The sequence below is a fragment of the Kribbella sp. NPDC004138 genome, assembly GCF_053603655.1.
The window spans coordinates 1-45,522 of record NZ_JBSGFZ010000044.1; the positions used below are offsets into that span (position 1 = coordinate 1).

At 69.6% G+C, this 45,522-nt stretch carries 43 protein-coding genes; 34 read left to right on the forward strand and 9 right to left on the reverse strand.

The genetic code is table 11. The features are described from left to right. From ACWEOO_RS40165 to ACWEOO_RS40175, 3 genes are all read left to right on the forward strand, one after another. Nucleotides 1-479: MFS transporter (locus ACWEOO_RS40165; protein WP_452147528.1), on the forward strand; the 479-nt coding region annotated here is incomplete at its 5' end. An 83-nt stretch (nt 480-562) separates the two neighbouring features. Next, complete coding sequence (locus ACWEOO_RS40170) at nt 563-2,125, forward strand: alpha-amylase family glycosyl hydrolase (RefSeq protein ID WP_452147529.1); 1,563 nt, start codon at nt 563-565, stop codon at nt 2,123-2,125. 183 nt (nt 2,126-2,308) lie between these two features. Continuing rightward, the gene (locus tag ACWEOO_RS40175; protein ID WP_452147530.1) at nt 2,309-3,634 is read left to right on the forward strand and encodes an aromatic amino acid lyase; all 1,326 of its coding nucleotides are present in this window, start codon (nt 2,309-2,311) and stop codon (nt 3,632-3,634) included. A 145-nt stretch (nt 3,635-3,779) separates the two neighbouring features. Here ACWEOO_RS40175 and ACWEOO_RS40180 read toward each other — a convergent pair whose 3' ends face one another. Continuing rightward, nucleotides 3,780-4,751: an NmrA/HSCARG family protein gene (locus ACWEOO_RS40180; protein ID WP_452147531.1), complete on the reverse strand. Its 972-nt coding sequence runs from the start codon at nt 4,749-4,751 to the stop codon at nt 3,780-3,782. A gap of 83 nt (nt 4,752-4,834) precedes the next feature. Here ACWEOO_RS40180 and ACWEOO_RS40185 point away from each other — a divergent pair, with 83 nt between their 5' ends. Next, a complete protein-coding gene (locus tag ACWEOO_RS40185; RefSeq protein ID WP_363711152.1) occupies nt 4,835-5,332 on the forward strand; it encodes a MarR family winged helix-turn-helix transcriptional regulator in 498 nt (165 codons plus the stop codon). Nucleotides 5,333-5,443: 111 nt separating this feature from the next. Here the strand turns inward: ACWEOO_RS40185 and ACWEOO_RS40190 are convergent, their stop codons facing one another. Further along, complete coding sequence (locus tag ACWEOO_RS40190; protein WP_452147532.1) at nt 5,444-5,707, reverse strand: hypothetical protein; 264 nt, start codon at nt 5,705-5,707, stop codon at nt 5,444-5,446. A 6-nt stretch (nt 5,708-5,713) separates the two neighbouring features. Between ACWEOO_RS40190 and ACWEOO_RS40195 the strand changes: the two genes are divergently transcribed. The 5 genes from ACWEOO_RS40195 to ACWEOO_RS40215 all read left to right on the forward strand — a co-directional run bounded on the left by ACWEOO_RS40195 (nt 5,714) and on the right by ACWEOO_RS40215 (nt 13,547). Then, the gene (locus ACWEOO_RS40195; protein WP_452147533.1) at nt 5,714-6,622 is read left to right on the forward strand and encodes an FAD:protein FMN transferase; all 909 of its coding nucleotides are present in this window, start codon (nt 5,714-5,716) and stop codon (nt 6,620-6,622) included. Further along, nucleotides 6,595-7,167: a hypothetical protein gene (locus ACWEOO_RS40200; protein WP_452147534.1), complete on the forward strand. Its 573-nt coding sequence runs from the start codon at nt 6,595-6,597 to the stop codon at nt 7,165-7,167. The genes ACWEOO_RS40195 and ACWEOO_RS40200 overlap by 28 nt, the downstream gene beginning before the upstream one ends. A gap of 86 nt (nt 7,168-7,253) precedes the next feature. Then, on the forward strand, nt 7,254-8,363 hold the full coding sequence (locus ACWEOO_RS40205) for an NADH-ubiquinone oxidoreductase-F iron-sulfur binding region domain-containing protein (RefSeq protein ID WP_452147535.1): 1,110 nt from the start codon (nt 7,254-7,256) through the stop codon (nt 8,361-8,363). Continuing rightward, the gene (locus ACWEOO_RS40210) at nt 8,360-8,569 is read left to right on the forward strand and encodes a ferredoxin (protein WP_452147536.1); all 210 of its coding nucleotides are present in this window, start codon (nt 8,360-8,362) and stop codon (nt 8,567-8,569) included. The genes ACWEOO_RS40205 and ACWEOO_RS40210 overlap by 4 nt, the downstream gene beginning before the upstream one ends. A 115-nt stretch (nt 8,570-8,684) precedes the next feature. Then, nucleotides 8,685-13,547 carry an NAD-glutamate dehydrogenase gene (locus tag ACWEOO_RS40215; protein WP_452147537.1) on the forward strand — a complete coding sequence of 1,621 codons (4,863 nt, stop codon included), beginning with the start codon at nt 8,685-8,687 and terminating at the stop codon, nt 13,545-13,547. On the opposite strand, the gene ACWEOO_RS40220 is transcribed toward ACWEOO_RS40215, so the two are convergent. Further along, nucleotides 13,544-14,284 carry a GntR family transcriptional regulator gene (locus ACWEOO_RS40220; protein WP_355696905.1) on the reverse strand — a complete coding sequence of 247 codons (741 nt, stop codon included), beginning with the start codon at nt 14,282-14,284 and terminating at the stop codon, nt 13,544-13,546. The two genes, ACWEOO_RS40215 and ACWEOO_RS40220, sit on opposite strands and share 4 nt — an antisense overlap. Before the next feature lie 142 nt (nt 14,285-14,426). Here ACWEOO_RS40220 and ACWEOO_RS40225 point away from each other — a divergent pair, with 142 nt between their 5' ends. From ACWEOO_RS40225 to iolC, 3 genes are read left to right on the forward strand one after another with little or no spacing between them, the layout of a single operon-like run. After that, entirely contained in the window at nt 14,427-15,413 is a 987-nt protein-coding gene (locus ACWEOO_RS40225; RefSeq protein WP_452147538.1) for a Gfo/Idh/MocA family protein, read from the forward strand. 14 nt (nt 15,414-15,427) lie between these two features. Further along, on the forward strand, nt 15,428-16,312 hold the full coding sequence (locus ACWEOO_RS40230) for a sugar phosphate isomerase/epimerase family protein (protein ID WP_452147539.1): 885 nt from the start codon (nt 15,428-15,430) through the stop codon (nt 16,310-16,312). 46 nt (nt 16,313-16,358) lie between these two features. After that, nucleotides 16,359-17,300 carry a 5-dehydro-2-deoxygluconokinase gene (iolC, locus tag ACWEOO_RS40235; protein ID WP_359935567.1) on the forward strand — a complete coding sequence of 314 codons (942 nt, stop codon included), beginning with the start codon at nt 16,359-16,361 and terminating at the stop codon, nt 17,298-17,300. Between the two features lie 1,082 nt (nt 17,301-18,382). On the opposite strand, the gene ACWEOO_RS40240 is transcribed toward iolC, so the two are convergent. Continuing rightward, on the reverse strand, nt 18,383-19,111 hold the full coding sequence (locus ACWEOO_RS40240; protein ID WP_452147540.1) for a hypothetical protein: 729 nt from the start codon (nt 19,109-19,111) through the stop codon (nt 18,383-18,385). Nucleotides 19,112-20,134: 1,023 nt separating this feature from the next. Here ACWEOO_RS40240 and ACWEOO_RS40245 point away from each other — a divergent pair. The 9 genes from ACWEOO_RS40245 to ACWEOO_RS40285 all read left to right on the forward strand — a co-directional run bounded on the left by ACWEOO_RS40245 (nt 20,135) and on the right by ACWEOO_RS40285 (nt 30,418). Next, nucleotides 20,135-21,013, forward strand: coding sequence for a Cgl0159 family (beta/alpha)8-fold protein (locus ACWEOO_RS40245; RefSeq protein ID WP_452147561.1), 879 nt, complete (start codon nt 20,135-20,137; stop codon nt 21,011-21,013). Between the two features lie 36 nt (nt 21,014-21,049). Beyond that, a complete protein-coding gene (gene iolB / locus ACWEOO_RS40250; protein WP_452147541.1) occupies nt 21,050-21,949 on the forward strand; it encodes a 5-deoxy-glucuronate isomerase in 900 nt (299 codons plus the stop codon). Then, nucleotides 21,946-23,859: a 3D-(3,5/4)-trihydroxycyclohexane-1,2-dione acylhydrolase (decyclizing) gene (iolD, locus tag ACWEOO_RS40255; protein ID WP_452147542.1), complete on the forward strand. Its 1,914-nt coding sequence runs from the start codon at nt 21,946-21,948 to the stop codon at nt 23,857-23,859. Before iolB ends, iolD begins: the two co-directional genes overlap by 4 nt. Continuing rightward, nucleotides 23,859-24,746, forward strand: coding sequence for a sugar phosphate isomerase/epimerase family protein (locus ACWEOO_RS40260; protein ID WP_452147543.1), 888 nt, complete (start codon nt 23,859-23,861; stop codon nt 24,744-24,746). Before iolD ends, ACWEOO_RS40260 begins: the two co-directional genes overlap by 1 nt. Before the next feature lie 82 nt (nt 24,747-24,828). Then, a complete protein-coding gene (locus ACWEOO_RS40265) occupies nt 24,829-25,824 on the forward strand; it encodes a sugar ABC transporter substrate-binding protein (RefSeq protein ID WP_452147544.1) in 996 nt (331 codons plus the stop codon). A gap of 9 nt (nt 25,825-25,833) precedes the next feature. Further along, nucleotides 25,834-26,880 (forward strand): ABC transporter permease, encoded by a 1,047-nt coding sequence (locus ACWEOO_RS40270; RefSeq protein ID WP_359935572.1) that lies wholly within the window; start codon nt 25,834-25,836, stop codon nt 26,878-26,880. Next, nucleotides 26,877-27,785 carry an ATP-binding cassette domain-containing protein gene (locus ACWEOO_RS40275; RefSeq protein WP_452147545.1) on the forward strand — a complete coding sequence of 303 codons (909 nt, stop codon included), beginning with the start codon at nt 26,877-26,879 and terminating at the stop codon, nt 27,783-27,785. The genes ACWEOO_RS40270 and ACWEOO_RS40275 overlap by 4 nt, the downstream gene beginning before the upstream one ends. Beyond that, nucleotides 27,782-28,861 carry a Gfo/Idh/MocA family protein gene (locus tag ACWEOO_RS40280; protein WP_452147546.1) on the forward strand — a complete coding sequence of 360 codons (1,080 nt, stop codon included), beginning with the start codon at nt 27,782-27,784 and terminating at the stop codon, nt 28,859-28,861. Before ACWEOO_RS40275 ends, ACWEOO_RS40280 begins: the two co-directional genes overlap by 4 nt. Before the next feature lie 54 nt (nt 28,862-28,915). Continuing rightward, on the forward strand, nt 28,916-30,418 hold the full coding sequence (locus tag ACWEOO_RS40285) for a CoA-acylating methylmalonate-semialdehyde dehydrogenase (RefSeq protein ID WP_452147547.1): 1,503 nt from the start codon (nt 28,916-28,918) through the stop codon (nt 30,416-30,418). Here the strand turns inward: ACWEOO_RS40285 and ACWEOO_RS40290 are convergent. Then, nucleotides 30,390-31,442, reverse strand: a complete 1,053-nt coding sequence (locus tag ACWEOO_RS40290; RefSeq protein ID WP_452147548.1) for a LysR family transcriptional regulator — start codon at nt 31,440-31,442, stop codon at nt 30,390-30,392. The genes ACWEOO_RS40285 and ACWEOO_RS40290 overlap by 29 nt on opposite strands. 76 nt (nt 31,443-31,518) lie before the next feature. Here ACWEOO_RS40290 and ACWEOO_RS40295 point away from each other — a divergent pair, with 76 nt between their 5' ends. Next, on the forward strand, nt 31,519-32,262 hold the full coding sequence (locus tag ACWEOO_RS40295; protein ID WP_452147549.1) for a CTP synthase C-terminal region-related (seleno)protein: 744 nt from the start codon (nt 31,519-31,521) through the stop codon (nt 32,260-32,262). On the opposite strand, the gene ACWEOO_RS40300 is transcribed toward ACWEOO_RS40295, so the two are convergent. Then, nucleotides 32,217-33,218 carry a Gfo/Idh/MocA family protein gene (locus tag ACWEOO_RS40300; protein ID WP_452147550.1) on the reverse strand — a complete coding sequence of 334 codons (1,002 nt, stop codon included), beginning with the start codon at nt 33,216-33,218 and terminating at the stop codon, nt 32,217-32,219. The two genes, ACWEOO_RS40295 and ACWEOO_RS40300, sit on opposite strands and share 46 nt — an antisense overlap. Before the next feature lie 247 nt (nt 33,219-33,465). Between ACWEOO_RS40300 and ACWEOO_RS40305 the strand changes: the two genes are divergently transcribed. After that, a complete protein-coding gene (locus tag ACWEOO_RS40305; protein WP_355696932.1) occupies nt 33,466-34,209 on the forward strand; it encodes a GntR family transcriptional regulator in 744 nt (247 codons plus the stop codon). Nucleotides 34,210-34,345: 136 nt separating this feature from the next. Here ACWEOO_RS40305 and ACWEOO_RS40310 read toward each other — a convergent pair whose 3' ends face one another. After that, nucleotides 34,346-34,744: a hypothetical protein gene (locus ACWEOO_RS40310; RefSeq protein ID WP_452147551.1), complete on the reverse strand. Its 399-nt coding sequence runs from the start codon at nt 34,742-34,744 to the stop codon at nt 34,346-34,348. A 357-nt stretch (nt 34,745-35,101) separates the two neighbouring features. Here ACWEOO_RS40310 and ACWEOO_RS40315 point away from each other — a divergent pair, with 357 nt between their 5' ends. Genes ACWEOO_RS40315 through ACWEOO_RS40345 form a run of 7 tightly spaced genes read left to right on the forward strand, consistent with a single transcriptional unit; the run spans nt 35,102 to nt 39,650 of the window. Beyond that, nucleotides 35,102-36,382: a CpaF family protein gene (locus ACWEOO_RS40315; protein ID WP_452147552.1), complete on the forward strand. Its 1,281-nt coding sequence runs from the start codon at nt 35,102-35,104 to the stop codon at nt 36,380-36,382. After that, complete coding sequence (locus ACWEOO_RS40320; protein ID WP_452147553.1) at nt 36,382-37,242, forward strand: type II secretion system F family protein; 861 nt, start codon at nt 36,382-36,384, stop codon at nt 37,240-37,242. The genes ACWEOO_RS40315 and ACWEOO_RS40320 overlap by 1 nt, the downstream gene beginning before the upstream one ends. Then, nucleotides 37,239-38,177 carry a type II secretion system F family protein gene (locus ACWEOO_RS40325; RefSeq protein WP_359935594.1) on the forward strand — a complete coding sequence of 313 codons (939 nt, stop codon included), beginning with the start codon at nt 37,239-37,241 and terminating at the stop codon, nt 38,175-38,177. The genes ACWEOO_RS40320 and ACWEOO_RS40325 overlap by 4 nt, the downstream gene beginning before the upstream one ends. A gap of 14 nt (nt 38,178-38,191) precedes the next feature. After that, the gene (locus ACWEOO_RS40330; RefSeq protein ID WP_355696944.1) at nt 38,192-38,389 is read left to right on the forward strand and encodes a hypothetical protein; all 198 of its coding nucleotides are present in this window, start codon (nt 38,192-38,194) and stop codon (nt 38,387-38,389) included. Further along, nucleotides 38,390-38,776, forward strand: coding sequence for a TadE/TadG family type IV pilus assembly protein (locus tag ACWEOO_RS40335; RefSeq protein ID WP_452147554.1), 387 nt, complete (start codon nt 38,390-38,392; stop codon nt 38,774-38,776). Beyond that, nucleotides 38,773-39,222: a TadE/TadG family type IV pilus assembly protein gene (locus ACWEOO_RS40340; RefSeq protein ID WP_452147555.1), complete on the forward strand. Its 450-nt coding sequence runs from the start codon at nt 38,773-38,775 to the stop codon at nt 39,220-39,222. Before ACWEOO_RS40335 ends, ACWEOO_RS40340 begins: the two co-directional genes overlap by 4 nt. Further along, nucleotides 39,219-39,650 (forward strand): pilus assembly protein TadG-related protein, encoded by a 432-nt coding sequence (locus ACWEOO_RS40345; RefSeq protein WP_452147556.1) that lies wholly within the window; start codon nt 39,219-39,221, stop codon nt 39,648-39,650. Before ACWEOO_RS40340 ends, ACWEOO_RS40345 begins: the two co-directional genes overlap by 4 nt. A gap of 18 nt (nt 39,651-39,668) precedes the next feature. Here the strand turns inward: ACWEOO_RS40345 and ACWEOO_RS40350 are convergent, their stop codons facing one another. Then, complete coding sequence (locus tag ACWEOO_RS40350) at nt 39,669-40,469, reverse strand: hypothetical protein (RefSeq protein WP_452147557.1); 801 nt, start codon at nt 40,467-40,469, stop codon at nt 39,669-39,671. A 70-nt stretch (nt 40,470-40,539) separates the two neighbouring features. Here ACWEOO_RS40350 and ACWEOO_RS40355 point away from each other — a divergent pair, with 70 nt between their 5' ends. The 3 genes from ACWEOO_RS40355 to ACWEOO_RS40365 are packed head-to-tail and all read left to right on the forward strand — an operon-like array spanning nt 40,540 to nt 43,037. Then, a complete protein-coding gene (locus ACWEOO_RS40355; RefSeq protein WP_452147558.1) occupies nt 40,540-41,151 on the forward strand; it encodes a TetR/AcrR family transcriptional regulator in 612 nt (203 codons plus the stop codon). A gap of 16 nt (nt 41,152-41,167) precedes the next feature. Continuing rightward, nucleotides 41,168-42,289: a peptide chain release factor 2 gene (gene prfB, locus ACWEOO_RS40360; protein ID WP_359935607.1), complete on the forward strand. Its 1,122-nt coding sequence runs from the start codon at nt 41,168-41,170 to the stop codon at nt 42,287-42,289. Beyond that, nucleotides 42,273-43,037 (forward strand): pentapeptide repeat-containing protein, encoded by a 765-nt coding sequence (locus ACWEOO_RS40365; protein WP_452147559.1) that lies wholly within the window; start codon nt 42,273-42,275, stop codon nt 43,035-43,037. The genes prfB and ACWEOO_RS40365 overlap by 17 nt, the downstream gene beginning before the upstream one ends. Here the strand turns inward: ACWEOO_RS40365 and ACWEOO_RS40370 are convergent. Further along, nucleotides 43,000-44,445, reverse strand: a complete 1,446-nt coding sequence (locus tag ACWEOO_RS40370) for an MFS transporter (protein ID WP_452147560.1) — start codon at nt 44,443-44,445, stop codon at nt 43,000-43,002. The genes ACWEOO_RS40365 and ACWEOO_RS40370 overlap by 38 nt on opposite strands. A 101-nt stretch (nt 44,446-44,546) precedes the next feature. On the opposite strand from ACWEOO_RS40370, the gene ACWEOO_RS40375 reads away from it, so the two are divergent. Next, nucleotides 44,547-45,398: a helix-turn-helix transcriptional regulator gene (locus ACWEOO_RS40375; RefSeq protein WP_359935613.1), complete on the forward strand. Its 852-nt coding sequence runs from the start codon at nt 44,547-44,549 to the stop codon at nt 45,396-45,398. The last annotated feature ends 124 nt before the right edge of the window (nt 45,399-45,522 follow it).

The following is a 45,522-nucleotide window of genomic DNA, read 5'->3' on the forward strand; positions in this document are numbered from 1 at the left end:
CGCGGGCGGCGGCGCGCCGGCCCCCCCCGCCCCCGCTCCGCGCCCCCGCGCGCGGGGGCGCGGGGGCGGGGGTCGGGGGCGGCCCCCCCCCCCCACCCCCGGCGGCGGCGCTCATCGGGCTGACGCTGCTCGGCGTCGGGCTCGGCAGCCTGTTCCCGATGGGCGTCTCGGTGGCCGTGTCGCTTGTCCCCGGCCAGGCGGCGCTGGCCAGCGGTCGGGCCGTCGCGGCCACGTCGGGCGCGATCTTGCTGGCCCCGTTCACCGTTGGCACCCTGGCCGACGCCTTCTCATTGAAGGCCGCACTCGCCGTCACGCCCGTCATGCTGCTGCTCGCCGCCGTGGGGCTGGTGATCGTCTCCCGCGCCCGCACCCGAACTGCCGACCGCCCGGCGGCATGTGGCGACCACGACCACGATCCATCCTCACACGACAACCGCTCCTGCACACCAAACCAACCCGCCCCGGAGTGGATCAGCTGATGGCCAACGACTCCACTGAACGCCCCAGCAAGACGAGTCGGGCAGCCCACGCACCAGGCGGTCACCTATGGTGGCGTGACGCCGTGACCTATCAGATCTATCCGCGCAGCTTCCAAGACAGCAACGGCGACGGCATCGGCGACCTGCCCGGCATCATCTCCCGGCTGGACTACTTGGTCGATCTCGGCGTCGACGCGATTTGGCTGTCACCGGTGTTCGCCTCGCCGATGGCCGATTTCGGCTACGACATCAGCGACCACTGCGACGTCGACCCGATGTTCGGCACCCTGAACGATCTCGACCAGCTGATCGCCGAGGCGCATCACCGAGGCCTCCGGGTTCTGCTCGACATCGTGCTCGGCCACACCAGCGACCGGCACCCGTGGTTCCTCGACGCCGCGACGAGCCGCACCGCCCGGTACCGGAACTTCTACGTGTGGCGGGACGGCCCGACCCTCGGCTCGCCCGACGGCGGGCCACCCAACAACTGGACCGCCGGCTTCCCGGCCGACACCAGCGCCTGGACCTGGCACGACCACACCGGTCAGTGGTACCTGCACTCCCACTTGCCGCAGCAACCGGACCTGGACTGGACCAACCCCGTGGTACGCGACGCGCAGGCCGGCGTCCTGCGGTTCTGGCTCGACCGCGGCGTCGACGGCCTCCGCCTGGACTCCATCAACCGGCTCGGCAAAGACCCCCAGCTTCGGGACAACATCCCCGGACAGCCGCTGCGGCAGCAGAACTGGCCGTCGGTGCACCACCATCTCCGTTACGTTCGCAGCATCATCGACGACTACCCCCATGCGGTGACGGTGGGTGAGGTGTGGCTGTTCGACCAACGCGAACTGGTGCCCTACCTGGTCGGCGACGGCCTGCATTTGGTGCACAACTTCGCCTTCGCCCGCGCCCCGTTCGACGCGACCTCGCTGCGCGCCACCGTCGACGAGTTCGACCGGCTCGTCCCGCACGCCTGGCCGTCGTGGTTCTTCAACAACCACGACGAACCGCGGACCGCGTCCCGCTGGCGCTTGCCCGGCGAACCCGCCGACCACGGCATCGCCCGGGCCCGGGCCGGCGCGGTCCTCGTGCTCGCCCTGCGGGGCACCCCGTACCTCTACCAAGGCGAGGAACTCGCCCTACCCGACACCGACCTTCCCGCCGACGCCGTCGTCGACGCCAACGGCCGCGACCCGCAACGCACCCCCATGCCGTGGGCGCCGCCGACCGCCGCCGGACCCGGCGCCGGCTTCACCACCGGTACCCCCTGGCTGCCCATCGGCGACGCCGCCGACCACCTCAACGTCGCCACCCAGCGCCACGACCCCACCTCCACCCTGTCCCTGTACCGACAGCTGCTCCGGCTGCGCAGAACCAGGCCGTCCCTCCAAGAGGGTGAGCAGGTTGTCCTCGACCTCGGAGACGACAAGCTCCTCGGCATCCTGCGCACCCTGCCGGAAGAACGGACCCTGATCATGATCAACACCGCCACCAGCAGCCGTGACATCGATCTGACAGTCCTTGCCCCAACGGGCGCAAGCCCGCTGCTCAGCACCCGCAACGGCCGCGCTCGCGAACGACACGCGGCACAAACACTCACCATCGAGCCCCTCGAGGCCATCGTGTTGGCGGTCGATGGTTCTTGAGCGGAGCCGAGCCCAGGGCAGTCCGCACCGACGAGTGTCCGCGCTGACGTCCCGCGACCTCACGCTCTCCCTCGGGCGCCGATCTTGTCGTGAACTTGAAGGGAACTCATGGCCCAGGATCGATCTGTGTTCCGTGCAGCCCCCGGGACCAGGACCACTGCCGTGGTCCCTGATCTTCTTGCGGTGTTGGCCACCAACGAGCCACCGGTGGGTTGGAAGGCTGCGCGCCCGAAGATCGTCGCCGAGCATGCGGCGCTGGGCCGGTTGCTGCTGGGCGGCACTGACGGCTATGGCGTGACCACACTGGTCGGGCATCGTGATCGGGAGCCGATCCTCGGCACGGCCGCATCCGACCTTGCGCAGGACGAGTTCCAGCGGGACCTGCTGGATACCCACCGGTTGCCGGCTCGCCGCTGGGCCACAGATCGTCAAGTCCGTTGCATCTCGGCGGCGAAGGCGCAATTGCTCAGCAACGGCGGCACGGGCGTCGACCCGGAAATCTACGATCTCGTGGCGTTGGCGGCTGTCGACGAGGATTTCCGTCCGCGCGTCCCCAGCGATGCCTCGTACTCGTGCGGTGATGTCATCCCCGCGGCATGGTGGGCAGAAGGTCTGCTGACGCAGTACGGCGGCATGCATCTCGGCCCCAAGCAAGGTCTGACGTTGATCAACGGTGTCTTCGTCCACGCCGGATACTGCCTGGCCGCTGTCGAGCAGTTGTCGGCCATGGCGGGCACGCTCCGCATCGTGGCGACAGCAGCCTTGGTGGCCGGACGCGCGAAACTCGGCGCCGTCGAACTCGCGGAAGAACTGCAGGAAAGCTGGGAGGAGCCGCCGCTGGTCACCAGCACCAGTGACCTGCCGAACGCCGATCGTCGTGAGCTCGGTCAGGATCCGGTCGCGATTCGCGCCACGGCCTCGGTGATCCTCGCCGTACGACGCGCCGTCGCGCAGTTGGAATCCGCACTGGAACGCGTGCTGACCTCGCCCTCCGACAACCCCGTACTGTGGAACGGGCGCCTCGTCGAGCAGGACTCGTTCATGAGCGTCGAGCTCGCGATCGCCACCTCCGGAGTCATCGAGGCTGTGCTGGTCTGCGCGACGTGGACCGAACGCCTGATCTCGTGGCTGTGCAGCGGCAGAACCGGCCTACCCCCCGACCTGCGCGACGACACCGGACTCGGCCTCATCCAAGTACCCAAACTCGCACTGGCGCACGTCGAGCGACTACGCCACGAGCTCGGCATCCGGACCTTCGCCTCCGGCGCGTCGACATCCCACGGCATCGAAGACCTGTGGACCAATGGACTCGGCGCCTGCGCCGAACTCGACCAAGGACTTCACACCCTCCACGAACTCCTCGCTCTCGCAGCCGCCACCACGACCCGCGCCATCGCCCTCGGCGCCCCCACCGCCAAGCCACGATGGGCATGGCACCATTCCCCGGGCAAGACCTTCCGCGACGATGTCGCCCACTTCCGCGAGACCTTCGCGTGGGGAAACCACTGATCGCCCGACTCCGCCGTGCCGTCCTCGCATGAGGCTCCCCTGCACTGAGCGCCGCGGGTTGATCGTCGCCATCAGGGCAGTCGTCCCCTCGACCGCTCTCGTCGCCCCCGGCAGCAGATCCGGGGCCGACGCGGCCGCCCAAGGGTCAGTTGATCGCGGCCTGTAGCTCGTCTTTGTGCAGGTCGAGCCACTTTTCGAACGACTGCAGTTCCGGGTTCAGTTCGCGGACCTTGTCGAGGTTGCGGTCGCCGGTGAACTCGTCGTGGTTCTCCTTGTAAAACTGAAACATGTTCCCCATCTCCACGGCCATCGGGAACGGGTACGTGCGGTACTCCTCCAGGGTGGGTGCGTGGTAGACGACCTGCTCGCCGATGGCGTCGGTGAGGGCGGCGGCGTACTCGTCGCCGGTCAGGTGGTCGCCGGCGATGCTGACGGTGTCGCCGATCAGGTCGGGGTGCTTGAAGACGGCGAGGGCGCTGCGGCCGATGTCGTCGGAGGCGACGCCGGACAGTCGCTGGTCGCCCATCGGGAAGGTGATGGTCAGTACGCCGTCGGCGTTCCGGGCCGGCGGCATTGTCGTGGTGAACGCGTCGAAGTAGAACGTGGTCCGCAGGAACGTCGTGGGTACGCCGTACTTCGTGAACAGCTCGTCGGCCTCGCCCTTCGCGTCGAAGTGCGGGACCTTGTAGCGCCCGTCGTCGAGGCTCGGGACGTCGTCGCGCCCGGCGAAGAACAGCCGGGTGTCCTCGAGCGTCGACCAGACCAGGTGCTGTACGCCGGCGTCGCGGGCCGCCCGCGCGGCGGTTTCGGCCTGGGCGAGCTCCATCTCGGCGCGGGTCCGGACCGCCTCCTCCTCGGGGGTCAGCGGAGCCCAGTAGTTCGTCACCACGAAGGCGCCGTACGTACCGTCGAACGCGGCCCGGATGCTCGCCTCGTCGTCGAGGTCGGCGGCGACCACCTCGGCGCCCGCGGCGGCGAGGTCCTGCGCGGCGCCGGAGTCCGGGTTGCGGGTCAGTGCGCGGACGGCGAACTCGCCGGACGGATCGGCCAGGATCGCACGCGCCAGCGCGCCGCCCTGGGCCCCGGTGGCTCCGACGACCGCGATCAGCTTGCTCATATCCACTCCTCAGAGAGTTGGGTTGATGCGTCAACTCGACTAATGTAGCGCCGTGGGTTGATGTGTCAACCCAGCCGGGTAGGATGGTGGATGTGAGCAGCAAAGGACCCTGGCTGGACGACGCCGAGCAGAAGTCGTGGCGCAGCTACCTGCTGATGAAGCGGACGCTGGAGACGCATCTGGAGCGGCACCTCCAGCGCGAGTTCGGCCTGTCCGGATCGGATTTCGAGATCCTGGTGAACCTGTCCGAGTCGGAGGCCGGCCGGATGCGCGCGTTCGAGCTGAGCCGTTCGACCCAGTGGGAGAAGAGCCGGCTGTCCCACCACCTGACCCGGATGGAGAAGCGCGGCCTGATCCGCAAGGAGGCCTGCGACTCGCGGTACCCGGAGATCGTCATCACCGAGGAAGGGCTGGCGGCGATCAAGGAGTGTGCGCCGGCGCACGCCGCGCGGGTCCGGGAGTTCTTCGTCGACGTGTTCGGGCCGGAGCGGTTCGCGATCCTCGGCGAGGTGTCGGACGAGGTCGTCGGCACGATCGGCAAGCACTGCGAGGACGACTGCCCGCTGGAGGCACGCTCCTGAGAGGTGCTCTCAGAGAGCTTTCAGGAGAACTTGACGGTGGCTTGATCTTCTCTTGGAGTGCGGCTGAACAGCCTCGACCGAGGCTTGCTGCATGGTCACCACACACGGATCTCAACCCAACCGCCGGCGCTGGCTGCACCGTGCGTCCGCGGCCGCGATAGCCACCGCCGTCCTCGGCGTCGGCGCGACCGGGATCTCGGTCGCGCTCGTGTCGTCGAAGCACTCCGGCAGCGGCAGCACCGGGACGACGGCGTCGTCGAGCAACTCGGACTCCTCGAGCTCGAGCTCCAGTTCCGGTTCGGGCTCGGACGACAGCAGCAGCTCGAGCGGGCTCGGCTCGGCCGGCTCCGGCGCGACCTCGCAGGGCGGGAGCAACGGGTCATGACCGCCTCCCGTACCTGGACCGCGTGGAGCTGCACGGTCCGGCTGACCGTCGACGACCCCGCCGTACTCGGTGCGGCCTGCGGTGAGCTCAAGGCGCTGATGGACCGCGTCGACAAGGCCGCGAGCCGGTTCCGCCCGGACTCCGAGCTGTCGGTCGTCAACACCCGCGCCGGCGCGCTCGTACCGGTCTCGCGGCTGCTCGTCGACCTGGTCGACGTCAGCCTGGTCGCGGCCCAGATGAGCGGCGGCGCGGTCGACCCGACCGTCGGCCCGGCGGTGATCGCGGCCGGGTACGACGCCGACATCGAGGCCGTACGACGGCGCTTTCCGCAGCCGGCCGGGGACCCGACGCCGGTCGCCGGCTGGCAGGAGGTCCGCCTGAACCGGAAGCTCGCGCTGCTCGGCGTACCGAAGGACTGCGCTCTCGACCTCGGTGCCACCGCCAAGGCCTGGACCGCGGACCGGGCGGCGAACGTGATCAGCAAGCGCTACGGCTGCGCCGTCCTCGTCGAGATCGGCGGCGACCTCCGTGCGGCAGGCGCACCGGCGAAGCCGTGGGTCGTGACCGTGGCGGAACGTGCCGGCGACCAGGGCGTACTCGTCACGCTCGCCCACGGCGGGCTGACCACGTCGACCAGGACGGTACGGCGTTGGCAGACCCCGACCGGCTACGGCCACCATGTCATCGACCCGCGCACCGGTCGACCCGCGGACGGTCTGTACCGGACCGCGTCTGTCTGGGCACCGACCGCCGTACGCGCGAACACCTTCAGCACTGCACTCATCGCCACTGGCGAGGCAGCTGTCGGGAGGCTCAAGCTGGCCGGGCACCCGGCACGGTTGATCGCTGACGACGGCCAGGTCACCGAGCTGTCGGGATGGCCGACTGCAAGCAGGGCCGCCTGATGACGCTGTGGTACCTGGCCCGCGCGGCCGGCGTGGTCACGATGGTGATGTTCACGCTGTCCGCCGTGCTCGGGATGGTCATGCCGGTCGTACGGCGAGCCGAGCCCCGCTTCTGGCTGCAGTACGTCCACAGGTCGGCGGCTGTCACCGGACTGGTCCTGCTGGCGACCCATGTCGTCGCGGTGATCGCCGACAGCTACGTGAACATCAGTCCGACCGTTCTGGTCTGGCCGTTCGGCGCCGGATACCGGCCGTTCGCCATGGTCGTCGGTGCGCTTGCTCTTTACAGCCTGGTACTGGCGTCACTCGTCGGAGCGGCCCGTGGCCGGTTGGCTGTCTCCGCGTCGTTCGCGAAGCACTGGCGCAAGCTCCACATCGCCGCGTCGGTCGGGTGGCTGCTCGCCATCGGCCACGCCCTGCTGGCAGGTACCGACCGCAGTACGCCGTGGATGCTCGGCATCACGCTCGGCTGCCTGGTCGCTGTTGCCACCGCAGGCGCGTACCGCCTCAACGCGACGCCCACACGAGCTTGGAGGACCCAGTGATCACGGTTGAAGACACGAGGGTGATCGGTGAGGCAAGGGTCCTCGCCGGACTCGAGCAGGGTCGCTTGGACCTTCAGTGTCACCGTATGACGCACGGCCCGCAGCCCGAGCTCACCCGCGACGACTATGTGCGGCTGTGCGAAGCGGTAGGACTCAGGGGCCGCGGCGGAGCGGCGTTCCCGGTCGCACTGAAGCTGCAGGACCTTCCTGCTCGCGGTGTGGAGGCCGTCGTGGTCAACGGCTCCGAGAGCGAGCCGGTGAGCCGGAAGGATCGGCTGCTCCTCACACGGTCGCCACATCTCGTTCTGGACGGTGCCGTCGGCCTGGCGCACGCGCTGCGGGCTCCCCACGTGCTGATCGCCGTACACGACAGCGCCGCGGCCGTGTCCCTGCGTGAGGCGCTGATGGAGCGCGACGATCGCCTGGCGATCGAGGTGCGAGAGACACCGGGGCGCTTCGTCGCAGGCGAGGCCCGCGCGGTGCTGAGCGCACTGGAGGGCGGCAAGGCAGTACCGCCGGGTCGCCGGGTGCTGCCGACGCGGAAGGGATACCACCGGCGCCCGACGTTCCTGTCGAACGTCGAGACGTTCGCACAGCTCGCCGTACTCGCGCGGCTCGGTTCCCGCGGGTTCAGCAGCACGGGTCTGACGAGCGAGCCCGGTACTCAGCTGCTGACGATCGACGGAGCCGTCCAACGCCCTGGCGTGATCGAGACACCCACCGGCGTCCCACTCGACACAGTCCTGCAGTACGCCGGAGCAGAGCCCGGACCTGTCCTGCTGGGTGGGTACCACGGCCGCTGGCTCGCGCAGACCGAGGGCGTGATGCTGCAACGGCCGGAGGTGTCGGCTGGCATCATCTTGGCGCTCGGCTCCAGTACCTGCCCGCTCGGTGAGGTCACGCGGGTCGCTGAATGGTTGAGAGGTCAGTCAGCCGGCCAGTGCGGTCCTTGTGTCTTCGGTCTGGCTTCGCTTGTCGACGACTTCGCCAGACTGACGGTGGGCGACCCGCGAGGCTGGCACGACGCCCAGCGGCATCTCGGTCTGGTCCCGGGCCGGGGAGCCTGTGCGCACCCGGACGGCACTGCGAGGTTCCTCACATCGGCGCTGGAGGTTTTCGCCGACGACGTACGGCGTCATCTGTCGGGTCAGGGATGTGGCCGGCCGGTGCTGGGAGTCCTCGGAGGTACGCGATGAACAACCCGGTGAACAAGGTGGAGATCGACTGGACCAGGTGCGACGGGCACGGCCTGTGCGCCGGGCTGCTGCCGGACGACATCGTCCTCGACGAGTGGGGATTCCCGGTCCTCCGCGGCCGCGAAATCACCGCCGGTGAGCTCCCGGACGCGCGCCGCGCAGTCCTCGCCTGCCCGGCTCTCGCACTGCGCCTCGCGAATCGATGACAGGCCCGTCCCGACACCACACCAGTGACAGGAGTGGACTAATCTCTGAGTGACCGCACAACGTCGTGCGGTCCGGCGAGAGCGACGCCGACGTCACGTGTGGAGACGGTGGGGAATGCAGAGCAAGCTGGACGTCCAGAAGGCCGATGTGCTCGCCAAGGCGGTGGCTGCGGGCACCCATGGGCACGACAAGTCGGCCGACCCGGGCAAGCTGAAGACGTTCCTCGAGCAGTACTACCGGCACGTCGCCGCCGAGGACGTCGCCGAGCGCCAGCCGAACGACTGCCTGGGCGCCGCGCGGCACCACTACAAGTCCGCGATGTCGCGCCCGCAGGGCACCGCGAAGGTGCACGTCTTCACTCCGACGCTGGAGGAGCACGGCTGGTCCGCGAGCGGACGGACCGTGGTCGAGATCGTCAGCGACGACATGCCGTTCCTGGTGGACAGTGCCTCGATAGCGATCACCGAGCGCAACCTCGAGCTCCAGTTGCTGGTTCACCCGACCTTCGTGGTGCGCCGCGATGTGGCCGGCACCCTGCAGGAGGTCCTCGACGACAGCGCGACCGCGGACGGGCACGACCTGGTCCGCGAGAGCTGGATGCACCTGGAGATCGAGCGGATCGCCGACGTCGCCGAGCACCGCGCCCTCGAGCAGGCGCTGCAGAGGGTCCTGAACGACGTCCGCGAGGCGGTCGAGGACTGGCCGAAGATGCACGAGAAGGCGGTCAGCATCGCCGCCGGGCTGGAGGCCGCCGAGCTGCCGGTCTCCGAGAGCGAGGTGGAGGAGGCGCGGGAGCTGCTCGACTGGCTGGCCGACGAGCACTTCACCTTCCTCGGCTACCGCGAGTACGACTTCACCATGGAGGGGCGGCAGGGGATCCTGCGCGGCAGCCCCGGAACCGGGCTGGGCATCCTCCGGCCGGACCCGAAGCCGGGCTCCGGCAAGCTGCCGCCGGAGGTCAGCGCCAAGGCCCAGGAGCGGAAGCTGCTGATCCTGACCAAGGCGAACTCCCGTTCCACGGTGCACCGGTCGGCCTACCTGGACTACGTCGGCATCAAGCAGTTCGACGCGAACGGCGACCCGGTCCGCGAGTGCCGGTTCATCGGCCTGCTGTCGTCGACGGCGTACACCGAGAGCGTCATGCAGGTCCCGGTGCTGCGGCGCAAGGCGCTGGAGCTGTTCCGCCAGACCGGCTTCGACCCGAACAGCCACAGCGGCAAGGGTCTGCTCGACGTGCTGGAGACCTACCCGCGCGACGAGCTGCTGCAGGCGCCGGTCGAGGACCTGCTGCCGATCGTGCAGTCGGTGCTGCACCTGCAGGAGCGCCGCGCGGTCAAGCTGTTCGTACGGCGTGACGTCTACAACCGGTACCTGTCCTGCCTGGTGTACCTGCCGCGCGACCGGTACACCACCGCGGTCCGGCTGAAGATGCAGCAGATCCTGCAGGACGCGATCGGCGCCGAGAGCGTCACGTACGCCGCCTACGTCACCGAGTCGGTGCTGGCCCGCGTGCACTTCGTGGTGCGGATGAAGCAGGGCGAGACCGTCGGTGAGTATGACGCGGAGCTGCTGGAGCAGCAGGTCGTCGAGGCGACCCGGGCGTGGGAGGACGACTTCACCGCGGCGCTGCACGCACAGGGTGGCGACGGCGCGGTCACCAAGCTGTCCCGCCGGTACGCCGGCGCGTTCCCGGAGGCGTACAAGGAGGACTTCGACGCGCGCGTCGCGGTCAACGACGTGCACGTCCTGGAAGGGCTGCCGGCCGAGAACGGGCTGGCCATGTCGCTGTACACCCCGCTCGACGAGGAGTGGGAGGGCGAGCGGCGCTTCAAGGTGTTCCGCACCGGGTCGTCGCTGTCGCTGTCGCAGGTGCTGCCGCACCTGAGCGCGATGGGCGTCGAGGTTGTCGACGAGCGCCCGTACGAGATCCGCAGGGCCGACGGCACGATGGCCTACATCTACGACTTCGGTCTGCGGGCCCCGGAGGACACCGACGAGCGCGAAGAGCTGCGGACGCTGTTCTCCGACACGTTCCGGGCGGTGTGGGACGGCCGGGCCGAGTCCGACAAGCTGAACGCGCTGGTGCTGCGCGGCAACCTCAGCTGGCGGCAGGTGTCGATCCTGCGCGCGTACCAGCGCTACATCCGCCAGGGCGGCACACCGTTCAGCCAGGACTACATCGAGAACACGTTCCTGAACCACGTGGACGTGGCGCGTCTGCTGGTGCAGCTGTTCGAGACCAGCTTCGACCCGGCACGCGGCCCGGCCGACGACCCGGACCGGGGCATGCTCACGGACCAGCTGGAGAAGGAGATCCTGGCCGCGCTGGACACGGTGCAGAGCCTGGACGAGGACCGCATCCTGCGGTCGTACCTGACCGTCATGAAGGCGACCCTGCGGACCAACTACTTCCAGCCGGGCGCCGACGGGCAGCCGCGGTCGTACATGTCGCTGAAGCTGGAACCGAAGGCGATCCCCGACTTGCCGCAGCCGCGGCCGGCGTACGAGATCTTCGTGTACTCGCCGCGCGTCGAAGGCGTGCACCTGCGGTTCGGCGCGGTCGCACGCGGCGGTCTGCGTTGGTCGGACCGGCGCGAGGACTTCCGCACCGAGGTGCTCGGCCTGGTGAAGGCGCAGATGGTGAAGAACTCGGTGATCGTGCCGGTCGGCGCGAAGGGCGGGTTCTACGCCAAGCAGCTGCCCGACCCGGGCGCGGACCGGGACGCCTGGCTGGCCGAGGGCATCGCGTCGTACAAGACCTTCATCTCCGGGCTGCTCGACATCACCGACAACATCGTTGCCGGGGACATCGTTCCGCCGCGCGACGTGGTCCGGTACGACGGTGACGACGCGTACCTGGTCGTCGCCGCGGACAAGGGGACGGCGACGTTCTCGGACATCGCGAACGGCGTCGCGAAGGAGTACGGGTTCTGGCTCGGCGACGCGTTCGCGTCCGGCGGCTCGGTCGGGTACGACCACAAGGCGATGGGCATCACCGCCCGCGGCGCGTGGGAGTCGGTCAAGCGGCACTTCCGCGAGATGGGCCACGACTGCCAGAGCGAGGACTTCACGGTCGTCGGCGTCGGCGACATGTCCGGGGACGTGTTCGGCAACGGGATGCTGCTGTCGGAGCACATCCGGCTGGTCGCGGCGTTCGACCACCGGCACATCTTCCTCGACCCGGCGCCGGACGCGGCCGTCTCGTTCGGGGAACGGCGGCGGCTGTTCGACCTGCCGCGGTCGTCGTGGGCGGACTACGACGCGTCGCTGATCTCCGCCGGCGGCGGCGTGTTCCCGCGCACCGACAAGGCGATCCCGATCTCGGCCGAGGTCCGTGCGGTCCTCGGGATCGAGGGCAGCGCACCGACGGCGACGCCGGCCGAGTTGATGAACGCGATCCTGAAGGCGCCGGTCGACCTGTTCTGGAACGGCGGCATCGGCACGTACGTGAAGTCCACCGCCGAGTCGAACGCCGACGTCGGCGACAAGGCGAACGACGCGATCCGGGTCAACGGGTCCCAGCTGCGCGCCCGCGCGGTCGGCGAGGGCGGCAACCTCGGCTGCACCCAGCTCGGCCGGATCGAGTACGCCGCGGCCGGCGGCCGGATCAACACCGACTTCATCGACAACGTGGCCGGCGTGGACACCTCCGACCACGAGGTGAACATCAAGATCCTGCTCGACACCGTGGTCGCCGACGGGGACCTGACCGAGAAGCAGCGCAACGACATCATCGCGTCGATGACCGACGAGGTCGGCGCGCTGGTGCTGAAGAGCAACTACCGGCAGAACATCGCGCTGGCCAACGCCGGCGCGCAGGCGGCCGCGCTCATGCACGTCCACCAGGACTGGGTGCGGCGGCTGGAGAAGCAGGGCCTGCTCGACCGCGAGCTGGAGTTCCTGCCGAGCGTGACGGAGTTCAAGCGACGCAAGGCCGAGGGCCGCGGGCTGACGTCGCCCGAGCTGTCGGTGCTGATCGCGTACACCAAGATCGTGCTGGAGGCCGAGCTGCTCAAGACCTCGCTGCCCGACGACGCGTACCTGAAGCACAAGCTCGCCAGCTACTTCCCAAAGGCGATCCAGGAGCGGTTCACCGACCAGATCCAGGCCCACCAGCTGCGCCGCGAGATCATCACGACGCAGGTGGTCAACGAGTTCGTGAACACCTCCGGCATCACGGCGTACCACCGGCTCTCGCTGGAGACCGGCGGAACCGTCGAGGACGTGGTCCGGGCGAACCTCGCGGCCTCGCGGATCTTCGCCCAGCCCGAGCTGCTGTCGCGGAACTCCGAGCTGGACAACGTGGTCGACGCCGGGACGCAGACGCACATGCGCCTGGAGACCCGGACGCTGGTCGAGCGCGCGACCCGCTGGCTGGTCAGCAACCGGCGGCCTCCGGTCGACATCGAGGAGCTCATCGAGTTCTTCGGTCCGGGGATCGCCAAGCTGACGTCGGCGCTGCCCGACGTTCTGCGCGGGCGTGAGCTGGCGCTGTTCGAGCAGCGGCGCGAGGCCCTGGTGCAGAAGGGCGTCTCGGACGAGTTCGCGACCCGGATCGCGGTGCTGCCGCCGGCGTACGCCGGTCTCGGGATCGTGGAGACGGCCTCGCGGGACGACATCGACATCTTCGAGGTCGCCAAGGTCCACTTTGCGCTCGGCGAGCGGCTGCAGCTGGGCCGTTTCCTGGAGCGGATCATCGGCCTGCCCCGGACCGACCGCTGGCAGACCATGGCCCGCGCCGCCCTCCGCGACGACCTGCATGCGGTCCACGCCCGCCTCACCCGCCAGGTCCTGGCCAACACCGACCCGTCGGCCGACCCCGAGGAGCGTGTCGTCACCTGGCAGGACCAGAACGCCACCGCCCTCGCCCGCGCCGCCACGATGCTCGAGGAAATCGTCGAAACCGAAGGCCCCGAACTGGCCCACCTCTCGGTCGGCCTCCGCCTGGTCCGAACCTTGATCGCCAGCCAGGCTTAGCGTTCGGACACCACGACGTCGACGGAATACTGGTCCGCGCGGTAGCAGTGGCTGCCGTATTCGACCGGGGTTCCGTCGGCGGCGTAGGCGGAGCGGGTCATCGTGATGAGTGGCTCCGCCTTGGACATGTGCAGGGTACGGCGTTCCTCGGCGGTCGCGTTGCGGGCGCCGATGCGCTGGCGCGCGACGGTGGGGCGGATGCCGCGGGCGCGCAGCACGGCGTACAGACCGTCGCTCGTCAGCTCGTCGAGGCTCAGGTCGTTGAGGGCCGGAGGCAACCAGTTACGCATGATCGCGAGCGGCAGGTCGTCGGCGTACCGGAGCCGGACGATCGCGACCAGCGGCGTACCGAGCGGGACCTCGAGGACGGCGGCGGCGCGGTCGTCCTGCGCCGCGCAGTCCAGTGCCAGCACCTCGGTCCGCGGTGTGCGACCCTCGCGGGCGAGGTCGTCGTACAGGCTGGTCAGCTCGGCCTTGCGGTGCACCATCTGGTTCGCGACCGTGGTGCCGATTCCGCGGCGCCGGACCAGTAGCCCCTGGTTGACCAGCTCCGAGATCGCCCGCCGTACCGTCGGGCGGGACAGGCTCAGTCGGTCGGACATGCCGATCTCGTTCTCGAACGGATCGCCCGGCCGCAGCCGCCCCTCCGTGATCGCGGCCGTCAGTTGCTCGGCCAGCTGGTGGTACAGCGGCACAGGGCTGCTCCGATCGAGCTGGATCGGGAGCACAGCGGTCATGTGCGGGATGCTACATGCATATGTGCCGACGTGAGAATGTGTTAACAAAGTATTGACACCTGGGCCACGCGGCCGGAAAGCTGACGAGCAACCAGCGCGCCGCGGGGACTGTGGCGCGCCGTTCTCGAGAGGGGCAGCGCGGATGCGGATCGGGTTGGTCGGGGTCGGGCGGATCGGGGCGTTCCACGCCGCGACGCTGAAGGGCTTGCCGGCGGTGGATCAGGTGGTCGTCGCCGACGCGGATCCCGGCCGGGCCCAGGTGGTCGCGAAGGAGCTCGGCGTCGAATCCGCCGCCGACGTACCGGCGCTGCTCGCCTCCGGTGTCGACGGGTTCGTGATCGCGGCGGCGACGTCCGCGCACGCGTCGCTGATCGAGGCGGGGCTCGCGGCCGGCGTACCGACGTTCTGCGAGAAGCCGGTGGCGCTGGACCTCGCGGAGACGTCGCGGGTGGTGGATCTGGTCGAGGCGTCCTTGGTGCCCGTGCACATCGGTTTCCAGCGCCGCTTCGACGCCGGGTACCAGGCGGCACGGGCGGCCGTGGCGTCGGGTGAGCTCGGGTTCGTGCACCACATCCGGGCGAACACGAACGACGCCTTCCCGCCGCACCAGGAGTACATCCCGCAGAGCGGCGGCTTCTTCCGCGACTGCAGCGTGCACGACTTCGACATCATCCGGTACGTCACCGGCCGCGAGGTCGTCAGCGTCTACGCCACGGGCGCGAACCGCGGCGAGACGTTCTTCGGTGAGTACGGCGACGTGGACTCGGCGGCAGCGCTGCTGACCCTCGACGACAGCACGTTCGTCGCGGTCAGCGGCACGCGGTACAACGGCGCCGGGCACGACGTACGGATGGAACTGCACGGCAGCCTCGGCTCGATCGCGGTCGGCCTCGACTCGCACACCGCGCTCCGCTCGGCCGAGCCGGGCGTCGGCTTCCCGGAGGGGCCGCCGCACATGACCTTCATGGACCGGTTCCAGCCCGCGTACGTCGCCGAGCTGACCGCTTTCACCGAGGTGGTCGCCGGCACCCGCGAGGTGCCGTGTACGGTCCGGGACGCGCTCGCGGCCTTCCGGATCGCCGACGCCTGTGAACTGTCCCGCCACGAGAACCGCATCGTCACGCTGTGAAGGGTTTCTTCGACATGACCGAACTTGCTGCGCGGATCGCCGGGGCCCCGATCTCGTGGGGCGTCTGCGAGGTGCCGGGCTGGGGATGGCAGTACGACGCCGAGACGGTGCTCGCCGAGATGCGCGCGGTCGGGCTGGCCGCGACCGAGTTCGGCCCGGACGGTTTCCTGCCCGACGACCCGTCCGACAAGGCGAAGACGCTGGCGGACGCCGGTCTTCGGGCCGTCGGCGGATTCGTGCCGGTCGTCCTGCACGACCCGTCCCACGACCCGGCTCCGGAGGTGGCCGCCGCGCTCGAGGGCTTCGTCGCGGCTGGTGCCGGGACGCTGGTTCTCGCCGCGGCGACCGGCCAGGACGGGTACGACGACCGCCCGGTGCTGGATACCGCCGGGTGGAACACGCTGCTCGCCAACCTGGACAAGCTGTCCGCGCTGGCGGCCTCCCGTGGTGTGCTCGCGACCGTCCATCCGCACGTCGGGACGATGGTCGAGAACGCCGCCGACGTCGCTCAGGTGCTGCAGGGGTCGTCGATCGGCCTGACGCTGGACACCGGGCACCTGCTGATCGGCGGGGTCGATCCGGTGGCGCTGGCCGTCGACCACACCGCCCGGATCCGGCACACGCACCTGAAGGACGTCGACGCCGCCTGGGCCAAGCGGGTGCAGTCCGGCGAGGTCACGTACACCGACGCCGTACGCGGCGGGATGTACCGGCCGCTGGGCGCCGGCGACATCGACATCACCACGATCGTCGGCACACTGGAGAAGTCCGGGTACGACGGCTGGTACGTGCTGGAGCAGGACACGATCCTCGAGGACCGCCCGGCGGACGAGGGCCCCGTGGTCGACGTACGAGCGAGTATCGCGCACCTGCGGTCGATCGCGGCGGGGCTCGCATGACTGCCCGCACGACTGTCTGCGGGACCCGTGGGGATGGGAAGGTCTGATGGTGGACGACGTACTGACGATCGGGCGCATCGGGGTCGACCTGTACCCGCTGCAGATCGAGACGCATCTGGAAGACGTCACCTCGTTCGGCAAGTTCCTCGGCGGGAGCGCGACGAACGTGGCGGTGGCGGCGGCACGGCACGGGCGGAAGACGGCGGTGATCAGCCGGACGGGGAACGACCCGTTCGGCACGTTCATCCACCGCACGCTCGGCGAACTCGGGGTCGACGACCGCTTCGTCACCCCGGTGGACGGGCTGCCGACGCCGATCACGTTCTGCGAGATCTTCCCGCCGGACAACTTCCCGCTGTACTTCTACCGGTTCCCGAAGGCGCCCGACCTGGTCATCAACCCGTCGGAACTCGACCTGGACGCGATCCGCGACGCACGCATCTACTGGTCCACGGTCACCGGTCTGTCCGCCGAACCGTCCCGCTCCGCGCACTTCGCCGCCTGGGAGGCCCGCGGCCGGCGTCCGATCACGGTGCTGGACCTCGACTACCGGCCGATGTTCTGGGCGGACCCGACCGAAGCCCACGAACAGGTGTCGCGCGCCCTGGAGTACTGCACCGTTGCTGTCGGCAACCGTGAGGAGTGCGAGGTCGCCGTCGGCGAGACCGACCCCGACAAGGCCGCCCAGGCCCTCCTCGACCGCGGCCTCGAGTTGGCCGTGGTCAAGCAGGGCCCCCGCGGCACCCTCGCCCGGACCCGCGACGAGCGCGTCGAGGTCCCGCCCTACCCGGTCGAGGTCGTCAACGGCCTCGGCGCCGGCGACGGCTTCGGCGGCGCACTCTGCCACGGCCTCCTCTCCGGCTGGCCCCTCGAGAAGATCATCCGCTTCGCGAACACCGCCGGCGCGATCGTCGCCTCCCGCCTCGAATGCTCCACCGCCATGCCCACCACCGAAGAAGTCCTCTCCCACCTGGGAGCCGAATCATGACCCCCCACGACGAAGACCACTACACCGAACACGCCCGCCCCCTCCCCATCCACCGCCCCCAAGAAGACCCGGACGCCACCACCCTCACCCCCAACGACCCCACCACCCTCACCCCAACCGGCCACAGCACATCAGAAGCCCGGCGAGACGCCGGCCACCCCGGGCCGGACAACCGGCGAGCTGCCGGCCACGCCGGGCCGAACGACCCGAGGGCTGCAGAGCACGCCGGACCGAACGACCGGAGGGCCGCTGGGTACGCCGGGCCGGACGACCGGAGGGCTGCTGGGTACGCCGGACTGGACGAGCGGAGGGGTGCCGGGCACGCTGGGCCGGACGACCGGAGGGCTGCTGGGTACGCCGGACTGGACGAGCGGAGGGGTGCCGGGCACGCTGGGCCGGACGACCGGAGGAGTGCTGGGTACAGCGGCTCGGACGACCCGACGGTTCCTGGCCACGTGGGATCGGACGATCCGAACGCTCCTGGGTACACCGAGTCGGATGACCGGAGGACTGCTGGGTGCCCTGGGTCGGAGGACCCGAGGGCTGCTGGGAACAGCAGGCCGCCTGCTCAGTACAGCGGGACGGACGATCCGAGGGTACTTGGCTACACAGGCTCGAACGCTCCAACAGCCCGTGAGCATGTCAGGTCGAACGATCCGACGATTCGCCCACACGTAGGTTCAAACGACCCAACGGTGATCGCGCGCCGCCCAGACGCCGCCGACGCGGACGACCCAACGGTCATCGCACGCCGCCCCGAACCCGCCAACCCCGGCGATCCGACGGTGATCGCACGTCGCCCCGAAGCCGCCGGGCCGGACGACGCAACGGTGATCGCGCGCCGTCCTGAGGCTGCCAACCCCGGTGACCCGACCGTGATTGCGCGCCGCCCAGAGACAGCCGGCCCCGACGACCCGACGGTCATCTCAGGCTCCTCGCCCCACGGCTCTCATGCGACCCCTGGCGGACCCGCGGGCCACGGCAGCCGTACGACCCAGGGCGAGACCTCGAACTCTCCCGGAGCCCCGAACGCTCCCGCGACGCACAGCGCTCGTGTGACCGGAAGTGCGTCTCCAGAGCCGTCAGCGCGGCAGTACGCCGATCCGGACGCGCCAACCGCAGGCCCAAACGACCCGACGATCCCCGTACGCCGCCCAGACACACCGGGCTCCAACGACCTGACGGTAATGCTCGACACCTCCCGGGAGCAGGCAACTCCTGACGGCCAAACCACCGTCATCGGAAACCTGCACCTCCCCGCCACCACCCCACCCGCCCACGACGGGCCCACAAACAAACAGACCCACCCTGGACAGGCCACCAGCGAACAGGCCCCGGACAACCGAACCCCACGCGAACAGGCCCAGCCGAGCCGCCACAACCCGAGCCCGCACGACCCAAGCACGCACGAGCAGGATGTGCGCGAGCAGGGTCCGCGCGAGCAGGTTGAGCATGCGCAGGACATTCGCGAAGAGCGTGTGCGTGCGCAGGCTGCAGGTGTTGCTGTCGGAGATGGCTTGGCGCGGGGTGCGGCGGGCACGTCGCTTGGTCACCAGTTGAGTGGTGTGACGGTACGCGGTGAGCAACGGGCAACCGTGCCTGCTCCACAGGCAGGCCAGCCGTCCAGCGCGCCGCGAGCCGCGCAGGGTGCGAACGCCGACGAACAGGCGCCATCGAACGACCCGACGCGTGATCCGGAACTGGCCAACGGGCGTACGGAAGCCGGACGTGATCCGGAACCGGCAAACGGGCGTGCGGAAGGCGTGTCCGTCGAGGAAGCCGACACGGCAAGCCACCCGCTGGTTGAGCAAGCGGTCACGTCAGGCAGCCAGCAGCAAGCGTCGTCGTCTGGCGCCTTTGCAACCGACGACGAGACAACCGACCAGCCGGCCGTCTCCGCGCACGCTGGCACACCGGACCCCGTCGCTGGAGCAGGAGCCCCGGCGACCGAGGGAGGTGTCGGCCCAGCGGCGGGCTACTCGGCGGATGGTCCCGACGCTCCAGTCGGCTCGGTCGGGGCATCGGATGCCGGGGAACCGGGAGCCGCAGGCGCAGCCGGCATGGGCGCTGTCCCCGATGTGTTGGTCGGGTCGGTTGGCGGATCGGGTGCCGAGGAGCCGGGAGCCGCAGGCGCAGCTGGTATGGGCGGTGTCCCCGATGTGTTGGTCGGGTCGGTCGGCGCAACGAACGCCGGCGAAGCGGGAACCGCAGGCACCGCGGGTACGGGCGGTGCGCCCGACGTGTTGGTCGGGTCGGTCGGCGGATCGGATGCCGGGGAACCGGGAGCCGCAAGCACAACCGGTGCGGGCGGTGCAGCAGCTGATGCCTTGGCTGCCTCGGGTGGTGCCGGTGCGGCCGGTCTGCCTGGTTCCGCGAATGCGGGCGGTGTGGCCGGGGCGGTTGGTGCTGCGGGCGTCGGAGCGGTAGGCGGTGCGGTTGGTGCAGGCCGCGTGGTTGGCGCGGGTGGAGCGAGCGCTGAGGTGGCGGGCGGAGCTGCGGAGGCTGGGGTTGAGGGTGCCTCGGCGGCTGGGGATGTCCGTGGTGTCGGCGAGCGTGCAGGGGAGCAGGCGGCGGAGGACGTGGGGGACGCGGTCGATCGGCTGTCAAGTCGCGGCGTGGGTGAGCGCGTCGCGGGGCAGAGCGGTGACGAGTTTGCGGGGCGGGTTGGCGGACAGGGCGATGCTGCAGATGCGGGGGGCGATGGTGCCGGAGCGTTGGGCGGCGTCATGAGTGGGTCGGCCGGTGTCGTCGCTACTGCCGGTGCCGCGAGCGCCGGTGGTGGTGCGGATGGTTCTGGTCGGTGGGGGGATGAGTGGAAAGAGTTTGGGGAGCGGTTGGGGGAGTTGACTGAGGTTCGGGTTCGGCATCCGGAGCGGGTGGCTGAGGGGTGGTTGCAGCGGCGGACTCGGGCGTTGGTGGGCGATGACGGGCGGCTGTTGATCGTGGCTGCGGATCATCCGGCGCGGGGGGCGCTGGGGGTGCGTGGGGATCGGATGGCGATGGGGAGCCGGGCGGATCTGATTGCTCGGTTGATGATCGCGTTGCAGCGGCCGGGGGTGGACGGTGTGCTGGCTACCCCGGATGTGTTGGAGGACCTGCTCCTGCTCGGTGCGCTGGAAGGCAAGGTCGTCATCGGGTCGATGAACCGGGGCGGGTTGCAGGGTGCGGCGTTCGAGTTGGACGACCGGTTCACGGCCTACCGGACTGCTGACGAGATCGCCGCGCGGCGGCTCGACGGCGGGAAGATGCTGACGCGGATCGATCTCGACGACCCAGGGACTGTGGCGACGCTGGAGAGCAGCGCGGCGGCGGTGACCGGGCTGGCCGAGCACAAGTTGATGGCGATGGTCGAGCCGTTCTGGTCGACGCGCGGCGAGGACGGGCGGGTCACGAACCTGCTCGATCCCGACTCGGTGATCAAGTCGATCCAGATCGCGTCGGGTCTCGGCGCAACGAGTGCCTACACCTGGCTGAAGTTGCCGGTCGTGGACGAACTCGATCGTGTGATGGAGGCGACGACGATGCCGACGCTGCTGCTCGGTGGTGATCCGACCGCCGCGCCGGAAGCGACCTACGCCTCGTGGGGCAAGGCGCTCGAACTGCCGTCGGTCCGTGGACTCGTGGTCGGGCGTGCGCTGCTGTTCCCGCCGGACGGTGACGTGGCCGCGGCCGTCGACCAGGCCGCCGCGCTGGTGCACGGCGACACCGTATGACCCGGACAGCTGAGGTTCCGAGGAAGGACAGTTGGGATGACTGAATGGGTTCGGCCGGCCGGGACCGCGGCGAGCGACGGCTTCGAGCTCGCGGTGCGGCCGGGCGAGGCAGAGTGGCATCACAGCGGGCTGCTGGTGCGGAATCTGCTGCCGGGGCAGTCGGTCGAGATCGAGACCGGGGACTGTGAATACATCGTCCTTCCGTTGAGTGGCTCGGCGGAGGTGATCATCGACGGCGAGGCCGTCCCGCTGGGCGGTCGGGCCGACGTGTTCGCGGGCGCGACGGATCTGGCCTACGTGCCACGCAACTCGACCTTCGCCGTGGTCAGTGCCGGCGGTGCGCGGATCGCGTTCCCGCATGCGAAGGCCGCGACGGACCGCCCGTTCCGGCGGATCGGTGTCGAAGAGGTCGAGACCGAACTGCGGGGCGCCGGGGTCGCGTCCCGGCAGGTCCGCAACTTCGGTACGCCGGGGGTGCTCGACGCGGACTCGATCATCGCCTGCGAGGTGATCACTCCGGCCGGGAACTGGTCGTCCTACCCGCCGCACAAGCACGACGAGCACAAGCCGGGGAAGGAGAGCGAGCTCGAGGAGATCTACTACTTCGAGCTGCAGCTGTCCGACGACGTCCCGGAAGGTGTCAAGGGCAACGACCCGATCGGCTACCAGCGGGTCTACGGCACCGACGAGCGACCGATCGACGTGCTGGCCGAGGTCCGCAGCGGCGACGTCGTCCTCGTCCCGCACGGCTGGCACGGTCCGGCGATGGCGCCGCCCGGCTACGACATGTACTACCTGAACGTGATGGCCGGCCCCGGCACCGAACGCCAGTGGCTGATCACCGACGACCCGCAGCACGCATGGGTCCGCGAGTTGTGGAACTCCCAACATATCGATCCGCGCCTGCCTTTCGGACAAACAGGAGAAAACTCATGACGGTGCGTCTCACGGTCGCGCAGGCGCTGGTGCGATTCCTGAGCGTCCAGTACTCGGAGAGGGACGGTGTCCGGCAGCGGCTGATCGCCGGCTCGCTGGGCATCTTCGGCCACGGCAACGTGGCGGGGCTCGGCCAGGCGTTGCTGCAATCCGAACTCGAGGACCCGAAGGCGTTGCCGTACATCCTGGCCCGCAACGAGCAGGCCATGGTGCACACCGCTGCTGCCTTCGCCCGCACCCGTGACCGGCTCCAGACCTACGCCTGCACGGCAAGCGTGGGTCCGGGCTCGACCAACATGGTGACCGGCGCGGCTCTGGCGACGATCAACCGGCTGCCGGTGCTGATCCTCCCTTCCGACGTGTTCGCGACCCGGGTGGCAACACCCGTGCTGCAGGAGCTGGAGAGCTTCGGTGCCGGTGACGTGTCGGTGAACGACGCCTTCCGTCCGGTGTCGAAGTACTTCGATCGGATCTGGCGCCCCGAACAGTTGCCGTCGGCGCTGATGAACGCGATGCGCGTGCTGACCGACCCGGTCGAGACCGGCGCCGTGACGCTGGCGCTGCCGCAGGACGTCCAGGCCGAGGCGTACGACTGGCCGGAGGAGCTCTTCGCCGAGCGCACCTGGTACGTCGCGCGCCCCTTGCCCGAGGCATCAATTGTCGACAAGGCGGCAGATCTTCTACGGTCCGCGCAACGACCGCTGATCGTCGCCGGTGGCGGTGTGCACTACTCCGGCGCCGAGGAGGCGCTGCGCGAGTTCGCCGAGCGCACCGGCATCCCGGTGTCGGAAACCCAAGCAGGGAAGGGATCTCTGCCCTACGACCACCCGCAGGCGGTGGGTGCGGTGGGGTCCACCGGGACCACGGCGGCCAACGCGCTCGCCCGGGACGCCGACGTCGTGATCGGGATCGGCACCCGCTACAGCGACTTCACGACGGCGTCGCGGACCGCCTTCCAGAATCCACGGGTCCGCTTCCTGAACATCAATGTGGCGCGCTTCGACGGTGACAAACATGCCGGCCTCCCGGTGGTGGCCGATGCGCGGGAAGCCCTTGTTTCGTTGGGATCCGCGCTCGGCGAGTGGTCCGTGGATGCCAAGTACACCGCCGAGTCCCAGGAACTCACAAGGAACTGGAACGGAACTGTGGACGCAGTCTTCCGGCCCTCCGCCGAGGTGACCGGGAAACTGGCCGAAGGACTGCTGACCCAGGGCGAGGTGATCGGCGCCGTCAACGAATTGTCGGCGGCGTCTGATGTGGTTGTCTGCGCGGCCGGCTCGATGCCGGGTGACCTCCACAAGCTGTGGCGGCCGCGCGACCCGAAGGGATACCACGTCGAATATGGCTTCTCCTGCATGGGATACGAGATCGCCGGCGGGCTCGGTGTGCGGCTCGGCGCGCCGGATCGCGACGTGTTCGTCCTGGTCGGCGACGGGTCGTACCTGATGATGTCGAGCGAACTGGCCACAGCCGTCCAGGAGAACCTGAAGATCATCGTGGTCCTCGTGCAGAACCACGGCTTCGCGTCGATCGGTGCGCTGTCGGAGTCCCTCGGGTCGCAGCGGTTCGGGACGGCGTACCGCAAGCGCACCGGTGACGGCAGGCTCGACGGCGACTACCTGCCGGTCGACCTCGCGGCCAACGTGCGCAGCTTCGGTGTCGAGGTGATCGAGGCGCACAGCCGGCCCGACCTGGAGAAGGCCATCCAGACCGCGAAGGCGGCCACGGGACCGATCGCGATCCACGTCACCACGGACCCGCTGATCGGCGGTCCGGACAGCGACTCCTGGTGGGACGTCCCGGTCAGCGAGGTGTCGGAGCTGCAGTCGACGCAGGCCGCGAGCGCGTCCTACGAGGAGAGCAAGAAGGCCCAGCGGGCGTACCTGGCTCCTATCGAGGGAGACCGCTGATGGGCAGAGTCGACATCGGTACGGCGCCGGACTCATGGGGAGTGTGGTTTGCCGACGACCCGCAGCAGACCCCGTGGAGCCGATTCCTCGACGAGGTCGCCGCGGCCGGGTACACGCGGATCGAGCTCGGTCCGTACGGTTACCTGCCGACCGATCCGGTCCGGCTGAAGGACGAGCTCGACAAGCGCGGCCTCACGATGACGGCGGGTACGACGTTCGAGCAGCTGCATCGCGTCGACGGCTGGGACGCGACCTGGCGCGACGTCGTGAAGACCGCCGAACTGACGGCCGCGATGGGCGCGCAGCATCTCGTCGTGATGCCGTCGATGTGGCGCGGCGACGACGGCGAGATCGTCGAGGAGCGGCTCGACCGCGACGGGCAGGCGCGACACGGGGAGGCCGTGACGGAGCTGGGCCGCCGGCTGGCGGAGGAGTTCGGGCTGCGGACGCAGTGCCACCCGCACGCGGACGGGCATGTTGACACGCAGGACACCGTCGAACGCCTCCTCGAGGAGACCGACAGCACCTACGTGAACCTGTGCCTCGACACCGGCCACATCAGCTACTGCGGCGGCGACAACCTCGAGTTGATCCGGAAGTACCCGGACCGGATCGGTTACGTCCACCTGAAGCAGGTGGATCCGAAGGTCCTGGCCGAGGTCGACGGGCTGAGCTTCGACGAAGCGGTACGGCGGGGCGTGATGTGCGAGCCGCCGAACGGCGTCCCCGAGCTGCCGCCGGTGCTGGACGCGCTGGCCGGGCTCGACGCCGACGTGTTCGCGATCGTCGAGCAGGACATGTACCCGTGCGCTCCCGACGTACCGCTGCCGATCGCGACGCGGACGTTGGCGTATCTCACTCGATGTGGGGGTGGCGGATCGAGATGACGGCCGCGGGAGTGTGACACTCTCGGGTCCCACGCAAGTCCGCGGAGTGGCCGCGGAACACCTGAAAGGCTGGTACCAAGTCATGGTTCGGTGGCAGAAGAAGGCGATGGCGGCGGTCGCGGCCGTCGCGCTCGCCGCGGCTCTGGCCGCGTGCAGCTCCTCCGGGGGTAAGCAGAAGGAGGAGAGCTCCGGCGACAGCGGCGGCAACGTCGCGGACACGCCGCGGATGAAGGTTGCCCTGATCACCCACTCGGGTCCTGGCGACACCTTCTGGGACATCGTCCGGCGCGGGGCCGAGGCGGCCGCGAAGAAGGACAACATCGAGCTGCAGTACTCCGCCGACCCGGACGGTGCGGCCCAGGCGAACCTGGTGCAGACCGCGATCGACTCCAAGGTCGACGGGATCGCCGTGACGCTGAACAAGCCCGACGCCGTGATCCCGAACGTGAAGAAGGCGATCGCGGCCGGCATCCCGGTGACGATCCTGAACGGCGGGCTGGACCAGTGGAAGACCACCGGCGCGCTCGGGTACTTCGGCCAGGACGAGCGGATCGCCGGCCAGGCGACGGGTGAGAAGCTCAAGCAGCTCGGCGCGAAGAAGGTCATCTGCGTCATCCACGAGCAGGGCAATGTCAGCCTGGAGGCCCGCTGCCAGGGCATCAAGGACAAGTTCGGCAACGTCGAGAACGTCAACGTCAACGGCACCGACCAGCCCGGTACGCAGGCCACCCTGACCTCGAAACTGCAGGCGGACAAGACAGCCGACTACGTCGTCGCGCTGAACGCGGGCATCGCGCTGACCGCGGTTCAGGCGGCCAAGGACGCAGGCTCGTCGGCGAAGGTCGGCAGCTTCGACATGAGCAAGGAGATGGCCAAGGCCGTCGCCGACGGGACCGTGCAGTTCGCCGTCGACCAGCAGCCGTACCTGCAGGGCTACCTGGCGATCGACGCGATCTGGCTCTACCGGACCAACGGCAACACCATCGGCGGCGGCGAGGCGACCCTGACCGGACCGGCCTTCATCGACAAGTCGAACATCGCGGCCGTGCAGAAGTTCGCCGAAGCCGGGACGCGCTGAGGTAGCGCCATGGCATCGACCATCACCTCACCCGTCTCGGCGGACGACCGCGTCTCCGCCCGGTCCCTCGCCGCCCGGCTGCTCAGCCGGCCGGAGATCGGATCGCTCGTCGGCGCGGCCGTGATCCTGGTGTTCTTCCTGATCACAGCGCCGCCGTTCCGCGACATCAACAACACGGGCACGATCCTGTACCAGGCCGCGCTGATCGGTGTGATGGCGGTGCCGGTCTCGCTGCTGATGATCGGCGGCGAGTTCGACCTCTCGGCCGGTGTCGCGGTGACGACATCGGGCCTGACCGCGGGCCTGTTCGCCTACCAGTTCAGTGTGAACGTGTGGGTCGGCATCGTCGTTGCCCTGGCGTTCTCGTTGGCGATCGGGCTGTTCAACGGCTGGCTGCTGATGCGGACGGGCCTGCCCAGCTTCCTGGTGACGCTGGGCACGTTCTTCATCCTGCAGGGCCTGAACATCGCGGTCACCCGGGCCACCTCCGGCGCCGTCGCGTCGAACTCGATCAGTGACATGGACGGGTTCGACGCGGCCAAGGCGGTGTTCGCGTCGGAGTTCAAGATCGGCGGCGTGACGATCAAGATCATCGTCGTCTGGTGGATCGTCTTCGTCGCGATCGCGGCCTGGATGCTGCAGAAGACCCAGATCGGCAACTGGATCTTCGCTGCCGGCGGCGACGCGGCGGCCGCCCGGGCCGTCGGCGTACCGGTGAAGAAGGTCAAGATCGGCCTGTTCATGACGGTCGGGTTCTTCGCCTGGTTCGCCGGGATGCAACTACTGTTCGTGCAGAACGGCGTGGTGCAGTCCGGTGAGGGCGTCGGCAAGGAGTTCCTGTACATCATCGCGGCGGTCGTCGGCGGCTGTCTGCTCACCGGCGGGTACGGGTCCGTCGTGGGAGGGGCCGTCGGCGCGCTGATCTTCGGCATGGTGCAGCTCGGCGTGGTGTACGCCGGCTGGAACCCGGACTGGTTCAAGGCGTTCCTGGGCGCCATGTTGCTGCTGGCAACCATCGTCAATCTCGTCGTCAAGAACCGGGCGGAGGCACGATGACCACCACGGAGTCCTTCGCCGACGATGCCGCGACCAGCCCGAACACGCCGATCGTGCTGCTCGAGGATGTCGGCAAGAGTTACGGCAACATCCAGGCGCTGCGCGGGGTGTCGCTCTCGGTCCGGCAGGGTGAGATCACCTGTGTGCTGGGTGACAACGGCGCGGGCAAGTCGACGCTGATCAAGATCATCGCCGGGCTGCACGACTACACCTCCGGCCGGATGTCGGTGAACGGCGAGGAGCGGCACTTCGGTTCGCCGCGGGAGTCGCTGGACAGCGGTATCGCGACTGTCTACCAGGACCTCGCGCTGGCGCCGCTGATGTCGGTCTGGCGGAACTTCTTCCTCGGTAACGAGATCACCAAGGGACCGTTCCGGCAGCTGGACGCGACGAGGATGAAGCGGATCGCGCAGGAGGAGCTGACCAAGATGGGGATCTCGATCCCCGATCTCGAGCAGCCGGTCGGCAAACTGTCCGGCGGTCAGCGCCAGTGCGTGGCGATCGCCCGTGCGATCCATTTCGGCGCCAAGGTGCTGATCCTCGACGAGCCCACCGCGGCGCTCGGCGTGAACCAGTCGGGCGTGGTGCTGAAGTACATCGTGCGGGCGCGCGACGCGGGGATCGGCGTCATCTTCATCACCCACAACCCGCACCACGCGTACCTGGTCGGCAACCACTTCGTCGTGCTGAAGCTCGGCCGGGTCGCGCTCGACACGCATCGGGCCGACATCACGCTGGAGCAGCTGACGACCGAGATGGCCGGTGGTTCCGAGCTCGAGGCATTGAGTCACGAGCTCCGGGAGATCGATCCTGGAGTAGTCGTCGCACCGCCTGACGGGGAGGCGGGGCGGCCGACGGACGCGGCGGCGGCCGACGACGAGGAGAAGGGGCAGGCGGGGACATGAACGAGCTGCGGGTCGGCATCGTCGGCGTGGGGGTGATGGGCGCCGACCATGCCGAGCGGATCGCACGGAAGACGGCCGGAGCACGCCTGGTCGCGGTGTCCGACGCGGATCAGGCGCGTGCGGAGGCGCTGGCCGCCCGGTTGTCGGACGGCTCAGCCGGCGGGAAGTCCCGCGAGAGCAGTGCCAGGCATGCGGGCGGTACGGCGTACGCGGAGACCGTACGCGTCGTCGAGGACCCGATGGACCTGATCGCGGCCGACGACATCGACGCGGTGATCCTGGCATCGCCGGGGTTCGCGCACGCGGAGCAACTGTTCGCCTGCCTGGAGCACGCGAAACCGGTGTTGTGCGAGAAGCCGCTGACGATGGACGCGGCGTCCGCGTTGCGCGTCGTCGAGGCCGAGCACAAGCTCGGCCGGCAGCTGATCCAGGTCGGGTTCATGCGCCGCTTCGACCCTGAGTACGCCGCTCTGAAGGAGCTGCTCGACTCGGGTGACCTCGGCCGGACCTTGCTGCTGCACAACGTGCACCGGAACAAGTCGGCCGCGCCGACGTTCCGCAGCGAGATGATCGTCCGGGACTCGATGGTGCACGAAGTGGACATCGCCCGGTGGCTGTTCGGCGAGGAGATCACCCGGATCACCGTGCACACCCCGACGCCGACGAGTTTGGTCGCCGAGGGCGTGCTCGATCCGCAGCTGGCCGTGTTCGAGATGGCGAACGGGGCGATGGCCGACGTGGAGGTGTTCGTGAACTTCCAGGTCGGGTACGAGGTCCGGTGCGAGGCGGTCGCCGAGCGTGGAAGCGCGACGATCGGCCTCGGGTCCGGCGTCTTCACCCGGGCCGGCGCGCGGTGGGGCGGCGCGATGCCGGCCGACTTCCGGATCCGGTTCGAGCAGGCGTACGACATCGAGGTGCAGCGCTGGGTCGACGCCACGGCGCGCGGCGAGACCGACGGGCCGAGTGCCTGGGACGGCTACGCGGCGGCCGCCGTGTGCGAGGCCGGTCTGGAGTCGTTGAGCACCAGTAAACCCGTCGACGTCGTGCTCGCCGACCGCGCCAAGGTTCTGGGCTGAGTCGCCCGCAGCAGAGACAGCATTCTGAAACACCCCCGGCAGTGAGGAAACATCGTGAGTACTGACAGCAAGCGCATCACCCACCTCGTCGGCGGCAGCTCGTGGACCGGTGTGGCCGAGCGGACCAGCAAGGTCTACAACCCGGCGACCGGCCAGGTCACCGGCGAGCTGGACCTGGCCTCGGCCGGCACGGTCGACGAGGTCGTCAAGGTCGCTCACGAGGCGTCGAAGGCCTGGGCGCAGACCTCGTTGACGAAGCGCGCACAAACCCTGTTCGCGTACCGCGAGCTGGTCAACCGGGACAAGGACCGGATCGCGCAGCTGATCACCGCCGAGCACGGCAAGGTGCTGTCCGACGCGCTCGGCGAGGTGACCCGCGGGCTCGAGGTGATCGAGTTCGCCTGCGGGATCCCGCACCTGCTCAAGGGCGGGTACAGCGAGGGCGTCTCGACCAAGGTCGACGTGTACTCGATCCGGCAGCCGCTCGGTGTCTGCGCGGTGATCTCCCCCTTCAACTTCCCGGCGATGGTGCCGATGTGGTTCGTTCCGATCGCGGTCGCCTGCGGCAACAGCGTGGTGATCAAGCCGTCCGAGAAGGACCCGTCGGCGGCGAACGCGATGGCCGAGCTGTGGAAGGAGGCCGGCCTGCCGGACGGCGTGGTGAACGTCGTGCACGGCGACAAGGAAGCCGTCGACCGGCTGCTCGAGCACCCCGACATCAAGTCGGTGTCGTTCGTCGGGTCGACGCCGATCGCGAAGTACGTCTACGAGAACGCCACCCGCAACGGCAAGCGCGTGCAGGCGCTCGGCGGCGCGAAGAACCACATGATCGTGCTGCCGGACGCGGATCTCGACCTCGCCGCGGACGCCGCCGTGAACGCCGGCTTCGGGTCGGCTGGTGAGCGCTGCATGGCGATCTCCGCGCTGGTCGCGGTCGAGCCGATCGCGGACGAGCTGATCGGCAAGATCAAGGAGCGGATGGGCAAGCTGAAGACCGGCGACGGGACGCGCAGCTGCGACATGGGTCCGCTGGTGACGGGCGAGCACCGCGACAAGGTCGCCGGGTACGTCACGGCCGGGGTCGAGGCCGGTGCCGAGCTGGTCGTCGACGGGCGCGCGGGCGACTTCGACGGTGCGGCCGATGGGTTCTGGCTGGGGCCGACGCTGTTCGACAAGGTGACGCCGGACATGCCGATCTACACCGACGAGATCTTCGGGCCGGTGCTGTCGGTGCTGCGGACGTCGTCGTACGACGATGCGCTCGACCTGGTGAACTCGAACCCCTACGGGAACGGGACCGCGATCTTCACCAACGACGGTGGCGCGGCGCGACGGTTCCAGAACGAGGTCGAGGTCGGCATGGTCGGGATCAACGTCCCGATCCCGGTGCCGATGGCGTACTACTCGTTCGGCGGCTGGAAGAACTCGCTGTTCGGTGACACGCACGCGCACGGCACCGAGGGCGTGCACTTCTTCACCCGCGGCAAGGTCGTCACGTCACGCTGGCTGGACCCGTCCCATGGCGGCATCAACCTCGGCTTCCCGACTCACGACTGAGCTGGTCGGGCGCTGAGAGGGCACGGGCCAGGGCTTCGGCTGCTGGTTCGGTGAGGTGGCCGTGGAGGAGTTCGATGCGGTGGACCAGGCGCGGAGTCGTGAGTGGGACGGCTGCGAGGTCTGGTGTCACCGCTGACTGGGGGAGGACCGCGAGGCCGTGCCCGGCGGCGATGAGCTTCAGCAGTGTGTGGAGGTCGGTGCCGTTGTAGGTGAAGGCCGGGCGGAGCGCGTCGGACCCGGCGGCGGCGCGCAAGGCCGGAAGCGGCGCGGCCAGGTCTGGCGCGTCGATCCACCGGGCATCCGCCAAATCCCCAAGCGACACTCCGCGCCGCACTCGGGACGAGACGAGGTCGGGCCGGCCGGCTGAGGCCCGGTTGGGCGGGTGGGCCGAGGCGTCGTCCCGCTGGGCGTTCGAGGCGTGGTCCCGATGGCCGACTGGGGCTCGGTTGGGGTGCGCGTCAGGGTGTGTGGTGCGGGTGGCTAGGGGGTGGTTGTGGGGGAGGGCTATGGCCAAGGGCTCGTGGGCTATGGGGGTGGTGCGGAGTTGGACCGCGTTGGTCAGGCGGAGGGGGTCGGTGGGGGTGGCTATGCCGTCGGTCAGGCCCAGGGTGAAGGTGCCGGCAGCGACGCCGGTGGCGACCTCCTCGCGGCCGCAGACGGTCAGCGAGGTCTCGGTGCCGGGGTATGCACGTCGTACTTCGGCCAACACGGCCCCGAGAGACCCAGCAGCCAGCGGTGAGGCGGCGAGTGTGAGGGTGCTGGGTGGATCCGCGACCGTACGGCGGACGTCCGCGCGGGCGGCGTCGAGCCGGAGCAGGATCGGGCCGGCGTGTTCGAGCAGGCGCTCACCCGCCTGTGTCGGCTCCACGGGCCGCCGGCGGAGCAGTGGCGTACCGAGGTCGCTTTCCAGCGCGGCGATGTGCTGCGACACAGCGCTCTGCGTATAGCCGAGTCGTGCGGCGGCAGCCGAGAACGATCCGCACTCGGCGACGGTGACGAACGTCCGCAGCAGATGAGGATCCACGCCCATCAGTATCGCTGATCGAGCATGCAGAGATCATCGTTGGCGCTGATGCACGCGTCAACCTGAGGATGGACGCATGAACGCATACTCCGGTCGTCTCGCCCTGGTCGGTGACCGCTCGCCGCACGTCCGCTCGCACGCCCGCATCCCTGGTCTGCTCGCAGCGCTCGAGCAGCGCGACCACCTGGATCTCGACGTGTACTGGGTCCCGACCGACGAGGTGGACGACGCGCTGGAAGGCTTCGACGGCGTGTGGCTGCTGCCCGGCAGTCCGTACCGGAGCGAGGCCGGCGCGGTCACCGCGGTCCGGATCGCCCGCGAGCGCGGCATCCCGTTCCTCGGCACCTGTGGCGGGTTCCAGCACGCGATGCTCGAGTTCGCGCGCGACGTCTGCGGCGCCACCGGCGTACAGCATGGGGAGAGCACGCCGGATGCCGACGACCTCCTCATCGTGCCGCTGCAGTGCTCGCTCGACGGGCACGAGGGCGCGGTGCGGGTGCAGCCAGGAACTCGCGCGGCCGAGCTACTCGGGGTGGAGCGCTCAATGGAGCGATACCACTGCTCCTACGGCCTGGACAGCAGCAAGCTCGACCTGCTCCGTGAGCACGGCATGGTGTTCAGCGGGTACGACGATGAGGGTGCACCCCGCATCGCCGAGCTGCCCGGTCACCCGTTCTACCTGGCGACGCTGTTCCAGCCGGAGTTGGCCGGCGACGGCAGGCGTCCGCACCCGTTCATCCAGGCGTTCGCGCATGCGGTCGCCGGCCGCGGCGATCAGATCGTGGAGACCGGTCGCGGCTCCATGCCGGCTGCGACGTAGCAGGCGTCGATGAGCTCCATCGTGGCCAGCGCGTCGTCGGCGTCGGTGAGCAGCGGAGCGCCGTTGCGGACGGCGCTCGCGAACGCCTCCAGCTGATACGTGTACGACGTCCGCGTGCCGAGGTGCTCGACCCAGGTGTCCTCCTTGGTCGTCACGATCACGCGGTCGTCGTTCTGCGGGAGCACGAAGAACGGGGCGAACGCCTCGCCGCGGCTGCCGACGACCTTGAGGCTGAACTCGACGTCCTCGGCCGCCATGCTGGTCCGCACCGCGCCGGTCGCGCCGCTCGGGAACTCCACGTCGGCGTTCAGCCATTCGTCGACACCGGGCATCCGCTTGCGCTCGCCGGCCCGGGCGCCGATCAGCCGCGGCGCGCCCCCGGCGTACTGCGCGAACATCCGCTGCGCGTGCAACGCGTAGCAGCCGACGTCCATCACGGCGCCGCCGGCCAGCGACAGCGACCAGCGCGGGTCGTCCTCCGGCGGCGGAGGCATCACCATCGCCGCCTCGACATGCTGCAGGTCGCCCAGCTCGCCCTTGGCGATCAGCTCCTGCAGCCGCCGCATCACCGGGTGGTACGCGTAGTGGAACGCCTCCATGAACACCAGCCCGGACGAGTGCACCGCGTCGCGGACCTGCCGGGCCTCGGTGGCGTTGGCGGCCGACGGCTTCTCGGTCAGCACATGCTTGCCTGCAGCAATGGCCCGCAGGTTCCACGGGCCGTGCAGTCCGTTGGCCAGCGGGTTGTAGATCGCTTCGATCTCCGGATCGTCCAGCAGTTGCTGGTACGACGCATGGACCCGTTCGACGCCGTGCTCGGCGGCGAAGGCCTCGGCCCGGCCGGCGTCGCGGGCGGCGACCGCGACCAGCCGGGCGCCGGTCAGCTTGGCCGGCTCGACGATGGCCCGGCCCGAGATCCGGGCGGCACCGAGGATGCCGATCCGCAGCGGTTCCATGCCTTCTCCTTCGATGGTCGGCCGTTCCGGATCCGGTACGGCGGGAGCGTCCGAGGGGCGTGTTCCGCCGGTAAGGGTAGTCCCAGGTCCCGACGGCGAACGTGCCATATTGCCTGACGATCGCAGGCGCCGGACACCGCGTGCCCGTGATCCGGACTCGGTTCACCCAACGTTCATCGATCCGGCAGGTCTGATCAAATCCCGGTGGTGGGTCGACGGATTCCGGTCCAGCCTTCAGGATGACCCCATGAGCACCGTCCAGGTCCAGGTCGATCGGAACAGCCGTACGCCGTTGCACGTGCAGCTGGCGCAGCAGCTGGAGGCGGCCATCCAGGGTGGTGACCTGCCCGTCGGGTCCCGGCTGAGCAACGAGGTGGACCTGGCCGAGGCGTACGGGCTGAGCCGGCCCACCGTCCGCCAGGCGATCGCCCGTCTGGTCGACCAGGGCCTCCTGGTCCGCAAGCGCGGCGTAGGCACCCAGGTGGTCGGCAACTCCGGCCAGGTACGGCGTTCGCTCGAACTGACCAGCCTGTACGACGACCTCACCGCAGCGCACCGCAAGCCCGAAACGGAGGTCCTGCGCTTCGGTATCTCGCCCGCGACCGCAGAGGTCGCCACCGCACTCCAGTGCGAGCAGGGCGACCGAGTACTGCGGCTGGAGCGACTGCGGCGCGCGGATGGCGAGCCGCTCGCACTGATGCGCAACTGGCTGCCGCCGGAGATGCTGGACACCGATCCGGCCACGCTCGCCGAGCGCGGGCTCTACCAGCTGCTGCGTGCCGAGGGCGTCCGGCTGAAGGTGGCGCACCAGACCATCTCCGCGATACCGGCAACGCCTGAGCAGGCGCGGCTGCTGTCCGAAGAGCCCGGCTCACCGCTGCTGGCGACGACGCGGATCACGTACGACGACCACGGCCAGCCGGTCGAGTACGGCTCGCACCTGTACCGGGCGAGCCGCTACTCGTTCGAGCACACGCTGGTTCACCGCTGAGTCCCGGGAAACGTGCAGTCCGCAGCACCGGCGAAGACCCATTGGGTGCTGCGGGCCATCTGGGTGAGCTGGGCGGCTGTCAGCAGGGGACTGGGACGGGTGTGGTCGCCCTTCTCCTTAGCGGCGTTGTAGTTGGTCAGGCTGACCTGGGTGCCGTTGGGCCGGGCGGGAACGGGGTGCAGTCGGTGATCGCGTCCGCGGTCGTGATGCTCAGCGTCAGCAGTGAGGCGCCGGCACCGTCGTCCAGCAGCACACTGGCCTGGTTGGTACCGAGGCCGTAGCCGCCGGACGTCGTAGAGCTGGTCGGGGCGAGGCCGTTCGGGAGCAGGCTGGTCAGCGTCGCCAGGGTCTCTGCGGGTGTCACGGGTCCCGACGAGGACGGCTTCACCGGCTTGTGCGTCGGAGGTGGGCTGACGGCCGGCGTGGCCGGTTGCACCCGCAGCGCCTGGCTGCCGCTGAGGATGACTCCGACTGTGGTCAGTACGGCGGCCGCGCCGGAGAGGCCCGCCAACGCGGTCCGGCGGCGTCGCAGCACCTTGCCACGACGGATGCCGCGGGCAACCAGGTCAGAAGTGGCCGGTACAGCTGCGGCGTACGCGCTCTGGCGAAGTCCTCGAAATCATCCGTCGACCGTGTCAAAGCCCACCCTCCCGAGGACCTCTCACCCGCTTCGACGCCGTGAGTCGCGGTTCTGTTACCGGCGGAACTGCAACAAGGTGCAATTTCCTGGACCTGCCCGTGACCCGATCGATACGGTCGGTGAGCCATCGGCGTGTCACGGTTATCCACAGGACAGCCGGACGCGAGTGGCGCCCGGTGCCCCACGGTTGCAAGGATGGTCGCGCAGGGTGACCGAGCATGGTCGCCAGACGGGACACACACGGGGAGATCGATGACAGCGGACAGGCTCGACACGCATCGCGCGAGCTGGAGCGGTGCCGTCGAGCTGATCGACGCCCAGGTGCGCGACGTGGTGCGCCGCGAAGGCATCGACCCGCTCCGCGACCCGGCCGCCGTCAACGCGATCGTCGCCACCGTCGTCCGGCAGTACGACGAGCGCAGCCTGACCGGCGTGGTGCCGCCGATCGGCGACGTGGAGGCGGTCAGCCGGGAGGTGCACGACCGCGTCGCCGGTTTCGGGCCGCTGCAGCGTTATCTGGACGACCCGTCGGTCGAGGAGATCTGGATCAACGAGCCCAGCCGGGTCTTCATCGCCCGCGAGGGCCGGCACGAGCTGACCACGACCGTGCTGACCGAGGAGGAGGTCGGCGACCTGGTCGAGCGGATGCTGAAGACCACCGGCCGCCGGATCGACGTCTCGCAGCCGTTCACCGACGCCCGGCTGCCGGACGGGAGCCGCGTCCACATCGTCCTCGGCGGCATCACCCAGCGGTATGCGGCGATCAACATCCGCAAGTTCACCGTCCGCGCGACCCGGATCAGCGACCTGGTCCAGCTCGGCTCGCTGACACCGCACGCGGCCGCGGTGCTCGAGGCATCCGTTGCCGTCGGCCTCAATGTGCTGGTCTCCGGCGGCACGCAGGCCGGCAAGACCACGATGCTGAACGCCCTGGCCGGTTCGATCCCCGGCAGCGAGCGGGTGATCAGCTGCGAGGAGGTCTTCGAGATCAAGCTGCCGATCCCCGACTGGGTGTCGATGCAGACCCGGCAGGCCGGTCTGGAAGGCACCGGCGAGGTGCGGCTGCGCGACCTGGTGAAGGAGTCGCTGCGGATGCGGCCGTCCCGGGTGATCGTCGGCGAGGTCCGCGGCGAGGAGTGCCTCGACCTGCTGCTCGCGCTGAACAGCGGCCTCCCCGGCATGTGCACCATCCATGCGAACTCGGCGCGCGAGGCGCTGACCAAGATGTGCACGCTGCCGCTGCTGGCCGGTGAGAACATCGGCTCCCGGTTCGTGCTGCCGACGGTCGCCGGCTGCGTCGACCTCGTCGTGCACCTCGGCATCGCGGCCGACGGGCACCGGCGGGTGCGGGAGATCGTGGCCGTCACCGGACGGGTCGAGGAGCAGGCGATCGAGACCGAGACCATCTTCGGGACGTACGACGGTTACCTGCGCCGCGCCGAGGGGCATCTGCCGCACCCGGAGCGTTTCCAGCAGGCGGGGTACAACGTGGCCGGGCTGCTCACCGAGCTGCCACGTGGGGCGGCCGGCTGATGGGGCTGCTGATCGGGATGTTCTTCGGCGTCGGTCTGCTGCTGATCATCGCGGCGTTCGTGGCGCCGGCCGAGGCGGTGCCCGGCGCGGACGGCCGGCTGCGCGGCAGGAGCCGGGAGCTGCTCGCGAGTGCCGGGATCGAGGGCCTGACGCCGGGCGCGTTCATCGGCGCGTGTGCGATCACTGGACTGGCGGCCTTCCTGCTGATGTTCCTGGTGTCCAAGGCACTGCCGGTCGGGGTGGTGTTCGGGGTGATGGCGGGCTGGTTGCCGATCGCGCTGGTGCGTTCTCGTGCCCGGCGGCGGATCGCCGAGTTCCGCGAGCTGTGGCCGGACGTGGTGGACAACATCGCCTCCGCGGTCCGCGCCGGCCTGTCATTGTCCGAGGCCTTGGCTCAGGTCGGCGAGCGGGGACCGCTGCCGCTGCGGGAGTCGTTCCGCCGGTTCGGTGCGGACTACGCGTCGACCGGGCGGTTCGCGGAATCGCTCGACCGGTTGAAGGCGCGGCTGGCCGACCCCGTCGGTGACCGTGTCGTCGAGGCGCTGCGGATCGCGCGCGAGGTCGGTGGTGGTGACCTCGGCCGGCTGCTGCGGTCGTTGTCGACGTTCCTGCGCGACGACGCGCGGACCCGGTCCGAGCTGGAGTCCCGGCAGTCGTGGTCCGTCAACGGCGCGCGGGTCGCGGTCGCGGCGCCCTGGCTGGTGCTGGCGTTGTTGTCGTTCCAGGGCGACGTGATCCAGCGGTACAACACGCCCCTGGGCGCGGTGGTCATCGGCGCGGGCGCGATCGTCTGCGTGATCGCGTACCGGTTGATGCTGCGGATCGGCCGGCTGCCCGAGCCGGAGCGGGTGCTGCGATGAACCCAGTGCTGGTCGGTGGTTTTCTCGGCGCGCTGCTCGGCGTCGGCCTGCTGGTCGTCGTGCTGCGGTTGCCGTTCCTGCGCAAGCCGTCGGTGGACGAGCGGATCTCGCCGTACCTGCGGGATCTCGGCGCGCCGGACGTGTTCGTCGGCGTGGTGGACTCACGGTCGCCGTTCTACGCGATCCTGCGGCTGTTCGGGCCCTCGCTGCGGTCGGCCGCGCAACGGCTGGAGCGGATCCTCGGCGGCGCGGGCACGATCCGCCGGCGGCTGCAGCGGGCCGGGTTGGAGCGGACGGTCGAGGAGTTCCGGATCGAGCAGCTGCTCTGGGGGACGCTGGCCTTCGGCGGCGGTCTGGTGATCGCGATCGTCTCGGTCGCGTTCGGTCTCGGCAATCCGGTCGGTCTGCTGGTGTTCTGCCTGATCCTCGGGGTGGTCGGAGTGCTTGCCCGCGACACCTATCTGACCTCGCAGGTCCGCCGTCGCGAGCGCCGGCTGCTCGCCGAGCTGCCGACCGTGGCGGAGCTGCTGGCGTTGTCGGTCGCCGCCGGCGAAGGCCCCGCGGCCGCTCTCGACCGGGTGGCCCGGGCATGCCGTGGCGAGCTGGCCGAGGAGCTGAAACGCGTCCTGGCGGAGACCAGGGCCGGAGAGACACTGGTCCGCGCGCTCGACGCGCTAGCGGACCGGACGGGGTTGCTGGCGCTCTCGCGCTTCGCGGACGGGCTGGCGGTGGCGCTCGAGCGCGGCACCCCGCTGGCCGACGTCCTGCGCGCGCAGGCCGGTGACATCCGGGAGGCCGGGCGCCGCGAGCTGATCGAGTCCGGCGCCCGCCGTGAGGTCGCCATGATGATCCCGGTGATCTTCCTGGTCCTGCCGGTGACCATCGCTTTCGCCTTCTACCCGGGCGCTGTCGGAATCCGGCTGATCGCCGGATGAACTGAGGAGAGGTCATGTCCCTGTACCTGACGAGGCTGTACCTGACGTTGCTGCTGAAGCCGCGTCCGGCTGACAAGGAGCGCGGCGACGTGCCCGGCTGGGTGCTGATCACCGTGATGACGGCCGGCCTGGTCGTCGCGATCTGGACGCTCGCCAAGGACCAGCTCGTCGCGATGCTCAAGGATGCGTTGTCGTCGGTCTCCAACAAGTAGATGCCGAGGGCTCGTGATGAGCGGGGATCGGCGGTCGTCGACTTCGTTCTGGTCTCGACGATCCTGGTCCCGCTGTTCCTCGGCATCCTGCAGGTCGGCCTGTTCCTGTACGTGCGCAACACCGTGACCGCCGCCGCCTCCGAAGGCGCGCACTACGCGGCCGTGCTCAACCGCGCACCGGCGGACGGAGAGGCACGCACCCGCGACTTGATCGACGGTGTGGTGACCGACGGCCTCGTCGACTCGGTGTCCGCGGAGGAGACCGAGATCGACGGACAGCCCGGGGTCGAGGTGACCGTCCACGCGCACATGCCGCCGCTCGGGCTGTGGGGACCGGGGATCTCGTTCACCGTCGAGGGACATGCCGTGAAGGAGACCGGCGAATGAGGCGCCGCCGGGACGAGCGTGGGAGTGCCGTCGTGGAGTTCTCCTGGCTGGCGATCCTGCTGATGGTTCCGCTGGTGTACATGATGCTCGGCGTGTTCGACGTCCAGCGGGCGTCGTACGGCGCGACCGCGGCGACCCGCGCCGCCGGGCGAGCCTTCGTGATCGTGCCGGACGGTGTGTCCGAGGAGGAGGCCCGGGCTCGAGCGTTCGACGCCGCGCAGCTGGCGATGAAGGACCAGGGTATGGAGCTCGGCTCGGACGAGCTCACGATCTCCTGCGACCCGGTCTGCCTGCAGCCGGGGTCGACCGTGACGGTGACGCTGGAGACCAAGGTTCGGCTGCCGCTGATCCCGGACGCGCTCGGCGGCGAACCGCCGGCGATCCGGATCAGCGCCTCGCACACCGAGTCGTTCGGTGACTACCGCCAGGCCAAGGGGGACGGATGAGGCGCGGCCGGCGGGGCGAGGACGGGCAGATGACCGTCCTGATCGTCGGGTTCACCGTGGTCGTGCTGATGATGATCGTCGTGGTGACGGACATCTCGAAGGCGTTCCTGGTCCGTCGCGACCTGGACGCCACGGCCGACGGTGCGGTGCTCGCGGCCGCGAACGGTCTCGCCGCGGTGTATGCCCAACCGGGCGCGGGCGGCAATGCCGCGATCGATCCGGACCAAGCACGGCAGCTGACCGCGGACTATCTCGACGATGTTGCTGCGAGCAACAGGTTCGACGATCTCGACTGGTCCGTGGACGTCGAGGGGACGACGGTGACGGTGCGGCTCACCTCCACCGCCGAGCTCCCGTTCCGCCCACCAGGCTTCCCGGGCACGGCGGACGTCGCCTCCGAAGCCGCCGCCATCGTCCCGATCCGCTGAGCCCGGCCCACCCGAGCGTCAGGTGAAGAGGCCCGGGTTGTCCTCGAGCCAGGTGGTGAAGGGCCGGGCGGTGTGGCCAGTGAGGAGTTCGACGCCGGGCTCGATCGTGGCGGGCGAGCCGACGCGGGAGGCCCAGTAGGCCAGCAGGGTTTCGCGCTGTCCTTCGTCGCGCATCTGCATCTCGGCGCGGGCCTCGTCGGGGGTCAGATCGACGGCCTCGATCGGGACGCCGGTGACCTGGGAGACGAGCCCGATCTGGTGCCGGCGCGTCATCGACTCCGGTCCGGTCATCGGATACCCGCGGCCGTCGTGGTCGTTGCCCGGGCCGTCGAGCAGCACGCGGAGCGCGGCGTCGGCGATGTCCTGCTCGTGGATCGGCGCCTCCTCAGCGTCCAGGTAGGGCAGCCGGATCTGACCGGTCGCGCGCACCTGGTACGCCCAGTACTTCGCGTTGCTCATGAAAGCGCCGGGCTGCAGCCGGGTGGTCGCGTACGACGCGTTCGCCACGACCTGCTCGGTCTTCGCGTGCGGGTCGTCGGGTCCACCCAGAGACGACAACGACGACAGCAGGACGACCTGTTTCACACCGGCGGCCTCGGCGGCGGCCACGAAGGCGGGTGCCGTCGACGGGTCGGAGTACAGGAAGACCTGGCTGACGTCGAGCAGCGCCGGGGTGGGGTCAGAAGGGTCGTACGCGACGGCGGAGGGGAGGGCGGAGGGCTCGCGGCTGGCGACGCGGACGTCCTGCCCGGCCGCGATCAGGCCGGCGGTGACGGCACGGGCGATCGCGCCGCGGCCGCCGGTGACGAGAACAGTCATTGGATTTGCTCCAAAAATGTAGTGACTACAACAATGGAATCAGTAAAGCAGACCGGCTACAGTTCCGGCAATGGAGCTCGGGCGGCGGGAACGCAAGAAGCAGCAGACGCGGCAGGCCATCTCGGATGTCGCCACGACGCTGTTCCTCGAGCGCGGCTTCGACGCGGTCACGGTGGCCGAGGTGGCGAGGGCCGCGGATGTCGCCGTACAGACGGTGTTCAACCACTTCCCGGCGAAGGAGGACCTGTTCTTCGACGAGCCGGGCTGGTGGGCGGGGCCGGCGCGCGCGATCCGCGAGGCGCCGCCAGCAGCGGATCCGGTCGACGTGCTCGAGGCGCAGTACTTGAAGGAGACGCGGGACCGGCTCGCGGTCGGGCACCTGGCCACCTGGAAGCAGTTCGTGCGCACGATCGACGACAGTGCGGCGCTGAAGTCCCGGCGCAGACTCAACGCCGACCAGCTGGAAGTGACCCTGACCGAGGCGCTGGACGAGCGGTCGCCGGACCACCTGCGCAACCGTCTGATCGCGGCCCTGTACGTCGCCGCGCAGAAGGTTCTCGAGGAGCGATTGATGGCGGTGCTGCCCGACGACGCGTCCTCGGTGGAGCTCGACCAGGCCCAGGCGGCGCTGGAGCAGGCGATCGCCCAAGTCTTCGCCGTTCTTCGTCGTGGGCTCGCCTGAGCTAAGCTGCTTAGTTGTGGCTGGACTGGATTTTGACGCGGAGCTGAAGCAGCTCGACGCGACGATGACCTCGATCGAGAAAGTGATGGATCTCCCTGCGCTGCGCAAGGAGATCGACGAGCTCGGCGAGCAGGTCGCTGCGCCCGACCTCTGGGACGACCAGGCGAACGCGCAGAAGGTGACGTCGCGACTGTCCAGCCTGCAGGCCGACGTCGAGCGGGTGACCGCGCTGCGCGGCCGGCTCGACGACCTCGGGGTGCTGATCGAGCTGGGCCGCGAGGAGAACGACGCGGACAGCCTGGCCGAGGCCGAGAAGGAGCTGGGGTCGGTCGCCAAGTCGATCCAGTCCCTCGAGGTCCGCACCCTGCTGTCCGGTGAGTACGACGAGCGCGAGGCCCTCGTCACGATCCGTTCCGGCGCGGGCGGTGTCGACGCGGCGGACTTCGCCGAGATGCTGCAGCGGATGTACCTGCGCTGGGCGGAGCGGCACGGCTACCCGACCGACGTCTACGACACGTCGTACGCCGAAGAGGCCGGTATCAAGTCGACCACGTTCGCGGTCAAGGCGCCGTACGCCTACGGCACGCTGAGTGTCGAGTCCGGGACGCACCGTCTGGTGCGGATCTCGCCGTTCGACAACCAGGGCCGCCGGCAGACGTCGTTCGCGGCCGTCGAGGTGGTCCCGGTGCTGGAGCAGACCGACGAGATCGACGTCCCGGAAGAAGAGCTGCGGATCGACGTGTACCGGTCGTCCGGTCCGGGTGGTCAGAGCGTCAACACCACCGACTCCGCGGTCCGGATCACGCACCTCCCGACCGGCACCGTGGTCTCCTGCCAGAACGAGAAGTCCCAGCTGCAGAACAAGGCCAGCGCGATGGTCATCCTGAAGGCCAAGCTGCTCGCGCTGAAGAAGGCCGAGGAGCGGGCCCAGCTGGACGCGCTGCGCGGCGACGTGGCCGGCTCGTGGGGCGACCAGATGCGCTCGTACGTCCTGCACCCGTACCAGATGGTGAAGGACCTGCGGACGCAGTACGAGTCGGGCAACACCTCCGGGGTGTTCGACGGTGAGATCGACGAGTTCATCGAGGCCGGCGTCCGCTGGCGCCGCACCGGCCAGACGGTTGCTGAGCAGAACTGAGCTCCAGGCGGACTGCGGTAGCTGCTTCGGCCTGTGCTGCATCGCGCTGACCTTCACCAAGTCGGCGGACTTTGCGATCGACAAGTCCGCCGGTGAGGCCTGCCCGAACCTGAGCGACGACCACCGCTGCACGATCCACGGCCGGCTGCGGGCCGAGGGGTTCACGGGCTGCACGGTCTACGACTGCTTCGGTGCGGGGCAGGTGATCTCGCAGCGGATGGGGAAGCCGGGGCCGGACATGTTCGCCGCGCTTCCGATCCTGCGCCAGCTGCACGAGCTGCTCTGGTATCTCACCGAAGCGCTCGAATACACCGCGGACGCCCAGCCGGCGATCGACAGGGTCGAGGCCGTGTGCCGTACGGCGGACCTCACGGCCGTCGACGTGGCGGCCGAGCGAGCCGTGGTCAACGAGCTGCTCCTGACGACGAGCCGGCACGTCCGCGGCAAGCAACCCAAGCGGAAGGACCGCCGCGGCGCGGACCTGATCGGAGCCCGCCTTCGTCGCGCCGACCTCGCGAAGGCCAACTTGCGCGGCGCTTACCTGATCGGCGCCGACCTGCGCGACGCCGACTTACGCCAGGCGGACCTGATCGGCGCCGACCTCCGGGACACCGACCTGAGCGGCGCCGACCTGACAGGTGCCTTGTTTCTCACGCAGTCCCAGGTCAACGCCGCTCGCGGCGACCAGTTCACGAAGCTCCCGCGAGCTCTTACGCGCCCTTCCCACTGGTCCGCAACTGGTGCGTGATCGGGGTCATCAGCAGGGAGATTGCTGCGATTCCGATGGCTACCGCCGCCAGTGCGCCGCCCTGGCCCCAGGAGGTGCCGGCTAGGGACAAGTACGCCGTACCGACGGTGGCTGCGCCTAAAGCGAGGCAGGTCTGCTGGCTGGTCAGGAGGATGCCGGAGCCGAGGCCTGCTTGGGCCGGGGGAACCTGCCCGACCACAACGCCGATCAGAGGCACCATGACGAGGCCTGCGCCGATGCCGCCGACCAGCAGCGGAGCACCGATGGTGATCGGGGTGACGTGCGGCCACAGGGTCAGCGCAACGACGCCGAGCAGGGCATACCCGACCGCCTGAATGATCCAGCCGCGCAGGATGAGGCCAGCGCCGTACCGCTGCTGCAGGCGCGGCGCGTAGATCGAGGTGATCAGGAAGCCGATCGCCAGCGGCAGCAGGCTGAGCCCACCCTCCAGCGGAGTCATGTGTGCCTCGCCCTGCGTCGCGAGGGCGAAACAGAACATGAAACCGCCGAACGTGCTGAAGAAGCCGACGGCCAGCAGCAGGCCGATCCGCATCGCGCGCAGGCGCAGTACCGTCGGCGGGATCAGCGGGGCGTGACCGGACCGCTCGGCGCGGTGCTGGTGTACGCCGAGGAGCGCGGTCGCCGGAATCACCGCAGCCAGGCTCAGCCAGGTCCACAGCGGCCAGCCGAGCGGCCTGCCTTCGGTGAGCGGCAGGAGCAGCAGTACCAGGGTGAGCGCGAGTAGCGCGGCCCCGACGAGGTCGACGCGGTGCGCCTGCTCCGCCTTGCTTTCCGGGAGCACGCGGAGCGCGATGGCGATCGCAACGACGCCCACCGGGACGAAGACGAGGAACACCGCGCGCCAGCCGAGGCCGAACAAGTCGGCTTCGATCAGGACGCCGCCGAGGATCTGGCCAAGGGCCGCGCCGATCCCGTTGGCCACCCCGAACATGGCCATTCCGCGGGACCGGCGCTCGCCGGTGAGCAGGCTGGTGATCGACGCGAGCACCTGCGGCGTGATCGCGGCACCGGACACGCCCTGCACGATGCGAGCCGCCAGCAGTACGCCGATGGTCGGCGCGACCGCACAGATCAGCGCGGACACGGTGAAGCCGGTGAGACCGATCAGGAACAGGCGCCGGCGCCCGAAGCTGTCGCCGAGCCGCCCGCCGACGACGAGCAGCGTGGCCACCGCGATGCCGTAGCAGCCGACCACGAGCTGGAGCTGGCCGGCGTTCGCGTGCAGGTCCGTCGCGATCGCCGGCAGCGAGACGTTGACCATGAAGAAGGAGAGCATCGGCAGGAGCGAGCCGAAGAGCAGGCTGGTGAGGGCCACTGATCCGAGCCCTGTCGCGGCCCGTGATCGGGCGGCGACCGGGACAGTGGTGGCTTGGAGCTGGTCTGTCATGCGTCCAGCCTGACGGAGCTCCGAGCCTGGTAGTGAGAGTCTGCTTATCCTATTACTCACAGCACCTGGCACCCGGTTGGGCCGGTGTCCATGATGGAAGCATGACAGTCGCCTCCGACACAACGGCAACGGCCCAGCGCCGCGAGCTCGGCGTGTTCCTGCGCAGCCGGCGGGAACGCATCCGGCCGGACGAGGTCGGGTTCGCGCCGGGCGGCCGGCGCCGGACGCCGGGGCTGCGGCGCGAGGAGGTCGCGCTGCTCGCCGGGGTCGGCGTCACCTGGTACACGTGGCTCGAGCAGGGCCGGGACATCAACGTGTCCGCGCAGGTCCTGGACGCGATCGCGACGGCGCTGCGATTCGACCGGCAGGAGCGCAGTCACCTGTTCCGGCTGGCCGGGTTGCGGTTCGGGCCGACGCAGGGCGTGTGCTCGGCGCTGCCTCCGTCGGTGCAGAAGACCCTCGACGCGGTGTCGCCGTACCCGGCGGTGGTGCTGAACGAGCGCTACGACATCCTCGCCTTCAACACGGCGTACTGCCGGGTGGTCCTCGACCTCGACCAGGTGCCGGTCGACGAGCGGAACATGCTCTGGCTGAACTTCGTGTCCGACGAGTGGAAGTGCAGTTTCGTCGACGGGGAAACGACCAAGCACCACATGGTCGCGGCCTTCCGCGCCGCGTCCGCCGACCACCTCGGCGACGCGCTCTGGCAGGAGCTGATCCACGGCCTGCTGAACAGCTCGCCGTACTTCGCGGAGCTCTGGGAGCGGTACGACGTGGCCGCGCCCAGCACCCGCACGAAGATGCTCGAGGTCGACGGCCACGGCATCCTGCGCATCGAGCCGATCAACCTCTGGCTGTCCCAGCTCGGCCCTCTCCGGGCCACCGTCTACACCGCCCTCGACGACGAGACCGAGACCAAACTCCGCCGGATCGCCGGCGTGCGGCCCGGCTGACGGGGCGGGCCAGCCGGGCCGGGGCCCCGGCCGCCCGGCAGGGCGGCCGGGGGGCTTTGTGAGGTGGACCGGATTCCAGGGGTGGTGAGGGGCCTTACGGCCGGCATCGGGTTGGTTCGGGCGA

What these genes read in the sequence shown, in the direction of transcription:
- ACWEOO_RS40280 (WP_452147546.1), top strand. Translation starts at nt 27,782, where the DNA reads ATGAACGAGCTGCGGGTCGGCATCGTCGGCGTGGGGGTGATGGGCGCC.
- ACWEOO_RS40340 (WP_452147555.1), top strand. Translation starts at nt 38,773, where the DNA reads ATGAGGCGCCGCCGGGACGAGCGTGGGAGTGCCGTCGTGGAGTTCTCC.
- ACWEOO_RS40260 (WP_452147543.1), top strand. Translation starts at nt 23,859, where the DNA reads ATGGGCAGAGTCGACATCGGTACGGCGCCGGACTCATGGGGAGTGTGG.
- ACWEOO_RS40305 (WP_355696932.1), top strand. Translation starts at nt 33,466, where the DNA reads ATGAGCACCGTCCAGGTCCAGGTCGATCGGAACAGCCGTACGCCGTTG.
- ACWEOO_RS40180 (WP_452147531.1), bottom strand. Translation starts at nt 4,751, where the DNA reads ATGAGCAAGCTGATCGCGGTCGTCGGAGCCACCGGGGCCCAGGGCGGC.
- ACWEOO_RS40330 (WP_355696944.1), top strand. Translation starts at nt 38,192, where the DNA reads ATGTCCCTGTACCTGACGAGGCTGTACCTGACGTTGCTGCTGAAGCCG.
- ACWEOO_RS40335 (WP_452147554.1), top strand. Translation starts at nt 38,390, where the DNA reads ATGCCGAGGGCTCGTGATGAGCGGGGATCGGCGGTCGTCGACTTCGTT.
- ACWEOO_RS40345 (WP_452147556.1), top strand. Translation starts at nt 39,219, where the DNA reads ATGAGGCGCGGCCGGCGGGGCGAGGACGGGCAGATGACCGTCCTGATC.
- ACWEOO_RS40205 (WP_452147535.1), top strand. Translation starts at nt 7,254, where the DNA reads ATGACGCACGGCCCGCAGCCCGAGCTCACCCGCGACGACTATGTGCGG.
- ACWEOO_RS40355 (WP_452147558.1), top strand. Translation starts at nt 40,540, where the DNA reads ATGGAGCTCGGGCGGCGGGAACGCAAGAAGCAGCAGACGCGGCAGGCC.
- iolD (WP_452147542.1), top strand. Translation starts at nt 21,946, where the DNA reads ATGACGGTGCGTCTCACGGTCGCGCAGGCGCTGGTGCGATTCCTGAGC.
- ACWEOO_RS40185 (WP_363711152.1), top strand. Translation starts at nt 4,835, where the DNA reads ATGGTGGATGTGAGCAGCAAAGGACCCTGGCTGGACGACGCCGAGCAG.
- ACWEOO_RS40295 (WP_452147549.1), top strand. Translation starts at nt 31,519, where the DNA reads ATGAACGCATACTCCGGTCGTCTCGCCCTGGTCGGTGACCGCTCGCCG.
- ACWEOO_RS40270 (WP_359935572.1), top strand. Translation starts at nt 25,834, where the DNA reads ATGGCATCGACCATCACCTCACCCGTCTCGGCGGACGACCGCGTCTCC.
- ACWEOO_RS40215 (WP_452147537.1), top strand. Translation starts at nt 8,685, where the DNA reads ATGCAGAGCAAGCTGGACGTCCAGAAGGCCGATGTGCTCGCCAAGGCG.
- ACWEOO_RS40230 (WP_452147539.1), top strand. Translation starts at nt 15,428, where the DNA reads ATGACCGAACTTGCTGCGCGGATCGCCGGGGCCCCGATCTCGTGGGGC.
- ACWEOO_RS40195 (WP_452147533.1), top strand. Translation starts at nt 5,714, where the DNA reads ATGACCGCCTCCCGTACCTGGACCGCGTGGAGCTGCACGGTCCGGCTG.
- ACWEOO_RS40315 (WP_452147552.1), top strand. Translation starts at nt 35,102, where the DNA reads ATGACAGCGGACAGGCTCGACACGCATCGCGCGAGCTGGAGCGGTGCC.
- ACWEOO_RS40225 (WP_452147538.1), top strand. Translation starts at nt 14,427, where the DNA reads ATGCGGATCGGGTTGGTCGGGGTCGGGCGGATCGGGGCGTTCCACGCC.
- ACWEOO_RS40300 (WP_452147550.1), bottom strand. Translation starts at nt 33,218, where the DNA reads ATGGAACCGCTGCGGATCGGCATCCTCGGTGCCGCCCGGATCTCGGGC.
- ACWEOO_RS40375 (WP_359935613.1), top strand. Translation starts at nt 44,547, where the DNA reads ATGACAGTCGCCTCCGACACAACGGCAACGGCCCAGCGCCGCGAGCTC.
- iolC (WP_359935567.1), top strand. Translation starts at nt 16,359, where the DNA reads ATGGTGGACGACGTACTGACGATCGGGCGCATCGGGGTCGACCTGTAC.
- ACWEOO_RS40350 (WP_452147557.1), bottom strand. Translation starts at nt 40,469, where the DNA reads ATGACTGTTCTCGTCACCGGCGGCCGCGGCGCGATCGCCCGTGCCGTC.
- ACWEOO_RS40210 (WP_452147536.1), top strand. Translation starts at nt 8,360, where the DNA reads ATGAACAACCCGGTGAACAAGGTGGAGATCGACTGGACCAGGTGCGAC.
- ACWEOO_RS40220 (WP_355696905.1), bottom strand. Translation starts at nt 14,284, where the DNA reads ATGACCGCTGTGCTCCCGATCCAGCTCGATCGGAGCAGCCCTGTGCCG.
- ACWEOO_RS40325 (WP_359935594.1), top strand. Translation starts at nt 37,239, where the DNA reads ATGAACCCAGTGCTGGTCGGTGGTTTTCTCGGCGCGCTGCTCGGCGTC.
- ACWEOO_RS40265 (WP_452147544.1), top strand. Translation starts at nt 24,829, where the DNA reads ATGGTTCGGTGGCAGAAGAAGGCGATGGCGGCGGTCGCGGCCGTCGCG.
- iolB (WP_452147541.1), top strand. Translation starts at nt 21,050, where the DNA reads ATGACTGAATGGGTTCGGCCGGCCGGGACCGCGGCGAGCGACGGCTTC.
- ACWEOO_RS40320 (WP_452147553.1), top strand. Translation starts at nt 36,382, where the DNA reads ATGGGGCTGCTGATCGGGATGTTCTTCGGCGTCGGTCTGCTGCTGATC.
- ACWEOO_RS40370 (WP_452147560.1), bottom strand. Translation starts at nt 44,445, where the DNA reads ATGACAGACCAGCTCCAAGCCACCACTGTCCCGGTCGCCGCCCGATCA.
- ACWEOO_RS40200 (WP_452147534.1), top strand. Translation starts at nt 6,595, where the DNA reads ATGGCCGACTGCAAGCAGGGCCGCCTGATGACGCTGTGGTACCTGGCC.
- ACWEOO_RS40275 (WP_452147545.1), top strand. Translation starts at nt 26,877, where the DNA reads ATGACCACCACGGAGTCCTTCGCCGACGATGCCGCGACCAGCCCGAAC.